This window comes from Pseudomonas sp. PA27(2017) (genome assembly GCF_001945445.1).
Classification (GTDB): Bacteria; Pseudomonadota; Gammaproteobacteria; order Pseudomonadales; family Pseudomonadaceae; genus Aquipseudomonas.
Map to the genome: position 1 here is coordinate 281 of NZ_MSXW01000064.1, position 43,059 is coordinate 43,339.

General features: G+C 64.3%; 43 protein-coding genes and 1 other RNA gene. 20 read left to right on the forward strand and 24 right to left on the reverse strand.

From position 1 onward, the window contains the following. The 4 genes from ssrA to BVH06_RS24695 all read right to left on the reverse strand — a co-directional run bounded on the left by ssrA (position 1) and on the right by BVH06_RS24695 (position 2,268). Positions 1-361, reverse strand: a transfer-messenger RNA (tmRNA) gene (gene ssrA, locus BVH06_RS24680). Positions 362-473: 112 nt separating this feature from the next. Continuing rightward, on the reverse strand, positions 474-749 hold the full coding sequence (locus tag BVH06_RS24685) for a hypothetical protein (protein ID WP_075931855.1): 276 nt from the start codon (positions 747-749) through the stop codon (positions 474-476). Between the two features lie 155 nt (positions 750-904). Next, positions 905-1,789 (reverse strand): cation diffusion facilitator family transporter, encoded by an 885-nt coding sequence (locus BVH06_RS24690; protein WP_075935810.1) that lies wholly within the window; start codon positions 1,787-1,789, stop codon positions 905-907. Between the two features lie 59 nt (positions 1,790-1,848). Next, positions 1,849-2,268, reverse strand: coding sequence for a polyribonucleotide nucleotidyltransferase (locus BVH06_RS24695; RefSeq protein WP_075935811.1), 420 nt, complete (start codon positions 2,266-2,268; stop codon positions 1,849-1,851). 151 nt (positions 2,269-2,419) lie between these two features. Between BVH06_RS24695 and hrpB the strand changes: the two genes are divergently transcribed. Then, complete coding sequence (hrpB, locus tag BVH06_RS24700) at positions 2,420-4,951, forward strand: ATP-dependent helicase HrpB (protein WP_075935812.1); 2,532 nt, start codon at positions 2,420-2,422, stop codon at positions 4,949-4,951. 17 nt (positions 4,952-4,968) lie between these two features. Here the strand turns inward: hrpB and BVH06_RS24705 are convergent, their stop codons facing one another. The 3 genes from BVH06_RS24705 to speB form a co-directional block, all read right to left on the reverse strand. Next, positions 4,969-6,567: a 5-guanidino-2-oxopentanoate decarboxylase gene (locus BVH06_RS24705; RefSeq protein WP_075931851.1), complete on the reverse strand. Its 1,599-nt coding sequence runs from the start codon at positions 6,565-6,567 to the stop codon at positions 4,969-4,971. A 60-nt stretch (positions 6,568-6,627) separates the two neighbouring features. Further along, a complete protein-coding gene (locus BVH06_RS24710; protein WP_075935813.1) occupies positions 6,628-8,007 on the reverse strand; it encodes a sodium:solute symporter in 1,380 nt (459 codons plus the stop codon). A 231-nt stretch (positions 8,008-8,238) separates the two neighbouring features. Continuing rightward, on the reverse strand, positions 8,239-9,198 hold the full coding sequence (gene speB, locus BVH06_RS24715; RefSeq protein WP_075931849.1) for an agmatinase: 960 nt from the start codon (positions 9,196-9,198) through the stop codon (positions 8,239-8,241). A 154-nt stretch (positions 9,199-9,352) separates the two neighbouring features. Between speB and BVH06_RS24720 the strand changes: the two genes are divergently transcribed. After that, complete coding sequence (locus tag BVH06_RS24720) at positions 9,353-10,234, forward strand: LysR family transcriptional regulator (RefSeq protein ID WP_075931848.1); 882 nt, start codon at positions 9,353-9,355, stop codon at positions 10,232-10,234. Between the two features lie 171 nt (positions 10,235-10,405). Here the strand turns inward: BVH06_RS24720 and gudD are convergent, their stop codons facing one another. The 3 genes from gudD to BVH06_RS24735 form a co-directional block, all read right to left on the reverse strand. After that, a complete protein-coding gene (gene gudD / locus BVH06_RS24725; RefSeq protein ID WP_075935814.1) occupies positions 10,406-11,755 on the reverse strand; it encodes a glucarate dehydratase in 1,350 nt (449 codons plus the stop codon). A 256-nt stretch (positions 11,756-12,011) separates the two neighbouring features. After that, on the reverse strand, positions 12,012-13,058 hold the full coding sequence (locus BVH06_RS24730) for a LacI family DNA-binding transcriptional regulator (protein ID WP_075935815.1): 1,047 nt from the start codon (positions 13,056-13,058) through the stop codon (positions 12,012-12,014). Positions 13,059-13,095: 37 nt separating this feature from the next. Beyond that, a complete protein-coding gene (locus BVH06_RS24735; RefSeq protein WP_075935833.1) occupies positions 13,096-13,755 on the reverse strand; it encodes a YciC family protein in 660 nt (219 codons plus the stop codon). 163 nt (positions 13,756-13,918) lie between these two features. On the opposite strand from BVH06_RS24735, the gene BVH06_RS24740 reads away from it, so the two are divergent. The 4 genes from BVH06_RS24740 (at position 13,919) to BVH06_RS24755 (ending at position 16,898) form a co-directional block, all read left to right on the forward strand. Further along, the gene (locus BVH06_RS24740) at positions 13,919-14,398 is read left to right on the forward strand and encodes an NYN domain-containing protein (RefSeq protein ID WP_075931845.1); all 480 of its coding nucleotides are present in this window, start codon (positions 13,919-13,921) and stop codon (positions 14,396-14,398) included. A 7-nt stretch (positions 14,399-14,405) separates the two neighbouring features. Continuing rightward, on the forward strand, positions 14,406-15,008 hold the full coding sequence (locus tag BVH06_RS24745) for a PolC-type DNA polymerase III (RefSeq protein ID WP_075931844.1): 603 nt from the start codon (positions 14,406-14,408) through the stop codon (positions 15,006-15,008). Positions 15,009-15,126: 118 nt separating this feature from the next. Then, a complete protein-coding gene (locus BVH06_RS24750) occupies positions 15,127-16,455 on the forward strand; it encodes a DEAD/DEAH box helicase (RefSeq protein ID WP_075935834.1) in 1,329 nt (442 codons plus the stop codon). A gap of 44 nt (positions 16,456-16,499) precedes the next feature. Then, the gene (locus BVH06_RS24755) at positions 16,500-16,898 is read left to right on the forward strand and encodes a GNAT family N-acetyltransferase (protein WP_256575271.1); all 399 of its coding nucleotides are present in this window, start codon (positions 16,500-16,502) and stop codon (positions 16,896-16,898) included. 41 nt (positions 16,899-16,939) lie between these two features. Here the strand turns inward: BVH06_RS24755 and BVH06_RS24760 are convergent, their stop codons facing one another. From BVH06_RS24760 to BVH06_RS24770, 3 genes are read right to left on the reverse strand one after another with little or no spacing between them, the layout of a single operon-like run. After that, positions 16,940-17,302: a VOC family protein gene (locus BVH06_RS24760; protein ID WP_075935817.1), complete on the reverse strand. Its 363-nt coding sequence runs from the start codon at positions 17,300-17,302 to the stop codon at positions 16,940-16,942. A gap of 20 nt (positions 17,303-17,322) precedes the next feature. Then, positions 17,323-18,567 carry a TIGR03862 family flavoprotein gene (locus BVH06_RS24765; RefSeq protein WP_075935818.1) on the reverse strand — a complete coding sequence of 415 codons (1,245 nt, stop codon included), beginning with the start codon at positions 18,565-18,567 and terminating at the stop codon, positions 17,323-17,325. A gap of 29 nt (positions 18,568-18,596) precedes the next feature. Beyond that, positions 18,597-19,517 carry a histone deacetylase gene (locus BVH06_RS24770; protein WP_075931839.1) on the reverse strand — a complete coding sequence of 307 codons (921 nt, stop codon included), beginning with the start codon at positions 19,515-19,517 and terminating at the stop codon, positions 18,597-18,599. 37 nt (positions 19,518-19,554) lie between these two features. On the opposite strand from BVH06_RS24770, the gene BVH06_RS24775 reads away from it, so the two are divergent. The 3 genes from BVH06_RS24775 to BVH06_RS24785 all read left to right on the forward strand — a co-directional run bounded on the left by BVH06_RS24775 (position 19,555) and on the right by BVH06_RS24785 (position 21,785). Next, entirely contained in the window at positions 19,555-20,121 is a 567-nt protein-coding gene (locus tag BVH06_RS24775) for a GNAT family N-acetyltransferase (RefSeq protein ID WP_075935819.1), read from the forward strand. A gap of 119 nt (positions 20,122-20,240) precedes the next feature. Then, positions 20,241-21,110: an acyl-CoA thioesterase II gene (gene tesB / locus BVH06_RS24780; protein WP_075931837.1), complete on the forward strand. Its 870-nt coding sequence runs from the start codon at positions 20,241-20,243 to the stop codon at positions 21,108-21,110. Between the two features lie 69 nt (positions 21,111-21,179). After that, complete coding sequence (locus BVH06_RS24785) at positions 21,180-21,785, forward strand: HAD family hydrolase (protein ID WP_075931836.1); 606 nt, start codon at positions 21,180-21,182, stop codon at positions 21,783-21,785. Here BVH06_RS24785 and cueR read toward each other — a convergent pair. The 3 genes from cueR to BVH06_RS24800 all read right to left on the reverse strand — a co-directional run bounded on the left by cueR (position 21,752) and on the right by BVH06_RS24800 (position 25,032). Further along, positions 21,752-22,183 (reverse strand): Cu(I)-responsive transcriptional regulator, encoded by a 432-nt coding sequence (cueR, locus tag BVH06_RS24790; RefSeq protein WP_075935820.1) that lies wholly within the window; start codon positions 22,181-22,183, stop codon positions 21,752-21,754. The genes BVH06_RS24785 and cueR overlap by 34 nt on opposite strands. 4 nt (positions 22,184-22,187) lie before the next feature. Then, on the reverse strand, positions 22,188-24,560 hold the full coding sequence (locus BVH06_RS24795; RefSeq protein WP_075935821.1) for a heavy metal translocating P-type ATPase: 2,373 nt from the start codon (positions 24,558-24,560) through the stop codon (positions 22,188-22,190). Between the two features lie 85 nt (positions 24,561-24,645). Further along, on the reverse strand, positions 24,646-25,032 hold the full coding sequence (locus BVH06_RS24800; RefSeq protein ID WP_075935822.1) for a hypothetical protein: 387 nt from the start codon (positions 25,030-25,032) through the stop codon (positions 24,646-24,648). Positions 25,033-25,172: 140 nt separating this feature from the next. Between BVH06_RS24800 and BVH06_RS24805 the strand changes: the two genes are divergently transcribed. Beyond that, positions 25,173-25,391 (forward strand): heavy-metal-associated domain-containing protein, encoded by a 219-nt coding sequence (locus BVH06_RS24805; protein ID WP_075935823.1) that lies wholly within the window; start codon positions 25,173-25,175, stop codon positions 25,389-25,391. Here the strand turns inward: BVH06_RS24805 and BVH06_RS24810 are convergent. Next, the gene (locus BVH06_RS24810) at positions 25,375-25,995 is read right to left on the reverse strand and encodes a TetR family transcriptional regulator (protein WP_075935824.1); all 621 of its coding nucleotides are present in this window, start codon (positions 25,993-25,995) and stop codon (positions 25,375-25,377) included. The two genes, BVH06_RS24805 and BVH06_RS24810, sit on opposite strands and share 17 nt — an antisense overlap. A 162-nt stretch (positions 25,996-26,157) precedes the next feature. On the opposite strand from BVH06_RS24810, the gene BVH06_RS24815 reads away from it, so the two are divergent. Further along, on the forward strand, positions 26,158-27,348 hold the full coding sequence (locus tag BVH06_RS24815) for a multidrug effflux MFS transporter (RefSeq protein ID WP_075931830.1): 1,191 nt from the start codon (positions 26,158-26,160) through the stop codon (positions 27,346-27,348). Between the two features lie 3 nt (positions 27,349-27,351). Here BVH06_RS24815 and BVH06_RS25820 read toward each other — a convergent pair whose 3' ends face one another. The 5 genes from BVH06_RS25820 to BVH06_RS24835 form a co-directional block, all read right to left on the reverse strand. Then, positions 27,352-27,528: a hypothetical protein gene (locus BVH06_RS25820; protein WP_168172945.1), complete on the reverse strand. Its 177-nt coding sequence runs from the start codon at positions 27,526-27,528 to the stop codon at positions 27,352-27,354. 370 nt (positions 27,529-27,898) lie between these two features. Beyond that, positions 27,899-28,690, reverse strand: a complete 792-nt coding sequence (locus tag BVH06_RS24820; RefSeq protein ID WP_075935825.1) for a Crp/Fnr family transcriptional regulator — start codon at positions 28,688-28,690, stop codon at positions 27,899-27,901. A 160-nt stretch (positions 28,691-28,850) separates the two neighbouring features. Then, on the reverse strand, positions 28,851-29,123 hold the full coding sequence (locus BVH06_RS24825) for a TfoX/Sxy family protein (protein ID WP_075929323.1): 273 nt from the start codon (positions 29,121-29,123) through the stop codon (positions 28,851-28,853). 102 nt (positions 29,124-29,225) lie between these two features. Further along, positions 29,226-29,582, reverse strand: a complete 357-nt coding sequence (locus BVH06_RS24830; protein WP_075935826.1) for a pentapeptide repeat-containing protein — start codon at positions 29,580-29,582, stop codon at positions 29,226-29,228. A gap of 67 nt (positions 29,583-29,649) precedes the next feature. Further along, positions 29,650-31,203 (reverse strand): bifunctional aminoglycoside phosphotransferase/ATP-binding protein, encoded by a 1,554-nt coding sequence (locus BVH06_RS24835; protein ID WP_075935827.1) that lies wholly within the window; start codon positions 31,201-31,203, stop codon positions 29,650-29,652. A gap of 117 nt (positions 31,204-31,320) precedes the next feature. Between BVH06_RS24835 and mrcB the strand changes: the two genes are divergently transcribed. The 3 genes from mrcB to BVH06_RS24850 are packed head-to-tail and all read left to right on the forward strand — an operon-like array spanning position 31,321 to position 34,727. After that, positions 31,321-33,639, forward strand: coding sequence for a penicillin-binding protein 1B (gene mrcB, locus BVH06_RS24840; RefSeq protein ID WP_139315733.1), 2,319 nt, complete (start codon positions 31,321-31,323; stop codon positions 33,637-33,639). 12 nt (positions 33,640-33,651) lie between these two features. Beyond that, positions 33,652-34,398 carry a M48 family metallopeptidase gene (locus BVH06_RS24845; RefSeq protein ID WP_075935828.1) on the forward strand — a complete coding sequence of 249 codons (747 nt, stop codon included), beginning with the start codon at positions 33,652-33,654 and terminating at the stop codon, positions 34,396-34,398. Then, entirely contained in the window at positions 34,395-34,727 is a 333-nt protein-coding gene (locus tag BVH06_RS24850) for a YqcC family protein (protein ID WP_075935829.1), read from the forward strand. Before BVH06_RS24845 ends, BVH06_RS24850 begins: the two co-directional genes overlap by 4 nt. A gap of 18 nt (positions 34,728-34,745) precedes the next feature. Here BVH06_RS24850 and BVH06_RS24855 read toward each other — a convergent pair whose 3' ends face one another. Further along, positions 34,746-35,186, reverse strand: a complete 441-nt coding sequence (locus BVH06_RS24855) for a DUF4124 domain-containing protein (protein ID WP_075929317.1) — start codon at positions 35,184-35,186, stop codon at positions 34,746-34,748. 474 nt (positions 35,187-35,660) lie between these two features. Between BVH06_RS24855 and BVH06_RS24860 the strand changes: the two genes are divergently transcribed. Both BVH06_RS24860 and ilvN read left to right on the forward strand, forming a co-directional pair. Next, positions 35,661-37,391: an acetolactate synthase 3 large subunit gene (locus tag BVH06_RS24860; RefSeq protein WP_075929546.1), complete on the forward strand. Its 1,731-nt coding sequence runs from the start codon at positions 35,661-35,663 to the stop codon at positions 37,389-37,391. Between the two features lies 1 nt (position 37,392). Beyond that, complete coding sequence (gene ilvN, locus BVH06_RS24865; RefSeq protein WP_075929316.1) at positions 37,393-37,884, forward strand: acetolactate synthase small subunit; 492 nt, start codon at positions 37,393-37,395, stop codon at positions 37,882-37,884. Between the two features lie 58 nt (positions 37,885-37,942). On the opposite strand, the gene ilvY is transcribed toward ilvN, so the two are convergent. Continuing rightward, positions 37,943-38,821: an HTH-type transcriptional activator IlvY gene (ilvY, locus tag BVH06_RS24870; RefSeq protein WP_075935830.1), complete on the reverse strand. Its 879-nt coding sequence runs from the start codon at positions 38,819-38,821 to the stop codon at positions 37,943-37,945. 128 nt (positions 38,822-38,949) lie between these two features. Between ilvY and ilvC the strand changes: the two genes are divergently transcribed. The 4 genes from ilvC (at position 38,950) to msrQ (ending at position 42,626) form a co-directional block, all read left to right on the forward strand. Beyond that, the gene (ilvC, locus tag BVH06_RS24875) at positions 38,950-39,966 is read left to right on the forward strand and encodes a ketol-acid reductoisomerase (protein WP_013789974.1); all 1,017 of its coding nucleotides are present in this window, start codon (positions 38,950-38,952) and stop codon (positions 39,964-39,966) included. Between the two features lie 151 nt (positions 39,967-40,117). Beyond that, positions 40,118-40,933 carry a CDP-diacylglycerol--serine O-phosphatidyltransferase gene (gene pssA, locus BVH06_RS24880; RefSeq protein WP_013789975.1) on the forward strand — a complete coding sequence of 272 codons (816 nt, stop codon included), beginning with the start codon at positions 40,118-40,120 and terminating at the stop codon, positions 40,931-40,933. A gap of 62 nt (positions 40,934-40,995) precedes the next feature. Continuing rightward, the gene (gene msrP, locus BVH06_RS24885) at positions 40,996-42,009 is read left to right on the forward strand and encodes a protein-methionine-sulfoxide reductase catalytic subunit MsrP (RefSeq protein ID WP_075935831.1); all 1,014 of its coding nucleotides are present in this window, start codon (positions 40,996-40,998) and stop codon (positions 42,007-42,009) included. After that, on the forward strand, positions 42,009-42,626 hold the full coding sequence (gene msrQ / locus BVH06_RS24890) for a protein-methionine-sulfoxide reductase heme-binding subunit MsrQ (protein ID WP_075935832.1): 618 nt from the start codon (positions 42,009-42,011) through the stop codon (positions 42,624-42,626). Before msrP ends, msrQ begins: the two co-directional genes overlap by 1 nt. Positions 42,627-43,059 lie beyond the last annotated feature (433 nt).

The following is a 43,059-nucleotide window of genomic DNA, read 5'->3' on the forward strand; positions in this document are numbered from 1 at the left end:
CCCCCGTCCGCCAGTTCTCCACTGTCGGTACTACATGCTTAGCCGTGTCTATTGAGTTAACCCTCAGCCGCCCGACGGGCAGGGTGCATTGGGCGAGTTGTGTAAGTTTTAGCCACTTCGTCCACAACGTACTACGCGGCGATCCTGTTCTGCATGACAATCACTTCGGGTTTACAGGCATCCCCTAGTGATCGCTGGAGCCGAAGCTACCAGAAGGACTAGTCGCGCCGCTTACGCAGCGAGAGCGTAGCCCTCGTAGTTTTCGTCATTGGCAACTATAGAAAGTTGCAACAGTGGATTTACGACTTCTGTTACCAAGTCGGCATGCACCTCGAGCTTCGCCACCGGCGTCGAATCCTAATCGGCCCCGAAACTTGCGAGACGCGCAGTGTACGCCAAAAGGGTTCGTGGCGTCGACCCGGGCTACACGGCGCGCTCGCAAACAGGCCGGCGTTGAGCCGGCCCGTCAGCTATCAGCTGGTGGCGCCGCTGCCATCATCACCCGGCGCGTCGAGCAGTTGCAGTGCACGCTCGGCGTGGCTGCCGCAAGCTTCGAGGTCGCCAGCAGCCTGGGCGTCGGTGGCTTCTTTCTTGGCGTCTGCAACCTGCTGCTTGAGCGGCTCGGGCAGGGTGGCTTTGGCGGCCACGGCATTGTCGAGTTTCTGCAGGTTGACGGTGCACAGGTCATCAGCTGCGAAGGCCGGTGCGGCCAGTACGGCGGCAATGACGAACATGGATACGCGCTTCATGTGGTAATCCTCTCATCACGAATAGATTCCCGGTGCCGCCCTGGTTGAGGGTGAGGGGAGCCGGGAGCGTCCCACCCAAATCGTTTGGGCTTAGTGAAGCTGACTGGCCTTTCGCGATGACGGTTCACTGTTTTTCTGATGGCGCATCGCCTGCCTCAAATCGGTGCGACTTCGACTGGGTCGGCATGCACCAGCACCTCGGCCTGGGCGAATTCGCTGCGGATAGCGTCCTCCACTTGTTCGCACAGTGCGTGTGCTTCGGTGAGGCTGAGGCTGCCGGGCAGATCGACGTGCAACTGTACGAACCAGTGAGTGCCGGACAGGCGTGTGCGCAGGTCGTGAATGCCGACGACGCCAGGAACGGCGCAGGCCAGCTCGCCCATGCGCGTGCTGACTTCGGACGCCAGTTCCTGATCCATCAACACGCTGACCGACTGGCGTGCGATGCTCACCGCGCTCCACAAGATGTAGGCCGCGATGCCGATGGCGAACAGCGCGTCGCCCTGTTGCCAGCCGAGATAGGCGAGCAGCAGCGCAAGGAGGATGCCGCCATTGAGCAGCAGGTCGGAGCGGTAGTGCAGCGAGTCGGCATGGATGGCGGTGGAGCCAGTCTTGCGCACCACGTGGTGCTGGAACGTCAGCAGGGCGACCGTCAGTGCCATGGACAGCAGCATCACCGCAATGCCCAAACCCTGAGCGGTCAATGGCTCAGGTTGGCGCAGGCGCTCGAAGCCTTGCACGGCGACCAGGATGGCACTGGCACCGATGAACAGCGCCTGGCCCAAACCCGCAAGTGCCTCGGCCTTGCCGTGGCCGTATCGGTGATCATCGTCGGCGGGGCGCAGGGCGATGTTCACGGCGATCAGGTTGAGCAGCGAGGCGGCGCTGTCGAGCAGCGAATCGGTGAGACCGGCGAGCAGGCTGACCGAGCCGCTGGCCCACCAGGCGATCGCTTTGCACAACACCAGGGTCAGCGCCACGCAGAGTGCGGCGGCGGTGGCCTGGCGCATCAGGCGGGCGTGCTGGCGGTCGAGGGTCATTGGCAATCCATGCACGATGGCGGGCTGAGCCCGTCATCACTGACGGGCTGCGGGAGGAATCAGGCGGATGGGCGCAGGCCGTAGGCCGCCAATTGCTCGGTGCTGCCGCTGTGCTGGATCAGGCGTGGGTCGTCGAGCGGCAGGTTGTGGCCGGTCTGGGTTTCGATCAGCGCCTTGAGCTTGGCGGTGTCGACCTTGCCGTCCCCGTCCACCACGTTCTTCAGGGACTGCGTATCGACCTGTGCGGTGGTGCCGCCTGGCAGGTAGATGGCGCCGGTGGCGAAGTCGACGCCAAAAGCGATCAGCCCGGGAATCACGTAGAAGAGAATGCCGATAGCGTTCAGGCCGGCGACGAGGGGGTCGATCCGGCCCTCGATCTGGCCGCGGCGATCAGGGAAGAAGATGGTGCCGCAAGCGGACAGTTGAGTGACCAATGTAACGGCGAGAACGCCGCCGATAACGCGGGATTTCGTGCGCATCGAGCACCTCCAGAAAAAGTGGACGCCACTATAGCAAGGCGAGCATTGCAAAGCTGCTGCGGCACTTCAACACGCAGCCTTCGACGGTATATGACCGGGCAAGCATGGCGGCAGTTCGCCGTTATAATCGCCGGCCTGAACTGGAGCCCCGATGAACAGCCTGCCGATCGATTCCCTGCTGCCCGACCTGTGCCGCGCCCTGGCCGACCGTGATGAAGTGGTGCTCGAGGCGCCGCCCGGTGCCGGCAAGACCACCCGCGTGCCGCTGGCCGTGCTCGACCAGCCATGGTTGGCCGGGCAGCGCATCATCATGCTCGAGCCGCGGCGCCTGGCTGCCCGTGCCGCGGCCGAGCGGCTGGCCAGTGAGCTGGGGGAAAAGGTTGGCGAAACGGTGGGCTATCGCATCCGCCTGGACAGCAAGGTGGGGCCTAACACGCGCATCGAGGTGGTGACCGAGGGCATTCTCGCACGGCGTTTGCAGGACGACCCGGCGCTGGAAGGCGTCGGGCTGGTGATTTTCGACGAGTTTCACGAGCGTAGCCTGGATGCCGACCTGGCCCTGGCGCTGACCCTCAATGGTCGGGCGATGTTTCGCGACGCCGACAGTGGCGAGGCGCCGCTCAAAGTGCTGCTGATGTCCGCGACCCTGGAAGGCGAGCGCTTGGCTGGCTTGTTGGGTAACGCGCCAGTCCTGCGCAGTGAAGGGCGCATGTTCCCCGTAGACATCCGCTGGGGCGCGCCCTGGCAGGCGGGGGAGTGGCTGGAGCCAAGAGTGCTGCAAACGGTATTGCAGGCGCTGGACGATGAGCCCGGCAGCCTGCTGGTGTTTCTGCCCGGCCAAGCGGAAATTCGCCGCGTGGCCGAGCAACTGGAGGAAACAATGGGCGGGCGCGGCGACGTTCGCGTCTGTCCGCTGCATGGCGAACTGGAGCTGTCGGCCCAGCGTGCGGCTATCGAGCCGGCGCCATCCGGGCTGCGCAAAGTGGTGCTGGCCACCAACATCGCCGAGACCAGCCTGACCATCGACGGCGTGCGCGTAGTGGTCGACGCCGGGCTGGCGCGGGTGCCGCGTTTCGACCCCGGCAGCGGCATGACGCGCCTGGACACTGCGCGTATTTCCCGCGCTTCGGCCACCCAGCGCGCGGGCCGTGCCGGGCGTCTGCAACCGGGTGCCTGCTATCGGCTATGGTCCCAGGCGCAGCATGAGCAATTGCCTGCTTATAGCGCAGCGGAAATTCTCCAGGCCGACCTGGCGGGCCTGGCGTTACAGCTGGCGCGCTGGGGCGTCGAAGTGGATGAGTTGGTCTGGCTCGACCCGCCGCCCGCTGCCGCCTACGCCCAGGCGCGCGATCTGCTGCAGCGCCTCGGCGCGCTCGACGAACGTGGTGTGTTGACTGCCCACGGTCAGGCCATGGCCGAGCTGCCGGCTCATCCGCGCATCGCTCATCTGTTGCTGCGTGGCCAGGCGCTCGGGCTCGGTGAGATGGCCTGCGACCTGGCGGCTCTGCTGGGGGAGCGCGACATTCAGCGAGGTGGCGGGGCCGACCTGCACAGTCGCCTGGCGCTGCTGTCGGGCGAGAGTCGAGCGGCGCGTGGCGCCAATGGCGGCGTGCAGCGTGCGCGACAATTGGCCAAACAGTTTCAAGGATATTTGCGCCGGATGCCGGTCAGCGAGGCGGTCAGCGACCCCGAGCATGGCCGCTGGCTGGGCGCACTGCTGGCGTTCGCCTACCCGGATCGCATCGCACGTCAGCGCCGTGAGGGCGGCGCCGAATATCGACTGGCCAATGGTCGCGCGGCGCAGTTTACCGAGGCCGATGGGCTGATGAAGCATACCTGGCTTGTGGTGGCCGACCTGGGCAGTCGCCAGGGCCAGCGTGAGGAGCGCATCTATCTGGCTGCCGAACTGGAGCCAGCACTGTTCGACTCGGTGCTGGCCGAACAGGTCAGCAGCCAGGATCTGCTCGAATGGGATGAGCGCGAAGGCGTACTGCGTGCCGAGCGGCAGCGCAAGGTTGGTGACCTGGTGCTGAGCAGCGAGGCCTTGCCGGGGCTGGATGCCGAAGCACGTACCAGCGCGTTGATCGGCCTGGTACGGCGCAAAGGGCTGGCGCTGCTGCCGTGGACGCCGGAGCTGCGCCAGTGGCAGGCGCGGGTGATGCTGCTGCGTGAGCTGGATCTGCAGCAGGGCAGCAGCGAATGGCCGGATGTATCGGATGCAGCGCTGCTGGATACCTTGGAAACCTGGTTGGCACCCTACCTGGGCAAAGTCACCCGGCTCAGCCATTTTGGCAATCTCGACCTGCATGCGATGCTGCAAACCATGCTGCCCTGGCCGTTGCCGCAGCGCCTGGACGAGTGGGCACCGCGCAGCATCGCCGTGCCGTCCGGCTCACGTATCGGTGTGGATTACAGCGAGCATCCGCCGGTGTTGGCGGTGCGGCTGCAGGAGCTGTTCGGCCTGGCCGAGACGCCGCGAATCGCCAATGGTCGTCAGCAGGTGCTGCTGCACTTGCTGTCCCCGGCGCGTCGACCGGTGCAGGTGACCCAGGACCTGGCCAACTTCTGGCGCACCACTTACGCCGAGGTGAAGAAGGATTTGAAGGGGCGCTACCCGAAGCATTACTGGCCGGACGATCCGCTGATCGCCGAGCCCACCGCGCGGGCCAAGCCGCGCAAGTAGCGACCCGCGTCATGCTTTCACGGCGCAAACGGCGGCGCCTCGGCGATTTCGATCAGCAGCGGCCGGTCGCTTGGCGCCTCGCGCAGCAGGCTTTGCAGGTGTGCGTGGTCGTGGGCGCGTTCGGCCAGGCAGCCGAAGCCGCGGGCGATGGCCAGGAAGTCCGGCGTGTAGATGTCGACGCCCAGCGGGGTGATGTCGCGGCGCTCCATGTAGCGTTTTATCTCGCCATAGCCCAGGTTGTTCCACAGCAGCACGATGATGCCGACCTGTGCTTCCACGGCGCTGGCCAGCTCCGGCAGGGTGAACTGGATGCCGCCGTCGCCCATCAGGCTGATCACCGGGCGCGCTGGCTCGGCCAGCCGGGCGCCGATGGCTGCCGGCAGGCCGTAGCCGAGGGTGCCGTAGCCGGTGGAGGCGTTGAACCAGCGGCGCGGGCCATCCAGTTCTACGAGATGGTTGCCGCTGTACACGGTCTGCGTCGAGTCGCCGACGAAGCGCGCGTCGGGCAGCACGTCGAGGATGCAGTCGAACAGCCGTCGGTAGTGCGCCCAGCCGGCGAAGTCTGCGGCCAGTTGCTGGCGAACTGCGCCCGCGCGCGTGGCGCCGCTGCTCTTTTCATCGTTCTCGCGCTGCGGCAATTGCTTGAGCAGCGCCTCGATGGCCAGGCCGGCGTCGCTGTGGATCGCCAATGTCGGCGTGTGATTGCGCTGCAACTGCTCGGCGTCGATATCGATACGGATCAGCTCGCCGCCGATTCTGAAGTTGCCGTCGAACACCACGTCGTAATCGGTCTCGCCCAGCTCGGTGCCGATGGCCAGCACCACGTCGGCGCCCAGCGCCAGCTGGCGCACCGGCGGCAGCGACTGGTTGCTGCCGATCAGCAGCGGATGAGCGGCGGGCAGCAGGCCCTTGGCGTTGATGGTCAGCGCGGTCGGTACATCCAGCACCTCGGCCAGGCGGCGCACCGTATCGGGCTCACCTACGCCGCCGCCGATTAGCAGCAACGGGCGCTGGGCCTGGCTCAGGCGCTGCGCCGCTTGCTGGATCAACTCGGCCTGCGGTGCGGGGCGTGGAGCTTTCACCCGCGGTTGCACGCTCAGGTGGTCGGCGGCGGCGGTGATCACATCCAGCGGTAGCTCGATATGCACCGGCCGTGGTCGCTGGCTATCGAACACCGCGAAGGCGCGGGCCAGCACTTCGGGCAATTCGTCGACGCTCATCAGCGTATGGCTGAAGGCGGCGACGCCAGCCACGAGGGCGCGCTGGTCCGGCAGCTCGTGCAGGTAGCCGTTGCCATGGCCGAGGCGCTCGCGTTCGTTGACGCTAGAAATCACCAGCATCGGGATCGAGTCCGCGTAAGCCTGACCCATGGCGGTGGCGATATTGGTCATGCCCGGCCCGGTGATGATGAAGCACACGCCAGGCTTGCCGGAGACGCGCGCGTAGCCGTCGGCCATGAAGCCCGCGCCCTGTTCGTGGCGCGGGGTGACGTGGCGGATGCCGCTGCCGGGCAAGCCGCGGTACAGCTCGACGGTGTGCACGCCGGGGATGCCGAACACGGTGTCGACGCCCCAGGCCTCGAGTTGCTTGACGAGAAATTCACCGCAGGTGGTCATGCAGGCTCCTTGATGATGAATCTGCAGATGCCGGCAGTCGCACCGGCATCTTTGATTGGTTCAGGCGAGGCTGGCAGCGCGCGCTTGCGGACGGGTCAGCAGGCTGCCGATCACGAAGGCCAGCAGGCCGACTGCCAGGCTGTAGTAGATCGGCGTGTTGGCTTCCAGGCCATCCTTGAACATGAAGACCAGTGCGGTGGCGCAACCCAGTGCCATGCTGGCGATGGCGCCAGTGGTGGTGGCGCGTTTCCAGTAGATGGCGCCGAGAATCGGAATCAGGATACCGCCCACCAGCAGGTTGTAGGCCAGTGTCAGAGCGCCGATCACGTCGCTGACCACCAGGGAGATCGCCAGCACCAGCAGGCCGGTGAGCAGGGTGAACAGGCGGGCGACCCCCAGGCTCGAAGGGCGACCGCCGCGCAGTTTCGGCAGCAGGTCCTCGGTCACCGTGGTGGACGCGGCGAGCAGACCGGCGCTGGCGGTGGACATCATCGCGGCCAGGGCGGCGGCGATCACCAGGCCGCGAATGCCGTCGGGCAGCGCGCTCTGCACGATGGAGGCGAAGGCGTTGTTGGCGTTGGCCAGATCCGGCAGCAGCACCTTGGCGCACATGCCGATCAGTGCGCCGACCAGCCCGTACAGCACGCAGTACACGCCGGCCAGGCTGCCGGCCACGCGGGCGACGTTCTCGTTGCGGGCGGTGAACACACGTTGCCAGATGTCCTGGCCGATGAGGATGCCGAAGAAGTAGATCAGGAAGTAGGTGATGATGGTGTCGTAGCCGATGGTGGTCAGGCTGAAGGCGGTGTCCGGCAGCTTGGCTACCAGTTCGTCCCAGCCGCCGACGCGGTACAGGCAGATGGGCAGCAGCACGAACATCAGGCCGACCGTCTTGATGGCGAACTGCACGATGTCGGTGAGGGTCAGCGACCACATGCCGCCGATGCTGGAATACACCACCACTACGCCGCCAGCCAGCAGGATGGCCGCCCAGAAGGGCAGGTCGAACAGCACCTGCAGCACCGTGCCGCTGGCCAGCACCGAGACCACCGAGATCATCAGCGCGTAGGCGAACATCACCACCGCACTGGCCTGACGCGCCGCCGGTGTGTAGCGGCGTTCGAGGATCTGGGTGACGGTGAAGATGCGCAGTTTGAGCAATGGTTTGGCTAGGAACAGGTTGAGCACGATGATGCCGGCGCCCAGGGCGGCGCACAGCCAGAACCCGGAAATGCCGTGCACATAACCCAGGCGCACGGTGCCGACGGTCGCGGCGCCGCCGAGCACGGTGGCGGCCATGGTGCCCATGTAGAAGGCCGGGCCGAGGTTGCGTCCGGCCACCAGGTAATCTTCCTGGCTGCGCGCGCGGCGCATGCCGTACCAGCCGAGCAGTAGCATGCCGGCGGCGTAGATCAGTACTACGGATATATCCAGGATCATGTGTTTCTCCAGCGCCTGTCACGATTCTTGTCAGGGTGGCGCCATGGCGCCGACCTTGTTATTCACCCCCGACAGCCGTCGGGTAGTGGTGCTTGGGCAGTGCGGCAGGGCCGCGTGGAGCGAAGTGCGCTCCATGACCCGCGAACGGGTAATGCGCCACGGCGGGCTTCTGCTGGCCCGCGCGGGTTTTTCCAGTGATGTGAAACCGGGATTACCGGGCGAGCACGCGGCTCACTTGCGCACCACACCCGGCAGCACACAGAGCATTTCGTAGAGCAGGTTGGCGCCCAGCAGCGAGGTGTTGCCGGTGGTGTCGTAGGGCGGGGAGACCTCGACCAGGTCGCCGCCGATCAGGTTCAGGCCCTGGCAGCCGCGGATGATTTCCAACGCCTGGATGGTGGTCAGGCCGCCGACTTCCGGCGTGCCGGTGCCGGGCGCCCAGGCCGGGTCGATGCCGTCGATGTCGAAGGACAGGTACACCGGGCCGCCGTCGACCTTGGCGCGCACTTCTTCCATCAGCGGGGCGAGAGATTTGTGCCAGCACTCTTCGGCCTGTACCACACGAAAGCCCTGGTTGCGGCTCCAGTTGAAGTCGTCAGCGGTGTAACCCTGGGCGCGCAGGCCGATCTGCACCACACGCTGGCTGTCGAGCAGACCTTCTTCCTGGGCGCGGCGGAAGGTGGTGCCGTGGGCGATCTTCTCGCCGAACATGTGATCGTTCACGTCCGCATGGGCGTCGATGTGCACCAGGCCGATCTTGCCGTACTTCTTGCGCATGGCGCGCAGGATCGGGAGGGTCAGGGTGTGGTCGCCGCCAAGGGTCAGCGGGATGATGTCGTGGGCGAGCACGCGGTCGTAGTGCTCTTCGATGATGCGCACGGCGTCGAGCAGGTTGAAGGTGTTGATCGCCACGTCGCCGATATCGGCGACGTTCAGGGAATCGAACGGCGCGGCGCCGGTTGCCATGTTGTACGGGCGGATCATCACCGACTCGGCGCGAATCTGCCGCGGCCCGAACCGGGTGCCGGAGCGCAGGGACGTGCCGATATCCAGCGGGATGCCGATAAAGGCAGCGTCGAGCTTGTCCAGCTCCTCGGGTGCCTGCACGTGGGGCAGGCGCAGCATGGTGGCGATCCCGCCGAAACGGGGCATTTCGTTGCCGCCCAGGGGCTGGTGGAGGGAATTGTCCACGGGGGCCTCTCAGTTCTTGTGGTTGTCGTGGCCCGATTCTGGTCAGGGTTTGCGGCGGGAAGAATCGGGCAGCGCAAATAATCAGTTCAGAAATTCCTAAACTAACGGGCAGGCTTTAGCATGAGCCGGGTTCCTCCACCGTCATGGTTCGCCAATGCCCGATCTCAAGCTGCTGCGCCTGTTCGTCTGTGTCGTGCGCCACCAGGGTTTCGCTGCGGCGCAGCAGGAGCTGAACCTGTCCACCTCGGCGATCAGTACCTATATGAGCCAGCTCGAAGCGCAGCTCGGCTTCGTGCTCTGCCATCGTGGGCGTGGCGGCTTCAGCCTGACCAGTAAGGGCGAGCTGTTCCATCAGGAAGCGTTGCGGCTGCTGGCCGAGCTGGAGGGGTTCGAGCGTTATTCGGCGGCGCTCAAGGGCGAGCTACGCGGTACCCTGAATCTGGGTGTATTGGATTCGACGGTGAGCGATCCATCCCTGCCGCTGGCCGAGGTGATCGGCGCCTACAGCCAGGAACACCCGGCCGTGCACCTGCATCTGGCGGTGCTCAGTCCGGCTGAACTGCAACTCGGCGTGCTGGAAAATCGGCTGGACCTGGCCATCGGTGCCTTTTCGGTGCGTACCAACGGGCTGATCTACCAGGCGCTGTACCGCGAGCAGCACTGGCTGTACTGCAGCGATAGGCACCCGCTGTATACCCAACGGCAGATTCCGGCGGAAGTGATCACCCAGCAGCGCATGGTCGGCCGCGGCTACTGGAGTCAGACCGAGCTGGCGCGCCATGGCTTCAAGCACAGTGCAGCGACGGTGGAGTCGATGGAGGCGCAGCTGATTCTGGTGCTATCCGGCGCCTATATTGGCTATTTGCCCGAGCATTACGCCCAGCAGTGGGCCGATCAGAAACGTCTGAAAGTGCTGCTGCCCACCACCTTCGGCTACCAGGCGCCATTCACCCTGGCGTTGCGCCGCGGCCGCTCACGGGAACCGCTGATCCAGAGCTTTCGTGATCGGCTCAAGGCGCAGTTGAATCACAGTTAGGTAAATCACTGTAGCCAGATCAGCGTCAGGCCGTGGGAGCGGGCGGGGCAGCCTAGTTCCTGCCCGCGAATCGGGCGCATGGCACCCTCCCACAAAGGCCTGCGCTCGGGCGTAGGGTATGCCGGGCGGCGATCCGCTTCAGCCCACCAACTAATTGCAGTGTGATCCTGCTCAGCGCATCAGGCAGGGCTTCTTGTTATCGAAGGTCCAGCCGCTGATCAGGTACTGCATGGCCACGGCGTCATTGCGCGCGCCCAGGCCCATGCCCTTGTAGCACTCGTGGGCCTTGGCCACGGCGTCCATGTCCAGCTCCACGCCGAGGCCGGGCTTTTTCGGCACCTGCACCAGGCCGCCTTCGATACGCAGCGGTTCCTTGGTCAGGCGTTGGCCGTCCTGCCAGATCCAGTGGGTGTCGATGGCGGTGATCTTGCCCGGCGCGGCTGCTGCCACGTGGGTGAACATGGCCAGGGACACATCGAAATGATTGTTCGAGTGCGAGCCCCAGGTCAGGCCCCAGTCGTTGCACATCTGCGCCACGCGCACCGAACCCTGCATGGTCCAGAAGTGCGGATCGGCCAGGGGGATGTCCACCGATTGCAGCTGGATCGCGTGGCCCATCTGGCGCCAGTCGGTGGCGATCATGTTGGTGGCGGTGGGCAGGCCGGTGGCGCGGCGGAACTCGGCCATCACTTCACGGCCGGAATAACCATTCTCGGCGCCGCAGGGGTCTTCGGCATAGGCGAGCACATGGTGCTGGTCGCGGCACAGGCGGATGGCTTCCTGCAGTGACCAGGCGCCGTTAGGGTCCAGGGTGATGCGTGCCTCCGGGAAGCGCTCGGCCAGCGCGGTGACCGCTTCGATTTCCTCGTCGCCGCGCAGCACGCCGCCCTTGAGCTTGAAGTCCTTGAAGCCATAACGCTCGTAGGCGGCTTCGGCGAGGCGCACCACGCCCTGTGCGTCCAGCGCTTCTTCGTTGCGCACCTGAAACCAGGCGTTGTCGGCGTCGGCTTCCTGGCGATAGGGCAGGTCGGTTTTCTTGCGGTCGCCGACGTAGAACAGGTAGCCGAGCATTTCCACGGCATCGCGCTGCTGGCCTTCGCCGAGCAGGGCGGCGACCGGCACGTCCAAGTACTGGCCGAGCAGGTCGAGCAGGGCAGCCTCGACGGCGGTTACCGCATGGATGGTGATACGCAGGTCGAAGGTCTGCAGGCCGCGGCCGCCGGAGTCACGATCGGCGAAAGCCTGGCGTACCTGGCCGAGCAATTTCTGGTACTGGCCGATGGGCTGGCCGAGCAACAGTTGGCGGGCGTCTTCCAGGGTCTGGCGAATGGCTTCGCCGCCCGGCACTTCGCCGACGCCGACATGGCCGGCGTTGTCACGCAGGATCAGCAGGTTACGGGTGAAGAAGGGTGCATGGCCGCCGCTCAGGTTGAGTAGCAGGCTGTCGTGCCCGGCGACGGGAATGACTTCCAGGGCGGTGATGACCGGGGTAGTACCTGCATGAGTGTTGTTATTGTTCATCGCGTGGTTCCTGTGCCGTTGACGGTGTTGCGGTGGGTCTGGCTGCTCACTGGCAACATTTAAGATAACGTTATCATGATAGTCAGATAACGTTATCATTCAAGTGGAAATTCAAAGCGCGATGGTTGCGGTCGTGGCCCGCGCCAGTGATACGCGACCCGGCTCATTCAGCGGTGTTGGAGCATAGGTGGGTGGGCGCCACGCGCGCGGCGGTATCGCGGGCATGGGCCGCTTCCACAATTTAGATTTGCAGGATTCAGGGGCGAGCGGTGCTGCTACGTTCGATGATGGCGAATCGGGTGTCGACGCGGGATTCGGCTGGTTGGCCATCGAACCGGCGCAGCAGGGCTTCGGCCACTTGCCGGCCCATTTCGCTTGCATTGACGCTGACGGTCGACAGCGCCGGGTTGGCGAACTGGCCGTTGAGGGTATCGCCGAAGCCCAGCACGGCAATGTCGTTCGGAACGTCCAGCCCGCGGGTGGACGCTTCGGCGAGCACGCCAAGGGCCACGGTGTCCGAGCTGCAGAAGATGAAGTCGGGCTGCTCGCCGGCATCAAGCAGGTTGGCCAGGCCCTTGCGGCCGACCTCCCAGGTGGCGGGCAGCGGCAGCGTCTGCACCGCCACGTTACTCACGCCCAGCTCGGCTAGGCGGCCGATCACCGCCTTGCAGCGGCGCAGCGCCCGCGGGTCGTCGACGCCGACCACCGCCCAGCGGCGGTGACCCTTGGCGAAGAAGTGCTCGGCCACGGCGGCGCCGACCTGTTCGTGGGAAAACCCCACCTGCATGTCCAGGCCGTCGTCGCTCAGGTCCCAGGCTTCCACTACCGGGATGCCGGCGGACGACAGGCGCTCGCGGCTGGCCTGGGTATGGAAGGTACCGGTCAGCACGATGCCGTCGGGGCGGCGACCCAGAATGGCGGCCAGCAGGGTTTCCTCCTGCTCCGGTACATAGCCACTGGGCCCGACCAAGGTGTGATAACCCGCCTCGGCGAGGCGATCCATGATCGCCTGCACCACGCTGGCGTAGATCGAGTTGGCGATGGTCGGCAGCACGATGGCCACCAGGCGGCTCTTGCTGGTGGCCAACCCGCCGGCCATCAGGTTTGGCACGTAGCCCATTGCGCGCACCACTTCCAGCACGTGCTCGCGGGTGGCATCGCTGACCAGCTCGGGCCGCTGGATCGCCCGCGACACGGTGATCGGCGACACGCCAGCCCTGAGCGCGACATCCTTGACCGTCACCGGTAGATCGCTGAGGTCGCCGCGGTCCTTGGCCAGTTCTCTGCGCGATTTTCTTGCCACGTGCTGGTCTCGATGGGGTAGGGTCGATTCGCGAAGGTTACGGCAGCGGCGCGGCATTGTCGCCGGCGCGTAGCATGTACAGGCGGAACACCACCACGGTGGTGAACAGCTGGCAGAGGCCGAACAGCACGTCCAGCAGCAGGCGCCCGGCTGGCTCGGCGGTGATATCGGCGGCCCAGAAGCCGGCGAGCCATGGCGGCACCATCACCAGCACCACGCAGGTGAAGATCGGCCAGAAGTGCCCATGGGTCAGCTGCAGGCTTTCGTGCAGCGCCTGCAACGGCGTGAGGCCGCGCAGCACCAACAGGTAGTCGGCGAACACCAGCCGTACCATCAGCCACAACCCCGGCAGGATGAACAGCGAGATGCCGAGCATGATCGCCAGGGTGCCGATACCGGCCAGCAGCACGAAGCGCGGCCACAGGCTAAGGCTCATGGCTACCAGCGCGCCCTTGCCGGGCTCCTCACCGCGGCTGCGGGCATCGATGAACAGGATCAGTGCGGCGCTGTACAGCGGATAGAAGAACAGGCCGAGCAGCACTTCATAGAGCGGTACCTTGGCGGCTGTGACCAGGCCCTCGAGCTGCAGGCTCACGAAGGCTTCGAGCAGCAGGAAGGGCAGGCACAACAGGAGGATCTGCAAGAAGTTTTGCCGGAAGAAGAACCAGGCGTCACGCAGGGCGTCGAGGGGATTCATGAAGGGTCGCAGGCGGAAAAACAGGCCACCATGATACGAGCGTGGCAGGCCGGCCACCAGCGATGACGTTCGTCGCCGCCGTGGCGCTGCCTTCGACCTCGAGGGGCCAGGGCTGGCATACTGGCCACCCGTGCAACCCGCGCGAACCTTGTGAGGATGTCCGGTGAAGAAAATTGCCGTGTTCGCCGACGTACAGAATCTCTACTACACAGTGCGCCAGGCCTATGGCTGCCACTTCAATTACACGGCGTTGTGGAATGAGCTGGCGGCGGGCGGCGAGATCGTCGAGGCGTACGCTTATGCCATCGATCGCGGTGATCCCAAGCAGCAGCAGTTCCAGCAGATCCTGCGCAACCTGGGCTTCACCGTGAAGCTCAAACCCTACATCCAGCGTAGCGACGGTTCGGCCAAGGGCGACTGGGACGTGGGCATCACCATCGACGTGATGGACGCTGCGGCGAATGTCGACAGCGTGGTGCTGGCCTCCGGTGACGGCGATTTCGACCTGCTGCTCGAACGCATTCGCCAGCGTCATGGCGTCGAAGCCGTGGCTTACGGCGTGCCTGGGCTTACCGCGCAGTCGCTGGTGCGCGCAGCCAGCCGTTACGTGCCCATCGAGGGCCATCTGTTGCTCAAACACTGAGGTTCCTGTGAAACCCATCGCTGTCATCGACTTCGAAACCACCGGCATGTCGCCGGCCCAGCAGGCGCGCGCCACCGAAATCGGCGTGGTGATCATCGAAGGCGGGCAGATCACTGCCCGCTACCAGAGCCTGATGAATAGCGGAGCCTGGGTGCCGCCCTTCATCGAGCAACTGACCGGTATCAGCAACGCCATGGTGCGCAGCGCGCCACCGGCGGCCGAGGTGATGCACGAGGTCGCCGAGTTCGTCGGTGACATTCCGATGCTGGCGCACAACGCGTCCTTCGACCAGAAGTTCTGGGACGCCGAGCTGGGCCTGATCGGGCGCACCCGCGTGCAGCATTTCGCCTGCTCGCTGCTGCTGTCGCGCCGCCTGCTGCCAGGTGCGCCGAGCCACAAGCTCGGCAACCTCAATCGCTGGGCGCGGCTGCCCGATACCGGCAAGGCGCACCGGGCGCTGGCCGATGCGGAAATGGCCGCCAACCTGACCCTGCACCTGTGCAAGGTGCTGCGCGAGCAGCATGGCCGCAGCGCCGTTGATCACGATTTCCTGCGTCAGCTGCAGGGCATGTCCGCCGCCAAGGTGCGCGCCTTGCTCGCCGCCGCGTAAACGGTCTGTATTGCCGCGCCCGACCGCGGCTACGTCCCCCGCGCAGCATCGGCTGAGCGATTGATACCCGGACGCGCTAAACTGCGCGCCATCTCCACTGCCCGCCATGTTGCCCGCCATGACCTTCGCTTCCCTCGGCCTGATCGAACCCCTGCTGCGCTGCCTCGACGGCCTCGACTACAAGACCCCGACGCCCGTTCAGGCCCAGGCCATCGGCCCGATCATCAAGGGCCGCGATATCATGGCGGCGGCGCAGACCGGCACCGGTAAGACCGCCGCTTTTACCTTGCCGATCCTGCAGCGGCTGATGATGGAAGGCCCGGTGGTGGCCAGCAATTCGGTGCGTGCCCTGGTGCTGGTGCCGACCCGCGAGCTGGCCGAGCAGGTGCAGCAGAGCGTGCAGACCTACTCGCAGTTCCTGCCGCTGCGCAGCTATGCGGTGTACGGCGGCGTCAGCATCAACCCGCAGATGATGAAGCTGCGCAAGGGCCTCGACGTGCTGGTCGCCACGCCGGGCCGCTTGCTCGACCTGTACCGTCAGAACGCGGTGAAGTTTTCTCAGTTGCAGGTGCTGGTGCTCGACGAAGCCGACCGCATGCTCGACCTGGGCTTTGCCCGCGAGCTGGATGACCTGTTCGCCGCCCTGCCGAAGAAGCGCCAGACCCTGCTGTTCTCCGCGACCTTTTCCGACGCCATCCGCGGTTTGGCCAAGGAAATGCTGCGCGACCCGCTGAGCATCGAAGTCAGCCCGCGCAACGCCGCCGCCAAGTCGGTCAAGCAGTGGCTGATTCCGGTGGACAAGAAGCGCAAGGCCGAGCTGTTCCTGCACCTGTACCGCAGCAAGAAATGGTCGCAAGTGCTGGTGTTCGCCAAGACCCGCAAGGGCGTCGACGAACTTGAGCAGGCGCTGCTGGCCGAAGGCATTCGCGCTGATTCGATCCACGGTGACAAGCCGCAGCCGACGCGCCTGCGTGCCCTGCAGCGCTTCAAGGCCGGTGAAGTCGACGTGCTGGTGGCCACCGACGTGGCCGCCCGCGGCCTGGATATCGACGACCTGCCGCTGGTGGTCAACTTCGACCTGCCCATCGTCGCCGAAGACTACGTGCACCGGATTGGTCGTACCGGGCGCGCGGGGGCCAGTGGCCAGGCGGTGTCGCTGGTCTGCGCCGACGAAGTGCAACTGCTCTCGGCCATCGAAGCGCTTACCCAGCAGATCCTGCAGCGCGTCGACGAACCGGACTTCATCCCCGATCACCGCGTGCCGCAGACGGTGGCTGGCGGCCTGGTGGTGAAAAAGCCCAAGAAACCGAAAAAGCCCAAGGTGGTTGGCGGCGGTAAAGCCGGTGGTCTGGGCCGCTGGATGGAAAGCGACGAGCCGGCCGAGCCGCCGGTCAAGGCCATCCGCAAGGTGCCGAGTTTCGGTGGTAAGCCGAAGGGTAAGCGGTAATGCTGATACGCCGTGCTATCGATGCGGATGTGCAGGCGATCACCATGATCGTGCAACAGGCCTATGCGCCTTACATTGGCCGCATCGGCAAACCGCCGGCACCGATGCTCGATGATTACCGGCAGATTATCGCGCAGGCCATGGTGTTCGTTCTGGAAATCGATGACGGTTTGATCGGCGTGCTGGTGCTGGAGCAGCAGGGTGATGTGCTGCATCTGCAGAACGTCGCCATCGGTGAGCAGCGCCGTGGTCGAGGACTCGGCGGGCAACTGATGGCGTTCGCCGAGCGAGAGGCGCGGGCGCTGGGATGCAGGGCAATTGAGCTTTATACCAATGAGCGGATGACCGAAAACATCCTCATCTACCCGCATTTGGGTTATCAGGAAATGCACCGGGCCGCTGGAGATGGCTACGCCCGGGTGTTCTTTCGAAAGGCGCTCTAGCGTCAGGCTACGTAACGCAGAAACCGCCAATCATGATCCGCTCAGATGTTCTGGCCAATCCGCCACAGCACGCCGCTGGGGTCGAAGACGATGAACTCGCGGATGCCCCAGGGCTGATCTTCTGGGGCGATGGTGCGTACGCCAAAGCGCTCGGCGATGTTCTCCGCCTGAACCTTCGCCCACCAGGCCTCTACATCGTCCACCAGCATATGCATGACGAAGTTCTTGGCCTGTTCCTTCACGTAGAAGTTCTGCAGCAGAAAGGCGCAGTGCTCGCCGTGGCTGAAGTAGCTCATCTCCTCTGATTGCCAGGCCGGCTTGAAGCCCAGGGCGGTATAGAACGCTTGGCTCAATGGGTAGTCCTTGGCGGGGATGAAGGTCTTGAGTTCTATGCTGGTCAGCATGCTATGTCCTGTTCCGTGGATTATCGGGATGTGCTCTGCAGCCAGCGCAGCATGCCCTGACCGGCAACGCGGCCGCTGGCGAAGCAGGCGGTGAGCAGGTAGCCGCCGGTGGGCGCTTCCCAGTCGAGCATTTCACCGGCGCAGAAGGTGCCGGGTATTTGCGTCAGCATCAGATTGTCGTCGAGGGCTTCGAATGGCACGCCGCCAGCGCTGCTGATCGCTTCTTCGATCGGGCGCGCCTGGCATAGCGTGATCGGCAGCGCCTTGATGGCGGCAGCCAGCCGCTGCGGATCGGTGAAGTGCTCGGCGGGCGTCGCTTCGCGCAGCAGCGCCGCTTTCGCGCCATCCAAGCCGGCCTGGCGATGCAGGTGCTTGGCCATGGAGTTCGAGCCGCGGGGTTTGCTCAGCGTGTTGCCAAGGGCCGCTTCGCTGCGCTGTGGCAGCAGGTCGAGGTAGACGGTACAGCTGCCGTCGCGGGTGATGCGCTGGCGAATGCCGGCGGACAGCGCGTACACCAGGCTGCCTTCGATACCGGTGGCGGTCAGCACGAATTCGCCGGGGCGCGGTGCGTCGCCCGGCAAACCAAGGGCGACGTTCTTCAGCGGCGCACCGGCGAATTTTTCGCGCAGCAGCGGGCTCCAGGCAGCCACGTCGAACCCGCAGTTGCTTGGTTGTAGCGGCACGACGGGCACGCCAGCCTGTTGCAAACGCGCCACCCAGCTGCCGTCCGAACCGAGCCGCGGCCAGCTGCCACCGCCCAGGGCCAGCAGCACCGCATCGGCGCGGATCACCTGCTCGCCTTCAGGGCCCGCCATACGCAGGCTGCCGTCGGCATTCCAACCCAGCCAGCGGTGCCGGGTGTGCAACTGCACACCGGCCTCGCGCAGGCGCTTGAGCCAGGCGCGCAGCAGCGGCGCGGCCTTCATGTCGGTAGGAAATACGCGGCCCGAGGTGCCGACGAAAGTGTCGATGCCCAGGCCATGGATCCATTCGCGCAGCGTATTGGCATCGAAGCCTTGCAGCAGTGCATGGATTTCCCGCTCGCGCTCGCCATAGCGGCCGACGAAGGCCGGATAGGCTTCGGAATGGGTGATGTTCATGCCGCCGACGCCGGCGAGCAGAAACTTGCGGCCCAGCGAGGGCATGGCGTCGTAGAGGTCGACTCGCACGCCAGCGAGCGCCAGGGTTTCGGCGGCCATCAGGCCGGCAGGGCCGCCGCCGATGATGGCGACCGAGTGGGCGGTGGGCGGGGAGAAATCGGTCATGGCGGCGTCGGCTGGGCAAAGGGCGAAGTTTACCCGAGCCCTCGCTGCTGCCATACCCGCGCGGCGCTGTGATGGAGGATGCCGTGTCGGCGGGCGAGGGCGTGGCGGTCCTTACTGTAGCCACCGCCGATCACCCCGACCACGGGAATGTCGCGGCCCAGGCAGTGGTCGAGCACGGCCTCGTCGCGGGCCGCGACGCCGGCATCGGTGAGTTGCAGGTAACCCAGGGCGTCGTCCTTGTGCACATCGACGCCGGCGTCGTAGAGCACGATGTCCGGCTGGTACAGGGCGAGCAGGTAGCCCAGCGTGTCGTCGATCACCTTCAGGTAATCGGCATCGCCCATGCCGCGCGGCAGGGGAATGTCCCAGTCGCTGCTGGCCTTGCGCGCCGGGTAGTTCTGTTCGCAGTGCAGGGACACGGTGATCGCGTCAGGCACGTGCTCGAGCAGGCGCGCGGTGCCGTCGCCCTGGTGCACGTCGCAGTCGAAGATCAGCACGCGCCCGGCCTTGCCGCTTTCCAGCAGGTAGCGGGCGATCACCGCCAGGTCGTTGAAGATGCAGAAGCCCGCCGGGTAATCGTAATGGGCATGATGGGTGCCGCCGGCCAGGTGGCAGGCCAGGCCGTGCTGCAGCGCCTGCTCGGTGGCCAGCAGCGAGCCGCCGACGGCCCGCACGGTGCGCCGCGCCAGTTCCGGGCTCCAGGGCAGGCCGAGGCGGCGCTGATCTTCGTGGCTCAGCTCGCCGCTCAGGTAGCGCTCGATATAGGCGGGGCAGTGGCAGAGCGCGAGGATATCGGCCGGGCAGATCTCGGGCCGCAGCAGTTCTTCATCCCGGGTCAGGCCGCTGGCTACCAGGTGATCGCGCAGCAGGCGGAATTTTTCCATCGGGAAGCGATGGCCGTCGGGGAACGGTGGGCTGTAGTCGTCGTGGTAGATCAGCGGCAGGGGCATACAATGGCGGTCATCGGGTGAACCTGGGGCAGTATGCATGAGAAGCGAAAGGGATGGGGCCGAGCTGCAGACGCCGCGTCTGCTCCTGCGCGCCTGGCGTGACGAGGATCTGGACGAGTTGGCCACGCTGTGCGCGGATCCGGCGGTGATGCACTATTTTCCGGCGCTCCTGGGCCGCGAGCAGAGCAAGGCGCTGCTCATCCGCCTGCAACAGCACTTCGCCGATCACGGCTTTACCTTCTGGTCGCTCTGGCAACGCGAAGATGGTCGCTTCGTCGGCATGACTGGGCTGGCCAACGTCGGATTCGAGGCGAGTTTCACACCGGCGGTGGAGATCGGCTGGCGCCTGTCGCCGGCATTCTGGGGGCAGGGCCTTGCCCAGGAAGCGGCGCGTGCCTCGCTGGATTTTGCCTTTACGCGCCTGGCGGTGGATCGCGTGGTGGCATTCACCACACTCAGCAACGCGCCGTCGCAGCGAGTGATGCAAGCCCTCGGCATGCAGCTGGCTGGCGAGTTCGAGCATCCGTCGCTGGCGCCCGGGCATGCGCTGCGCCGGCACGCGCTTTACGAAATGCCCGTGAGCAAATGGCCGAAGCAGGGCTGAGCCTGTCATCAGTGGCACCACGGCGCGATTCCTGAGCGCCGGCAAAGGCATTACCATTCACCGTCCGCGCACCCCGCGCGAGTCGTAGCATCGCCCACTCAGGGCCGTGGAGAACCGTTATGAGTCAAGTCCTGCAAGAGTTGGTGGCGCTGCTGAGCCTGGAAGCCATCGAGGAAAACCTGTTCCGCGGCGTGAGCCAGGATCTGGGCTTTCGCCAGCTCTTCGGCGGTCAGGTACTTGGCCAGTGCGTGTCGGCGGCCACCCAGACGGTCGAGGCCGACCGCCATGTGCATTCGCTGCACGGTTACTTCCTGCGCCCCGGCGATGCCACGCTGCCGGTGGTTTATCAGGTCGACCGCGTGCGTGACGGCGGCAGCTTTAGCACGCGCCGGGTAACGGCGGTACAGAAGGGCAAGGCGATCTTCACCTGCAGCGCTTCGTTCCAGAACCAGGAAGAAGGCTTCCACCATCAGGTGCAGATGCCCGACGTACCCGGCCCCGAAGGCCTGCGCTCGGAGACCGAACTGGCCAGCCTGGTGGCCGACTCGCTGCCTCCGCGGGTGCGCGAGCGCGTGCTGTTCGACAAGCCCATCGAGATCCGTCCGGTCACCGTCGACAATCCGTTTTCACCCCAGGTCAGCGAGCCGGCCAAGTACGTGTGGTTCCGCGCCGACGGAGAGCTGCCGGATACGCCGGCGATTCACAAATACCTGCTGGGCTACGCCTCGGACTTCAACCTGCTGACCACCTCGATGCTGCCTCACGGCGTGTCGGTATGGCAGAAGTTCATGCAGGTCGCCAGCCTCGATCACTCCATCTGGTTCCACGGCAACCTGCGCATGGACGACTGGCTGCTCTATGCCATGGACAGCCCCTGGGCCGGCAATGCCCGCGGTTTCTCCCGCGGCAGCGTCTTCAATCGCCAGGGCCAGCTGGTCGCCTCGGTGGCTCAGGAAGGGCTGATTCGCCTGCGCGACGATTGGCGTTGAGGCGAAGTCGCGAGACCAAGGCCCGAGCGGTTATGCTGCGGCCTCGATTCCACGCTTGCCGGAGGGGCGATGAGCCTGCAGCGCTATAGCCATTGGGTTTTCGACATGGACGGCACTCTGACCATTGCCGTGCATGATTTCGCCGCCATCCGCGAGGCGCTGGACATTCCACCCGACGACGACATCCTCCATCATCTGGCCGCCCTACCGCCCGAGGTGTCGAGGGCCAAACACGCCTGGTTGCTGGAGCACGAGCGCGAGCTTGCCGTTGCCTCGCGCCCGGCCGCGGGTGCCGTGGCCCTGGTGCGTGGCCTGCAAGCACGCGGCGTTCGCCTGGGCATCCTCACCCGTAACGCGCGGGAGTTGGCGCTGCTGACCTTGCAGGCCATCGGTGTGGAAGATTGCTTCGCGCCGGACGACATCCTCGGCCGTGACGAGGCGCTGCCGAAGCCCGATCCCGGCGGCCTGCTGCACCTGGCCGACCGCTGGCAGGTCGCCCCGCGAGACATGGTGATGATCGGCGATCATCGCCATGACCTGGCCTGTGGCCGCGCCGCCGGCACCGCCACGGTGCTGGTCAACCTGCCGAGCAATCCGTGGCCTGAGCTGGCCGATCACTTCGTCGCCGATTGCACCGCGCTTCAGCGTCTGGCGCTGGGCGTTGCAGCTGGCTGACAGCAGCCGCTGCCGGCCTGCAGGTCTTCGAGTATCGGGCAGTCGGGACGCTGGTCGCCCTGGCAGTGATCGACCAGCGTTTGCAGGGTGTCACGCAGGGCTTCGAGTTCGGCGATCTTGCCGTTGAGCGCTTCGATATGTTCCACCGCCAGGGCCTTCACATCAGCGCTGGCCCGCTCGTGGTCGTGCCACAGGGCCAGCAGCCGGCCGGACTCGGCGAGCGAGAAGCCCAGGTCACGGGCGCGACGGATGAAGCGCAGGCGCTGCAGGTCGTCGTCAGCGTACTGGCGATAGCCACTTTCGCTACGCCCCGCGTTGGGCAGCAGGCCAATGGCTTCGTAGTAGCGGATCATCTTGGCGCTGAGCCCGGTGTGCTTGGCAGCCTGACCGATATTCATCGCGTTATTCCTCGAAATGGGGGCGCCAGGTTTTCAACAGCAGAGCGTTGCTCACCACGCTGACGCTCGACAGCGCCATGGCCGCGCCGGCGAGCATCGGATCGAGCAGCCCGAAGGCCGCCAGGGGAATGCCCACCAAGTTGTAGATGAACGCCCAGAACAGATTCTGGCGGATCTTCGCATAGGTGCGCCGGGCGATATCCAGGGCCGCAGGCACCAGGCGCGGGTCGCCGCGCATCAGGGTGATGCCGGCTGCCTGCATGGCCACGTCGGTGCCGCCGCCCATGGCGATGCCGACGTGTGCCGCGGCCAGGGCCGGGGCGTCGTTGATGCCGTCGCCGACCATGGCCACCACGCCGGCCTCTTTCAGCTCGGTGACGATACGCGCCTTGTCCGCTGGCAGCACCTGGGCATGTACCGACGCGATGCCTAGCTGGCGGGCGACGGCCTGAGCGCTGCCTCGGTTATCGCCACTGATCAGGTGGCTGTGGATATGCCGTGCGTCGAGGGCGGCGATCGCTTCACCGGCGCCGTCCTTCAGGGTATCGCCAAAGGCGAACAAAGCCAGCACCCGTGGTGTGTCGCCCTGTTCGATCAACCAGGACAGGGTACGGCCTTCGGCCTCCCAGTCATGGGCGGCCGCGGCCAGTTCCGTGGGTTCGGCGGCGCCGCTCTCCTCGAGCAGGCGACGATTGCCGAGTTGCAGGGCGCGCCCTTCGACCTGCCCGGCGATACCGCGACCGGCCAGGGCCTGGCTGGCGCCGAGCGAGGCCAGTGCAGCGCCGGCCTCCTGGCAGCCCTGCAGCACCGCCTTGGCCAGCGGGTGCTCGCTGCCCTGTTGCAGCGTACCGGCCAGGCGCAGCGCTTGTTGATCATCGATCCCAACGGCGTGCAGGTGCGCGATTCGCGGTGTGCCCGAGGTCAGGGTGCCGGTCTTGTCGAAGGCCACCACTGTCACGCCATGGGCAACCTCCAGGGCTTCGGCGTCCTTGATCAGAATTCCATGGCGGGCGGCCACGCCGGTCCCTGCCATGATCGCCGTGGGCGTAGCCAAGCCCAGGGCGCACGGGCAGGCGATCACCAAAACGGCCACGGCGTTGAGCAGCGCCTGCTCGATGCCAGCCCCGAGGGCTAGCCAGGTGATCAGGGTCAGCAGGGCGACCAGCAGGACCACCGGCACGAACACCTGGCTGACGCGATCCACCAGTTTCTGGATCGGCGCCTTGGCAGCCTGGGCGTCCTCGACCAGGCGGATGATGCGCGCAAGCACGGTTTCCGCACCGAGGGCGGTGGTCTCGATCAGCAGACGGCCTTCGCCATTGATCGCGCCGGCGGTCACCCGGTCGCCGGGCACCTTGGCCTGGGGCAGGCTTTCGCCGCTGATCAGCGCCTCGTCCGCGTGGCTGGCGCCCTCCAGCACCTTACCGTCGACCGCGAAGCGCTCGCCGGGCTTGACCACGATATGCTCGCCCACGCTCAGCGCGCTGAGCGCCACCCGCTGTTCGACGCCGTCTTGCAGGCGTGTGGCCTCGTCGGGGCGCAGCGCCTGCAGAGCGCGAATGGCACCCGTGGTCTGGCGCTTGGCGCGGCTCTCCAGGTATTTGCCGAGCAGGATCAGGGCGATGATCACCGCCGAGGCTTCGAAGTACAGGTGCGGCGCGTGCCCGGCCGGGGTGATCGCCCATTGATAGAGGCTCAGGCCATAGCCGGCGCTGGTGCCGAGGGCGACCAGCTGATCCATGTTGCCGGCGCCGCTGCGCAGCGCGTGCCAGGCGGCGCGGTAGAAGCGCGCACCGAGTACGAACTGCACCGGGGTGGCCAGCAGGAACTGCGCCCAGGCCGGCAGCATCAGGTGCACGCCAAAAGGTGTCAGCAGCATCGGTAGCACCAGCGGCGCGGCCAGGAGTAGGGCCAGTGCCAGCCGCCAGCGCTCAGCGGTGAGGTGGCGGTCACCATTCACTGCAGGTGCGGTCACGGGGCTGGCCGCGTAGCCCGCGGCATCGACGGCGTTCAGCAAGGCCTGAGTCTCGGTACCAGGCAGCACCTCTACCCGGGCACGCTCGGTCGCCAGGTTGACGCTGACCGCCAACACGCCGGGCTGCTTGCCCAGCGCACGTTCGACGCGGCCCACGCAGCTGGCGCAGGTCATGCCGGTGATAGCCAGGTCCAAATGCTGCGCTGGCACCTCATAACCCGCCTTTGCCACGGCCGCCACGAGTGCCGGCAGTTGCTCGGCAGGAGCCTGCACCCGCGCCCGCTCGCTGGCCAGGTTTACATGGGCAGTGGTGACCTGCGCCACGCCGCGCAAGGCGCGCTCGACCCGGCCGGCACAGCTGGCGCAGGTCATACCGCTGATCGGCAGGTCGAAAGTAGGCATGGCGATCTCCGCAATTCCAGGCAGTTGCCCACAGGATCAACCTTGCCACATGGGTAAGGTCAAGCCCTGGCGGTAACGGGAGGGGTCACTGGCTGGAAGGCGCGGGTGTCAGGTAAGGCCCGGAAGGGCTCAGGCCGATGCGATAGCGGCGGATCTCGCCGGCGGTGAGGCTCAGCCGCTGGCTGTCGAGGGGCGTGATGCCGGCCTGGCAGTTTTCCGTGCCGATCATGCCCAGGCGCACCGACACATCGCCGGGCGGCAGGTTGAACGACACCGACTGGCCCTGGAACAGCCGGGCGGCGAGCTGATCCTGCAGGTACACGCCGAATTCGCACGGCGAGGCGACTTCCAGGCGCTCGCGGGAAACGATCAGCACGGCGTAGCCATCGCCCATGGTGGTGTGCGACGGCAGCACCTGGGAGAGCGCCGGCAAGGGCAGGGCGAGAAACAGTGAGAACAGGAGGCGGGTCATGGTCAGACCATAAGAGGGTTGAGTGATCTGAGCTTGGCTGAGGTTGGCCGGTTCAACAAGCGGTCTGTTGACCTTGCCACGATGGCAAGCTCGATACTCGCCAGCACCCCAATCCAAACCCATGAGCAGAGGAGACGACGATGCAGATATTCAAGGTGGAAGGCATGACCTGCGCACATTGCGAGCGCGCGATCACAGGTGCCGTACAGGCGATCGACGCCTCGGCGCAGGTGCAGGTCGATATCGCGGCGGGTGAAGTGAGGGTACACACCACCCACCCGGTCGATCAGGTGCTCGAAGCGATCATCAACGAAGGTTACAAGGCCGAAGCGGTGCCTGCGGCTAAGACCAGTCGCTGATCAGGCCGCGAAACAGCCCGTCGATCATGATCGGCCCATCGTGCTTAGGGTCGAACAGGTTGTTGTCGCGCAGCCAGTCGCTGAGCATGCCGACGATCAATGCATGCAGGGTGCGGGCGGCCAGGCGAGGTGTCATGCCTGGGCGCAGCCGCTGCTGGGTGGCCGGCTGGGCGAAAATCATCTCGCACAGGGCGATGAACTGATTGATGAACGCCTCGTGGCGTTCTTCCGCCTCGCGCAGTTCTTCGGTGAACTCGCAGCGGTGCAGCAGAATGGTGAAGATCCGCCGCTTCTGTTCGTCTTCGGCGATCCCGGCGATACCTTCCACGCAAAGCGTGTGCAGTGACTGCAGGCCATTGCCCTGGTCGTTCTCGACCAGGCGCCCAGCCAATTGCTCCGGGGGCAGGCGTACCTGGCTGAGCATGTCGTGAAACAGATGGGCCTTGTTCTGGAAGTGCCAGTAGACAGCCCCGCGGGTCACCCCGGCGTGCTTGGCGATGTGTTCGAGGCTGGTGTGAGCGACGCCCTTTTCCAGAAACAGTATTTCGGCAGATGCCAGTATGGTGGTGCGGGTCTGCTCTGCTTGTTCTTTGGTTCGACGCATACGACAGGAATCGATCGGTTCAGGAAGCAGCAAGTGTAATTATTTTTTGCAGCGGATGTTTGTTTTACAGACGAACTTGTATGTAATTGTCGGCGTCCACTTCTTTCAAGCGCCTCAACCGTCTTTTTCGCCGGAGGGGGACACCTGTCGAGTACATCGCCAATGCCGCTTCGCCTGTTACTGATCCTTGGCGCGCTCAGCGCCTTCGGCCCACTGGCCATCGATTTCTACCTGCCCAGCTTTCCTGCGTTGGCGCTGGCGTTCGATACCGACACCGAGCACGTGCAGCTCTCGCTGGCGTCCTATTTCGCTGGCCTGGCGATTGGGCAACTGGTGTACGGGCCGCTGGCCGACCGCTTCGGCCGACGCACGCCTTTGCTGGTCGGGGTGTCGTTGTTCACCCTGGCGTCGTTGGCCTGCGCCCTGGCACCGAGCCTGGAGTGGCTGATCGCCGCCCGTTTCGTCCAGGCCCTGGGCGGTTGTGCGGGCATGGTGATTTCCCGCGCGGTGGTGCGTGACCTGTGCGACCCGATCAGTTCCGCCAAGGTGTTCTCGCAACTGATGCTGGTGATGGGGCTGGCGCCGATTCTCGCGCCGGTGGCGGGCGGATTGCTGCTGAATCTGTTCGGCTGGCCATCGATCTTCGTCTGTCTGACGCTGTTCAGCGCGGCCTGCCTGGTCGCCCTCGCTCTGTGGCTGCCGGAGACGCTGAGCCCGAGCATTCAGCCACCGCCCCTGAGCGGCGCGCTGAGGGAATACATGCGCCTGTTCGGTGATCTGCCGTTCATTGGCCATGCACTGACCGGCGGTCTGGCCATTGCCGGCATGTTCGCCTACATCGCCGGTTCGCCCTTCGTGTTCATCGAGCTCTACGGCGTGCCGGCCGAGCACTACGGCTGGCTGTTCGGCACCAACGCTGCAGGCTTCATCCTCGCCGCCCAGGTAAACGCCTGGCTGGTGTCACGGCATGGGCCGGCTTACTGGGCCAGGCGCATCGTCTGGTTCTATCTGGCCTGCGGCACCGGGCTGCTGGTGCTGGCGTGGGTAGGGCCGCAAGCCCTGTGGCCATTGATGGTGCCGCTTTTCGGCTGCATCGCCTCGCTGGGGATTCTGCTGCCCAACACCTCTGCTTGCGCCATGGCTGGGCAGGGCCGCCATGCCGGCAGCGCCTCGGCGCTGATGGGCAGCCTGCAATTCACCATCGCCGCCAGTGCGGCCTCCATGGTCGGCGTGCTGCACGATGGCAGCGCCGTACCCATGGCGCTGGTCATCTTCAGCTGCGGCGTGCTGGCAGTGGGCGCGTCGCGTTTCACCCGTTGGGCAGAGCGTCGCGCCGGCCACCCGAACGGTTGACGCTCAGCCGGCCTGGCGTTTTTCGGCCGGCAGCGGGTGCGGAGCCTGCACCCGTGCCTGAAGCGTCGCCACGAACCGGCGCGCTTCCTCTTCACTGCGAAAGCTGACCTGATGCTTGCCCAGGCGCACCTGCCAGCAGGTGCCGAGGGGGCCTTGCGATGCACGGATCTGGATGTCCATCGACGTGTCTCCCGGTGAGGTGGAGACAGTCTAGCCAGTGCTCGCGTATCTGCCATGGCGCCGCTTAACGGATGAAATGGTCGTGAGCTTGGCGCGCTTGCCACTTTATCCCAGGCAAAAAAAGACCCGGCAATTTGCCGGGTCAATAACCGTGATTAGCCTGATGAGGAGATAACCTGAAGAGTCCGACCTAGGGCTCTTGAGCTTATCGACCGATCTCGCGATCAGCTGATGCAAATAATAGCAATTCTCATTACATAGTCAACAGTCGGTTGGAAATTATTTCTTCCGATCGTCGCCATAGCTATTTTCGGCCCGCCTCAAACGCGAAACCCGGCGCATGGCCGGGTTTCTGGGGAGAGGTCTTCGGTCAGTCAGGTTGGCGCAAGCCGGTGACTTCCTTGTTGAGCAGGTCGATGCGCCTGGCCATGCTCTCCACCAGGCTGTGGGCGATGCGCGGGTTGCTTTCCATCAGGCTGAGGAACTGATCCTTGGGAATCACCATCACGGTGCAGGCCTGGCTGGCCAGTACGGTGGCACTGCGCTTTTCGTGGGTGAATACCGCCATGGCGCCAAAGATCTCGTCTTTCTGCACGTCGCCGACCTTCACGCCATCGACGAAAGCCTCGGCGTGGCCATCGATGATGATGAACACATGGTCGGCTTCATCGCCCTGGTTGATCAGCGCATCGCCCTTGGCGAAATGCTTGAAGCCGGTCGCTGGTCGGATCTCGGGTTGCTTGATGCGCGCCAGGGCGTCGGACAGCAGGGCGGTATGCCCAACCAGGTACTGGATGAACAGTTCCTGGCGAGACTCGTTGGCATAGATGTGCTTGAACACATCGCTGCGCGAGTAGGGAATCAGCGTCAACGGCTCATCGCTGGTGTATCGGCAACTCGGCAGGTCGATGCCCTGGCGCAACCCGACCAGGTCGCCCTCCTGCAGGTAGAAGAGCGGGCGCTCGTCGACCAGCGCATGCAGCAGGCCGTTATCGATGATGAACAGCTGGTTGCTGGGCAGATCGCTCGCCAGGTTTTCGCTGCGCTCGATCTGCAGCGGCTCGCCACAGGGGCTGAGCCCGTCGAGTAGTTTCCCGGGGATGCTCTGCAAGCGGCTGATCAATTGGTCGGCGTAAGCCGGTTGTTCCCCGAGTAGATACATGGTGATTCCTTGGGCTGCTCATGCTGGAAACGCACGAAAATCCCTGAAACGATAATACTCGCCGCGCTTCAGGTAAATCGGTCTCGCTGGGGCTTGTGAACCAGCGCCTGTTCCGGCCCGTGGTGACGCTGTCACCGCGGAGACAGGCGAGCGTTCTGGCCTAGATCCGGTCATCGTTGACGGCCGCTTCGAGTTGCAGGTTCAGGCTCTCCTTGCGCGCCACCGGAAGCTCGCTCCAGTGAATGTCGAGCAGCGCGCCCTCGATGGAGTAGAGCAGCACCTTGGATGCACGGAAGCCGCGGGCCCGAACTGCCCGGTAGGCCTCCACGGCACCGTGCCTGCGCAGGTCGCTGGCATTGTGGATACCCACCGCGTGCAGCCATTGCGACGAAGTCTTGCCGAGGTTCTTGAGGGTCTGCAATTCATCGTTCACGCCATCTCCTCCTGCTGCCACCCGAGCAGCGACGCCCTTGGCCACCGTCAAGACAGTGTAGTGTCGCCAGGCCGCGCTGTTGTGACCTCGCGTTACAGGCTGCTACAGGTGATTGGGGTGGGTGCGGTAGCGCAGGCGGGTACCGAAATTCATCGACATGAGGATTTCGTCGACGCTGAGCTCGACCGGGAAATAGGCGCCCGATATCTGCGCGTGGGCGATGCTGGCGCCTTCGAGTTGTGCGCTGCGAAAGTCGACGCCGCGTAGATCCGCGCCCCGGAAATAGGCGTCGGTGAAGTCGATGCCCTCGGCATCCAGGGCACGTAGATCCAGGCCGCGGAAGTCACCACCGCTCAGGTCGATGGTTTCGCCTTGCGGCCGCTGCTTGTTGAAGCCTGCGACGTCGTCGTTGTGCAGCAGTCGGTAGAGCGGGGTGTCCAGCTGGCGCGGTTGGCTCATGGTGGCAGTCGTCCGGGGGAGGCTTACTGCCAGTATAGAAGAGCTTTGACGCGCCGCTGGCCGGCCGTCAGAGGCTGGGGAAGCGCTGGCGAACCGCGCTGACCAATTCGGCCAGGCTGGCGCTGTCCGGGGTGTCCACGCGCTTGCTGTAGGGCAGCTCGGCCTCTTCCAGCGGATCCTGACCGGCGCGCTGCGCCTCGATCACCGCCAGGGTCGCATCGGAGGGGTCGCGGCCTTCCTGCTGGCGCTGCTGCAGCCAACTGGCGAGGACCGAATCCGGCGCGTGGCAATCGATGATCAGGAAGGGCACGCCGGTCTCGTCGGCGATGCGCTGAGCGGCCTGGCGCTGCGGGCGCTTGAGGAAGGTGGCGTCGAGCACCACCGGGTAGCCGGCTTGCAAGGCCAGCTCGGCCAGGGCGTTCAAGCGCTGATAGACGGTATCGCTGGCGTCCTGGCTGTAGATGCCCGCATTCAGTTCGCTGGCGGTCTGCTCACCCAGCAGGCGTTTGCGCTCGACGTCGGAGCGGATGCGAATCGCACCCAGGGCCTCGACCAGGCGCAGCGCGACCTGGCTCTTGCCAACCGCCGATACGCCGCGGGTGATCGCCAGCAGCGGCGAGGGGATGGCGCTGTAGCTTTCGGCCAGGCTGGCGTAGGCGCGGTATTGGCGCAGGATCACCGCACGCTGCACGGCATCCTGCTCCTGGCCGAGGCGGAACAGCGCGACCTTTGCGCGGACCAGAGCGCGGTGCGTTTTGTACAGATTGAACAGTTTGAGCGAGCCGTAATCGCCGGTATGTTCCAGCCAGCTGTTGAACAGACGGCGCGCCAGGCACTTGAGGCCGCGGTCTTCCAGGTCCATGACCAGAAAGGCGGTATCCAGGGCGATGTCGGTGAAGCGGAACGGCTCGTTGAACTCGATGCAGTCGAACAGCGTGGCGCGGCCGTCCAGCAAGGTGGCGTTACCCAGGTGGATGTCGCCATGGCATTCGCGGATGAACCCATCACGCGCCCGTGCTTCCAAATCCGGCCACAGGCGCTCCAGGCTGGTTTCGGTCCAGGCTTCCAGGGCATCGAGCTGCTGCAGGTCGGCCTTGTCGCTGAGCATCGGGCGGATCTGCTCGAAGTTCTGCCGCAGCGGGGCGACGATGGCGGTGGCGTTGCTCAGCGCATGATCGGCCGCGACCACGGGGGTGTCGCGGTGGAAGTCGGCGATCTGCTTGGCCAAGGCGTCGATATGCGCTTCATTGAGTTCACCGCGGGCCTGCACCTGGGCCAGCAGTTGCTCCTGCGGGAACTGGCGCATCTTCAGGGCGTACTCCAGCACCGGACCCTCGCCGCCGATATGCGGCGCCTCGACGCTACCATTGATCGGCAACACCTCCAGATACAAATCCTCAGTAAGGCGCTGGTTGAGGCGCAGCTCCTCCTCGCAGAAGTGCTTGCGCGCGTCCAGCGAGGTGAAGTTAAGAAAGCCGAAGTCGACCGGCTTCTTGATCTTGTAAGCGTAAGGGCCGGTCAGCACGACCCAGGAAATATGGGTCTCGATGACACTGAAACCGTCCACCGGGTGCGGATAAAGGGCCGGGTTCTGCAAGGCGGTAATCAGGGCTTGGCTCACGGACGATCCTTGGCATTCAGAAGTGGGAACAGGCGCGCATTATGGCCGCTCGCTGGCACAGTGCAAACCGCTGGCAGTCGCTGCCGGCGCTTCGCAAAGTGCGTATAATGCCGCGCCATGACTCGTACCCGATCTTCCCGCTCCCGTTCCAAACGCCGCCCCCGTGGCATGCGCCCCCTGCTGGGCTGGGCTGTAAAGCTTGGCTTGGTCGGCCTGGTGCTGTTCGCCGGTTTTGCGGTTTACCTCGATGCCATCGTCCAGGAGAAATTCTCCGGCAAGCGCTGGACCGTGCCGGCCAAGGTGTACGCCAGGCCACTCGAGCTGTTCGTCGGCCAGAAACTGGCCAAGGACGACCTACTCAAGGAAATGGACGCCCTCGGCTATCGCCGCGAGAGCGTGGCCAATGGCCCGGGCGCGGTAGCCGTCTCCGGCAACAACGTGTCGCTGCATTCGCGTGGTTTCCAGTTCTATGAGAGCGCCGAGCAGGCCCAGCAGGTCAATGTGCGTTTTTCCGGTGACTACGTCGCCTCGCTGACCAAGGCCGACGGCAAGGACCTGGCCGTGGCGCGTCTCGAGCCGATGCTGATCGGCGGCCTGTACCCGGCGCACCAGGAAGACCGCGTACTTATCAAGCTCGATCAGGTTCCGGCCTATCTGGTGGAAACCCTGGTGGCAGTCGAGGATCGCGATTTCTTCGACCACTTCGGCGTCTCGCCCAAGGGCATCGCCCGTGCCGTGTGGATCAACGCATCGGCCGGCCAACTGCGCCAGGGCGGCAGTACCCTGACCCAGCAGTTGGTGAAGAACTTCTACCTCACCAACGAGCGCAGCCTGACCCGCAAGATCACCGAAGCGATGATGGCGGTGCTGCTGGAGCTGCATTACGACAAGCGCGAAATTCTCGAGGCCTACCTCAACGAGGTGTTCCTCGGCCAGGACGGCCAGCGCGCAGTGCACGGCTTCGGTCTGGCCAGCCAGTACTTCTTCAGCCAGCCGCTGTCCGAACTCAAGCTCGACCAGGTCGCGCTGCTGGTCGGTATGGTCAAGGGGCCGACCTACTACAATCCGCGTCGCAATCCTGAGCGGGCGCTGAACCGCCGCAACATGATTCTCGATCTGCTGGCCGAGCAGGGCGTGGTGTCGCCTGAAGAGGCCGCCGCCGCCAAGGCGCGTCCGCTGGGCGTGACCCAGCGCGGCAGCATGGCCAATGGCTCGTTCCCGGCGTTCCTGGATCTGGTCAAGCGCCAGTTGCGCCAGGATTACCGCGATGAGGATTTGACCGAGGAAGGCCTACGCATCTTCACCAGCTTCGACCCGATCCTGCAGCTCAAGGCCGAGGAGGCGCTGGCGGAAACCTTCAAGCGCCAGGCTGGCCGCAAGGGCTCCGACGAGGTCGAGGCCGGGATGGTGGTGACCAATCCGGAAACCGGCGAGATCCAGGCGCTGATCGGCAGTCGTCAGCCGCGTTTCGCCGGTTTCAACCGAGCGCTGGATGCGGTGCGCCCGATCGGCTCGCTGATCAAGCCAGCCATCTACCTGACGGCACTGGAGCGGCCGAGCCAGTACACGCTGACCACCCGCGTGCAGGACGAGCCCTTCTCGGTGAAGGGCCAGGACGGGCAGGTCTGGAAACCGCAGAACTACGACCGCAAGGCCCACGGCAGCATCTACCTGTACCAGGGCCTGGCACATTCCTACAACCTGTCCACCGCCAAGCTCGGCCTGGAACTGGGCGTGCCGAATGTGCTCAAAACACTCGAGCGCCTGGGCGTGTCGCGTCAGTGGCCGGCCTATCCGTCCATGTTGCTGGGCGCAGGTGCGCTGACGCCGATGGAAGTCACCGGCATGTATCAGACCATTGCCAGTGGCGGTTTCAACACGCCGCTGCGGGGTATTCGCAGCGTGCTTACCGCCGAGGGCGAGCCGCTCAAGCGCTATCCGTACCAGATTCAACAACGTTTCGATGCGGGCGCCATCTACCTGTTGCAGAACGCCATGCAGCGCACCATGCGTGAGGGTACCGGCCGCTCGGTCTACAACCAACTGCCGGGCTCGTTGACCCTGGCAGGCAAGACCGGTACCAGTAACGATTCGCGTGACAGCTGGTTCGCCGGGTTCAGTCAGGATCTGCTGACCGTGGTGTGGATGGGCCGTGACGATAACGGGCCGACGCCGTTCACCGGTGCGACCGGTGCGTTGCAGGCCTGGACGGGCTTCATGCGCCGTGCTGACCCGCTGCCGCTGGACATGCCGATGCCCGATAACGTGGTGATGGCCTGGGTAGATGCAGCGACCGGGCAGGGCTCGGCGCAGAATTGTCCGGGGGCCGTACAGATGCCGTATATTCGCGGCAGCGAGCCGGCTCCGGGTGCAGGTTGTGGTATTCAGGCCCCCGTCGACTCGGTGATGGACTGGGTGAAAGGCTGGTTGGAATAAGAGAGGTTTGCCGTGAGCAAGTGGTTGATTCCCGTTTTGACCGCCTCGGTGGTTCTGGGTGGTTGTGCCAGCGTTCCGCGTGGTTCCATCCCGGTTGTGGATTCCGGTAGCTCGGCCTACGAGCAGGACGATCGCCCGGGCGGCGGTTACAACAATGCGCCGCAGCTACAGCAGCAGGCGCAGTCCATGCCCGAGGATTCGGGAGTGGTGGTAATGGTGCCAGGCGGCGGCGCGTCCTCGTCGGCGCCGATCGAGACCGACTCGGCACCGGCCGGTGCGCCTGCCAACAGCGATGGCCTGACCTTCGACGAGCCGCCGCTGAGCAGCGAGCCACTGGGCTCGCCCAATTACGGCAACTCGGCGCCATCCCAGCCGTCGACCCCTAGCGGGATCCCCAGCGGTAATGCTGGTGGTGGCCTGGCGGCCGACGAGCAGCTCGATGGCCCGGTGCTGGCGCTGCTGACCAGCGCCCAGCAGCAGCAGACCGGCGGTGACCTCAATGGTGCCGCTTCCAGCCTGGAGCGTGCCCAGCGCATCGCCCCGCGTGAGCCGCAGGTGCTTTATCGTCTGGCTGAAGTGCGCCTGGCCCAGGGTGATGCAGCTCAGGCCGAGCAGTTCGCGCGCCGCGGTTTGAGCTATGCCAATGGGCGCCCGGCCCTGCAGGCCAGCCTGTGGGACCTGATCGCCAAATCCCGCGAACAGCAGGGCGACTCCGCTGGCGCGGCTCAAGCTCGTGAGCGGGCACGGGTCAACCTGTGAGTGCAACCCCGGTAGCCCTGATTGCCGATCAGCTGCTGCTGGTCGAGCGAGCGCTGCGGGTGCAGGGCTGGTGGGAAGCGTCTCCACCCAGTGCGCAGGCACTGGCTAGCGAGCAGCCGTTCTGCATCGATACGCTGGATTTTTCCCAGTGGCTGCAGTGGATCTTTCTGCCGCGTATGAAGGCAATCATCGAGGCGGGCGCGGACCTGCCTGCAGTGTCCGGCATCCTGCCCATGGCCGAGCAGGTCTACGGCGCCGGCAATCAGCAGGCGGCGGCGCTGCTCGAGGCGCTGGGTGATTTCGACCGGCTGATCTCCGCGGGCCGCTAGGGCCCGCAGATACCCGCCTTACTGGCAGTTGTCCTTGATTGCCTGCTTGCTGTCGGCGATGCGCTTCTGGCGCTCGTCCTCACCCAGGCGGCGCATTTCCCCACCGTCTTCCACGCGCACGCGCGGGTTGTTTTCCAACTGCGCCAGGTTGTTGCGCTGGGTTTCGCAGTATTTCCTGCGCTCGGCTTCCTGGGCGGCCACTTCCTTCTTCACCTTGGCATCGGCGGCGGCCTGCTCGGGATCGGCGATGGCATCGAAGGTAGGCGCCGGTTTCGCTTCGGGGGTGGTTGAGGGTGGCGGCGCCGCCGAAGGATTGACCGTGGTGGATTGCTGACCCTGTGGCGGCTGCTCGCCGAAATGGGTTACGCCCTGGGCGTCGACCCATTTGTAGATCTGCCCGGCCATAGCGCTCGCACTCAGGGCGAGCAGCAGACTGCTGGTGAGAATCATGCGGCGCATGGAGGTTCCTTATGCATGGTCCATCGACTGATTGAAGTGCGGGCAGCGTGAAGTTGCAACGCAGGTAGCCACTATAACCAATCGGCGTTGAGCGCAGGCTGGTCTGTTTCACATCGGCGCTGTCTGCCAGGGCGTTTGGCGTCGTTGCCGGATATTACGTATTCCATCACGCATCGCTTGACTTGCCGCCAGCGAATATCAACAATCGACTGCTCGCTGTAGTGGGGTCAGCCGCAAGCTGGCTTCAGCTCAGTAGACATGAGGCGCTACCCGCGCCGACCTTTCGTTACACCCGCAACGCGTTACCTCGCGCTGGGTGGGAAAGTCCCGCAACACATCTGGGGCAGTCCCAATACTTGCTCAGTAGTAGCTGACGTAGTCGGCGACCACAGTCGCTCATGCTCTGCTGACAGTAAACCTACTCGGGCCGACCCCGCAAAAGGGCGGTTTTCTGGCGTAATAGAGGTGAACAACGTGGAGCTTTTATCCGGCGCTGAAATGGTCGTCCGCTCGTTGCGTGACGAAGGCGTTAAGTACATCTATGGGTACCCGGGCGGTGCCCTCCTGCACATCTATGATGCCTTGTTCAAAGAGCCGGAAGTGACCCACATCCTGGTTCGTCACGAGCAGGCGGCGACCCATATGGCGGACGGCTATGCCCGTGCCACCGGCAAGGCCGGTGTGGTACTGGTGACCTCCGGTCCGGGCGCGACCAATGCCGTGACCGGTATCGCCACGGCCTACATGGATTCGATCCCGATGGTGATCATCTCCGGCCAGGTGGCGAGCACCGTGGTCGGCACCGACGCCTTCCAGGAAGTCGACATGGTCGGCATTTCCCGCCCGATCGTGAAGCACAGCTTCATCATCAAGCATCCTTCAGAAATCCCCGAAGTCATCAAGAAGGCTTTCTATCTGGCCGAATCCGGTCGTCCGGGCCCGGTGGTCGTCGATATCCCCAAAGACATGGGGGATCCGACCCAGAAGTTCGAATACAGCTACCCGAAAAAGGTCAAGCTGCGCTCCTACAGCCCTGCTGCCCGTGGCCACTCCGGGCAGATTCGCAAGGCGGCGGAAATGCTCGTCGCGGCCAAGCGCCCGATCATCTATTCCGGCGGTGGCGTGATCCTCGGCGGCGCTTCTGCGCAACTCACCGAGCTGGCCCGTGCCCTCAACGTGCCGGTCACCAACACCCTGATGGGCCTGGGCGCCTACCCGGGCGATGACCGTCAGTTCGTCGGTATGCTCGGCATGCACGGCAGCTACACCGCCAACCTGGCGATGCACCATGCCGACGTGATCCTGGCCGTTGGCGCGCGCTTCGATGACCGCGTCATCAATGGCGAGACCGCTGCCAAGTTCTGCCCGAACGCGAAGATCATCCATATCGACATCGACCCCGCGTCGATCTCCAAGACCGTCAAGGCCGACATCCCGATCGTCGGCCCGGTGGATAGCGTGCTGACCGAAATGGTCGCCGCCCTCAAGGAAATCGAGCAGGCGCCGGACAAGGAATCGCAAGCCACCTGGTGGAAGCAGATCGACGAGTGGCGCGGCGGTGGTCGTCTGTTCCCCTATAACGAGGGTGACGGTTCGATCATCAAGCCGCAGACCGTGATCGAGACGCTGTGCGAAGTCACCAAGGGCGAGGCATACGTCAGCTCCGACGTGGGCCAGCACCAGATGTTCGCGGCCCAGTACTATCGCTTCAACAAGCCCAATCGCTGGATCAACTCCGGTGGTCTGGGCACCATGGGCTTCGGCTTCCCGGCGGCCATGGGCGTCAAGCTGAACTTCCCGGATGCCGATGTCGCCTGCGTGACGGGCGAGGGCAGCATCCAGATGAACATTCAGGAGCTGTCGACCTGCCTGCAGTACGACCTGCCGGTGAAGATCATCAACCTCAACAATGGCGCGCTGGGCATGGTTCGCCAGTGGCAGGACATGCAGTACAGCAGCCGTTACTCGCACTCCTACATGGAGTCGCTGCCTGACTTCGTCAAGCTGGCCGAGTCCTATGGTCATGTGGGCATGCGCATCACCGACCTCAAGGACCTCAAGTCGAAGATGGAAGAGGCGTTCGCGATCAAGGATCGCCTGGTGTTCCTCGACATCGCCGTGGATACCAGCGAGCACGTCTACCCGATGCAGATTCGTGGTGGCGCGATGCGCGACATGTGGCTGAGCAAGACGGAGCGTACCTGACATGCGTCATATCATTTCCCTGCTGCTGGAAAACGAACCGGGAGCCCTGTCGCGCGTAGTCGGCCTGTTCTCCCAGCGTAACTACAACATCGAGAGCCTGACCGTGGCGCCGACCGAAGACCCGACCCTGTCGCGTCTGACGCTGACCACCATCGGTCACGACGACACCATCGAGCAGATCACCAAGAACCTCAACAAGCTGATCGAGGTGGTCAAGCTGGTGGATCTGTCGGAAAACCCCCACATCGAACGCGAGCTGATGCTGGTCAAGGTGAAGGCCACCGGCGCCCAGCGCGCCGAGGTCAAGCGCACCACCGACATCTTCCGTGGGCAGATAGTCGACGTGACGCCAAGCGTGTACACCATCCAGCTGGCCGGTACCAGCGACAAGCTGGACAGCTTCATCCAGGCCATCGGCACTGCGCTGATCCTGGAAACCGTCCGCAGTGGTGTCACCGGTATCGCCCGCGGCGACAAGGTGCTGAGCATCTGATCGCATCGCTCGAACCAAGAACCCCGCCACGTGCGGGGTTTTTTATGCCAGGGATTCGTTACTGACGGTTCCAGAAGGCAGCGATCAGCGGGTCCTTGAGGCGCTTGTGCAGGGCGAACAGGCCGATGTCGTAGTCGGTCAGTGGTGGCTGGATATCGTAGAGGCGGATACGCGCGGCCAGCGGGCTGTTGTCCAGCACGATCTGTGGCACCACGCCGATGCCGAAGCCCAGGCTGACCATGCTGACGATGGCTTCGTTGCCGCTGACCTGGGCATAAATGCGCGGCTTGATGTTGTGATGCTTCAGCCAGCGATCGGTGCGGGTTCGCGCCAGGCCTTCCTCGGAGAGAATCAGCGGCACGTCCTGCCAGCTCTCTGCGCCTGGGCTCCTCAGTTGTTCGTCGCTGAGCAACTGCGGGGATTGCGGGCCGATGAAGCGCAGCGCCGAGCGGGTGATCGACTGAAACTCGACGCCGGCCGGCAGGCTGTCCGGGCGTGCACCGATGGCCAGGTCTTCCTGGCCCTGCTGCACACGCTCGACGGCCTTGGCCGGGTCGCCGGTGTGCAACTTCATTTCGATGCGTGGGTAATCCTGACGGAAACTGCTGAGGATCTCGTAGAGGAAGCTGTAGCTTGCCGTCACCGAACAGTACAGCGACAGCTCGCCATGCAGGATCAACTGATCCTGCTTGAAGGTCTGGCGGATGGCCTGCCAGCCATTCATGACGTCGCTGGCGTATTCGCGAAACTGCTGGCCTTCACGTGTCAGGCGCACCGAGCGGTTGTCGCGCACGAACAATGGCGCGCCGACGTCGTCTTCGAGCTGCTTGATACTGCGGCTGAGCGCGGAGGGGCTCACGTGGTGCTCGCGGCTGGTCTTGCCGAAGTGCAGGTTGTCGGCGAGAGCGAGAAAAAGGCTGAGTGCGTGAGTATCCATTTTTGTTTCATATATCGGCATGCTGTATTGCGAATATATCATTTTACGCAATGGTTGGGATCACTTAAGGTGGCTCCGTCGCGGTGCTCTGGCACCCCATCCCTTTTCGATACACAAGAGCCAAGAACATGAAAGTTTATTACGACAAAGACTGTGACCTCTCGATCATCCAGGGCAAGAAAGTTGCCATCATCGGTTACGGCTCCCAGGGCCACGCCCAGGCGTGCAACCTGAAGGACTCCGGTGTCGACGTCACCGTCGGTCTGCGTAAAGGCTCTGCTACCGTTGCCAAGGCCGAGGCCCACGGCCTGAAAGTCGCTGACGTGGCTTCTGCCGTCGCCGCTGCCGACCTGGTGATGATCCTGACTCCGGACGAATTCCAGGGCGCCCTGTACAAGAACGAAATCGAGCCGAACATCAAGAAAGGCGCCACCCTGGCGTTCTCCCACGGCTTCTCGATCCACTACAACCAGGTCGTTCCGCGTGCCGACCTCGATGTGATCATGATCGCACCGAAGGCCCCGGGCCACACCGTGCGCACCGAGTTCGTCAAAGGCGGCGGCATCCCTGACCTGATCGCCGTTTACCAGGACGCTTCGGGCAATGCCAAGAACGTCGCGCTGTCCTACGCTTCGGGCGTTGGTGGCGGCCGTACCGGCATCATCGAAACCACCTTCAAGGACGAGACCGAAACCGACCTGTTCGGCGAGCAGGCCGTTCTGTGCGGCGGTACGGTCGAACTGGTCAAGGCTGGTTTCGAAACCCTGGTCGAAGCTGGCTACGCGCCGGAAATGGCCTACTTCGAGTGCCTGCACGAGCTGAAGCTGATCGTCGACCTCATGTACGAAGGCGGTATCGCCAACATGAACTACTCGATCTCCAACAACGCCGAGTACGGCGAGTACGTGACCGGCCCGGAAGTCATCAACGCCGAATCCCGTCAGGCCATGCGCAATGCGCTCAAGCGCATCCAGGACGGCGAGTACGCCAAGATGTTCATCAGCGAAGGCGCCACTGGCTACCCGTCGATGACCGCCAAGCGTCGTAACAACGCCGCCCACGGTATCGAAGTGATCGGTGAGCAGCTGCGCTCGATGATGCCTTGGATCGCAGCCAACAAGATCGTCGACAAAGCCAAGAACTGAGTCGAATCGATCCACGAAGAACGCGGCCCCGGCCGCGTTTTTTCGTTCTAGGACGGGCTTCTGGTATAAAGCCTGGGTATCCAGGCCGATTAGGGCGAACGCTTGTCCGGTGGCTCGGTCGAAAATTCAAATCCGATGCAAGGTGTTGTTCATGAGCGAGCGTCCGCAAGAGCCCAAGTCGTCCCGAGACGACGACAGCTTACTGCCCATCGACGAGCATATTGAGGAAGGGCATGACGACGAGGGGCGCAAGGTGCGCCATCGCGGTATCTACCTGCTGCCCAATCTGTTCACGACCGCGAACCTGTTCGCTGGCTTCTATTCCATCATCAACGCCATGAACGGTAACTTCTACGTGGCAGCTGCCACGGTGTTCGTTGCCATGGTACTGGATGGCCTGGACGGCCGCGTGGCGCGCCTGACCAACACGCAAAGCGCCTTCGGCGCCGAATACGATTCGCTGTCCGACATGGTTGCCTTCGGTGTCGCACCGGCGCTGTTGGCGTTCGAGTGGGCGCTGGGGAGCATGGGCAAGGTCGGCTGGATGGTCGCCTTCATCTATGTGGCCGGTGCAGCGCTGCGTCTGGCGCGCTTCAATACGCAGATCGGCAGCGTCGATAAACGCTACTTCATCGGCTTGGCCAGCCCGGCCGCTGCTGGTGTGGTGGCCGGCACCGTGTGGGCGTTCAGTGACTTCGGTATCCAGGGTTCGAACATGTCGTTCGTGGTTGCCATCCTCGTCGCTGCCGCCGGCATGCTGATGGTCAGCAACATCAAGTACAACAGCTTCAAGAATCTGGATCTGAAAGGCCGCGTGCCGTTCGTGGCGATCCTGGCCGTGGTGCTGGTGTTCGCCGTGGTATTCAGCGATCCACCGCGCATCCTGCTGCTGATCTTCCTGGCGTATGCTGCTTCTGGCCCGATCCAGTATCTGCTGCGTCTGCGTCGCCGCAAGCCTGTGGAGTGATGTAATTTCCTGCAGACTCCGTAGTCTATTGGGCAGGCCTGTCCCGATACTGCGGAGTCACCATGCTGATCAAGCTGCGTCAGTCATCCGAATGCAATGAGTCGGATGTTACCCCCGAGTCCATCTACCTCTCTCGCCGTACCTTCATGTCAACTGCCGCAGCCGGAATGGCTATGAGCAGCCTGCCCGCCTGGGCGCAATCTGCCGCTGGCGAGCGCTATGCCGATGTAGAGGCTGGCAAGGCGCCGGTCTGGCTGGCCGAGCGCATTGCCGCCACCAAATGGAATGCCGTGACCGTCAAGGACGAAGCGCTCACGCCTTTTCAGGATGCCACCCACTACAACAACTTCTATGAGTTCGGCGCCGACAAGTCCGATCCCGCCGCGAACGCAGGCAGCCTGAAAACCGAGCCGTGGTCGGTGGTAATCGACGGTGAGGTCGGCAAGCCGGGGCGTTATGCGCTGGAGGACTTTCTCAAACCCTATCAGTTGGAAGAGCGTATCTACCGCCTGCGGTGCGTCGAAGCCTGGTCGATGGTCATTCCTTGGATCGGCTTTCCCATAGCGGCGCTGCTTAATAAGGTGGAACCGACCTCGGCGGCGAAGTACATCCGTTTCGAAACCCTGAAGGATCCCGAAAGCATGCCGGGGCAACGCTCGAGCTTCGGCTTGATCGACTGGCCTTATGTGGAGGGGTTGCGTCTGGATGAAGCCATGCATCCGTTGGCCATCCTGGCCGTCGGCATGTACGGTCGCGAACTGCCTAATCAGAACGGTGCGCCGTTACGGCTGGTGGTGCCATGGAAGTATGGCTTCAAGAGCATCAAGTCGATCGTGCGTATCAGCCTGGTTAGTGAGCAGCCGCAAACCACCTGGCAAAGCATTGCGGCGCAGGAGTATGGCTTCTATGCCAACGTGAACCCGGCCGTCGACCATCCGCGCTGGAGTCAGGCGCGCGAGCGCCGTCTGCCCAGCGGGCTGTTCAGCCCCAATGTTCGCGAGACCCAGATGTTCAATGGGTACGCCGATGAAGTCGCCAGCCTTTATAGCAACCTCGATCTGCGGAAGAACTATTGATGCGGCATCCGTTCTGGCGTCTCTTCGTTTTCGTGCTGGTCGCCGTATGGCCGTTGTTCTGGCTGTATCAAGCCTGGTCGTTCGCCCTGGGGCCCGATCCCGGCAAGGTGTTGGTCGAGCGACTCGGGCTGGGGGCGCTCATCCTTCTATTGATAACCCTGAGCATGACGCCCTTGCAGAAGATCAGCGGTTGGTCGGGATGGATGGCGGTGCGCCGTCAGCTTGGCCTCTGGTGCTTCGCCTATGGGTTTCTGCATCTGGCGGCGTATGCGGTATTCATTCTGGGGTTGGATTGGTCGCAGCTTGGTGTGGAGCTGCGCAAGCGTCCTTACATCATCGTCGGCGCTATCGCGCTGTTGGGGTTGTTGCTCCTCGCCCTAACATCCAACCGTTACAGCCAGCGGCGGCTGGGCAAGTCCTGGAAGAAGCTGCACCGCCTGGCTTATCTCATCTTGCCGCTCGCCTTGCTACACATGTTGTGGATCGTCAGGGCGGACTTGCGGGAGTGGGCTGTCTATGCGGTCATTGGCGCGGTATTGCTGGTGCTGCGTATCCCGGTTCTGATGCGCGCAATTCCCCGTATAGGCGGGCGTGCGCAGAAAGTTCAGCCAAAATGAAATAAACGGTTGACCTGATCTCGTGGGGGCCTATAATGCGCACCACTTCCGGCGCAGCCTGATCTGAAAACTCCTTGTAGATCAACGAGTTAGACGAAAATAAAGGTTGCACGGACGGCGAATTCGAGTAGAATGCGCCGGTATCGACAGGGTGGTTTGGGTGGTTCTGTTGATGGTTCGGTCAGGTTGATCGAAGGCGGTAAAAGAGGGTGTTGACAGCGGTTTGTAACGCTGTAGAATGCGCCTCCCGCTGGAGGGAAGATGGTCTGGTCGGGCGCTGCAAGATGTTGAGAAGAAAGAAAAAATTCTTCAAAAACAGCTTGACAGCAAATGAGGGTGCTGTAAGATGCGCGCCTCGGTTGAGACGAAAGCCTCAGCCAAACGTTCTTTAACAACTGAATCAAGCAATTCGTGTGGGTGCTTGTGAGTTAAG

Coding starts and splice junctions, on each gene's coding strand:
- BVH06_RS24695 (WP_075935811.1), bottom strand. CDS start 2,268: ATGCGCACGAAATCCCGCGTTATCGGCGGCGTTCTCGCCGTTACATTG.
- BVH06_RS24805 (WP_075935823.1), top strand. CDS start 25,173: ATGCAGATATTCAAGGTGGAAGGCATGACCTGCGCACATTGCGAGCGC.
- cueR (WP_075935820.1), bottom strand. CDS start 22,183: ATGAATATCGGTCAGGCTGCCAAGCACACCGGGCTCAGCGCCAAGATG.
- BVH06_RS24800 (WP_075935822.1), bottom strand. CDS start 25,032: ATGACCCGCCTCCTGTTCTCACTGTTTCTCGCCCTGCCCTTGCCGGCG.
- BVH06_RS24710 (WP_075935813.1), bottom strand. CDS start 8,007: ATGATCCTGGATATATCCGTAGTACTGATCTACGCCGCCGGCATGCTA.
- BVH06_RS24720 (WP_075931848.1), top strand. CDS start 9,353: ATGCCCGATCTCAAGCTGCTGCGCCTGTTCGTCTGTGTCGTGCGCCAC.
- BVH06_RS24705 (WP_075931851.1), bottom strand. CDS start 6,567: ATGACCACCTGCGGTGAATTTCTCGTCAAGCAACTCGAGGCCTGGGGC.
- BVH06_RS24690 (WP_075935810.1), bottom strand. CDS start 1,789: ATGACCCTCGACCGCCAGCACGCCCGCCTGATGCGCCAGGCCACCGCC.
- BVH06_RS24685 (WP_075931855.1), bottom strand. CDS start 749: ATGAAGCGCGTATCCATGTTCGTCATTGCCGCCGTACTGGCCGCACCG.
- BVH06_RS24735 (WP_075935833.1), bottom strand. CDS start 13,755: ATGAATCCCCTCGACGCCCTGCGTGACGCCTGGTTCTTCTTCCGGCAA.
- ilvC (WP_013789974.1), top strand. CDS start 38,950: ATGAAAGTTTATTACGACAAAGACTGTGACCTCTCGATCATCCAGGGC.
- BVH06_RS24775 (WP_075935819.1), top strand. CDS start 19,555: ATGAGAAGCGAAAGGGATGGGGCCGAGCTGCAGACGCCGCGTCTGCTC.
- BVH06_RS24795 (WP_075935821.1), bottom strand. CDS start 24,560: ATGCCTACTTTCGACCTGCCGATCAGCGGTATGACCTGCGCCAGCTGT.
- BVH06_RS24755 (WP_256575271.1), top strand. CDS start 16,500: ATGATCGTGCAACAGGCCTATGCGCCTTACATTGGCCGCATCGGCAAA.
- BVH06_RS24815 (WP_075931830.1), top strand. CDS start 26,158: ATGCCGCTTCGCCTGTTACTGATCCTTGGCGCGCTCAGCGCCTTCGGC.
- tesB (WP_075931837.1), top strand. CDS start 20,241: ATGAGTCAAGTCCTGCAAGAGTTGGTGGCGCTGCTGAGCCTGGAAGCC.
- gudD (WP_075935814.1), bottom strand. CDS start 11,755: ATGAACAATAACAACACTCATGCAGGTACTACCCCGGTCATCACCGCC.
- BVH06_RS24765 (WP_075935818.1), bottom strand. CDS start 18,567: ATGACCGATTTCTCCCCGCCCACCGCCCACTCGGTCGCCATCATCGGC.
- ilvN (WP_075929316.1), top strand. CDS start 37,393: ATGCGTCATATCATTTCCCTGCTGCTGGAAAACGAACCGGGAGCCCTG.
- BVH06_RS24810 (WP_075935824.1), bottom strand. CDS start 25,995: ATGCGTCGAACCAAAGAACAAGCAGAGCAGACCCGCACCACCATACTG.
- BVH06_RS24750 (WP_075935834.1), top strand. CDS start 15,127: ATGACCTTCGCTTCCCTCGGCCTGATCGAACCCCTGCTGCGCTGCCTC.
- BVH06_RS24785 (WP_075931836.1), top strand. CDS start 21,180: ATGAGCCTGCAGCGCTATAGCCATTGGGTTTTCGACATGGACGGCACT.
- BVH06_RS24770 (WP_075931839.1), bottom strand. CDS start 19,517: ATGCCCCTGCCGCTGATCTACCACGACGACTACAGCCCACCGTTCCCC.
- msrQ (WP_075935832.1), top strand. CDS start 42,009: ATGCGGCATCCGTTCTGGCGTCTCTTCGTTTTCGTGCTGGTCGCCGTA.
- hrpB (WP_075935812.1), top strand. CDS start 2,420: ATGAACAGCCTGCCGATCGATTCCCTGCTGCCCGACCTGTGCCGCGCC.
- BVH06_RS24830 (WP_075935826.1), bottom strand. CDS start 29,582: ATGAGCCAACCGCGCCAGCTGGACACCCCGCTCTACCGACTGCTGCAC.
- msrP (WP_075935831.1), top strand. CDS start 40,996: ATGCTGATCAAGCTGCGTCAGTCATCCGAATGCAATGAGTCGGATGTT.
- ilvY (WP_075935830.1), bottom strand. CDS start 38,821: ATGGATACTCACGCACTCAGCCTTTTTCTCGCTCTCGCCGACAACCTG.
- BVH06_RS24760 (WP_075935817.1), bottom strand. CDS start 17,302: ATGCTGACCAGCATAGAACTCAAGACCTTCATCCCCGCCAAGGACTAC.
- BVH06_RS24855 (WP_075929317.1), bottom strand. CDS start 35,186: ATGCGCCGCATGATTCTCACCAGCAGTCTGCTGCTCGCCCTGAGTGCG.
- BVH06_RS24820 (WP_075935825.1), bottom strand. CDS start 28,690: ATGTATCTACTCGGGGAACAACCGGCTTACGCCGACCAATTGATCAGC.
- BVH06_RS25820 (WP_168172945.1), bottom strand. CDS start 27,528: ATGGACATCCAGATCCGTGCATCGCAAGGCCCCCTCGGCACCTGCTGG.
- pssA (WP_013789975.1), top strand. CDS start 40,118: ATGAGCGAGCGTCCGCAAGAGCCCAAGTCGTCCCGAGACGACGACAGC.
- mrcB (WP_139315733.1), top strand. CDS start 31,321: ATGACTCGTACCCGATCTTCCCGCTCCCGTTCCAAACGCCGCCCCCGT.